General features: G+C 63.7%; 48 protein-coding genes, 1 tRNA gene, 1 pseudogene and 1 riboswitch (1 of these 51 running past the window's edge). Of the genes and pseudogenes, 25 read left to right on the top strand and 25 right to left on the bottom strand.

The features are described 5' to 3' along the window. From AC1Q61_RS17100 to AC1Q61_RS17080, 5 genes are all read left to right on the top strand, one after another. Positions 1-842, top strand: the 3' portion of a protein-coding gene (locus AC1Q61_RS17100) for an MFS transporter (protein WP_050655280.1). Its footprint begins 319 nt before the window's first position; the window shows 842 of its 1,161 coding nt (coding positions 320-1,161); its start codon lies beyond the left edge, outside the window; its stop codon occupies positions 840-842. A gap of 146 nt (positions 843-988) precedes the next feature. Then, on the top strand, positions 989-2,074 hold the full coding sequence (locus AC1Q61_RS17095) for a helix-turn-helix domain-containing protein (protein WP_019748530.1): 1,086 nt from the start codon (positions 989-991) through the stop codon (positions 2,072-2,074). A 33-nt stretch (positions 2,075-2,107) separates the two neighbouring features. After that, on the top strand, positions 2,108-3,613 hold the full coding sequence (locus AC1Q61_RS17090) for a TIGR02677 family protein (RefSeq protein WP_042924746.1): 1,506 nt from the start codon (positions 2,108-2,110) through the stop codon (positions 3,611-3,613). Further along, positions 3,610-5,052 carry a TIGR02678 family protein gene (locus AC1Q61_RS17085; RefSeq protein WP_007733762.1) on the top strand — a complete coding sequence of 481 codons (1,443 nt, stop codon included), beginning with the start codon at positions 3,610-3,612 and terminating at the stop codon, positions 5,050-5,052. Before AC1Q61_RS17090 ends, AC1Q61_RS17085 begins: the two co-directional genes overlap by 4 nt. Further along, a complete protein-coding gene (locus AC1Q61_RS17080; protein WP_215515924.1) occupies positions 5,049-9,224 on the top strand; it encodes a TIGR02680 family protein in 4,176 nt (1,391 codons plus the stop codon). The genes AC1Q61_RS17085 and AC1Q61_RS17080 overlap by 4 nt, the downstream gene beginning before the upstream one ends. A 57-nt stretch (positions 9,225-9,281) precedes the next feature. Here AC1Q61_RS17080 and mshC read toward each other — a convergent pair whose 3' ends face one another. Continuing rightward, positions 9,282-10,523, bottom strand: a complete 1,242-nt coding sequence (mshC, locus tag AC1Q61_RS17075) for a cysteine--1-D-myo-inosityl 2-amino-2-deoxy-alpha-D-glucopyranoside ligase (RefSeq protein WP_042924743.1) — start codon at positions 10,521-10,523, stop codon at positions 9,282-9,284. Between the two features lie 10 nt (positions 10,524-10,533). Further along, entirely contained in the window at positions 10,534-12,624 is a 2,091-nt protein-coding gene (locus AC1Q61_RS17070) for an MMPL family transporter (protein ID WP_225320402.1), read from the bottom strand. 127 nt (positions 12,625-12,751) lie between these two features. Between AC1Q61_RS17070 and AC1Q61_RS17065 the strand changes: the two genes are divergently transcribed. Beyond that, positions 12,752-13,213, top strand: coding sequence for a MarR family winged helix-turn-helix transcriptional regulator (locus AC1Q61_RS17065; protein WP_003946187.1), 462 nt, complete (start codon positions 12,752-12,754; stop codon positions 13,211-13,213). Here AC1Q61_RS17065 and AC1Q61_RS17060 read toward each other — a convergent pair. The 4 genes from AC1Q61_RS17060 to AC1Q61_RS17045 are packed head-to-tail and all read right to left on the bottom strand — an operon-like array spanning position 13,210 to position 16,275. Continuing rightward, positions 13,210-14,016, bottom strand: coding sequence for an SCO1664 family protein (locus tag AC1Q61_RS17060; RefSeq protein ID WP_030537533.1), 807 nt, complete (start codon positions 14,014-14,016; stop codon positions 13,210-13,212). The genes AC1Q61_RS17065 and AC1Q61_RS17060 overlap by 4 nt on opposite strands. A 4-nt stretch (positions 14,017-14,020) precedes the next feature. Further along, positions 14,021-14,620 (bottom strand): DUF3090 domain-containing protein, encoded by a 600-nt coding sequence (locus AC1Q61_RS17055; protein WP_003946200.1) that lies wholly within the window; start codon positions 14,618-14,620, stop codon positions 14,021-14,023. A 55-nt stretch (positions 14,621-14,675) separates the two neighbouring features. Continuing rightward, positions 14,676-15,371 (bottom strand): histidine phosphatase family protein, encoded by a 696-nt coding sequence (locus AC1Q61_RS17050; protein ID WP_003946173.1) that lies wholly within the window; start codon positions 15,369-15,371, stop codon positions 14,676-14,678. Positions 15,372-15,429: 58 nt separating this feature from the next. Then, positions 15,430-16,275 carry an undecaprenyl-diphosphate phosphatase gene (locus tag AC1Q61_RS17045; RefSeq protein ID WP_030537531.1) on the bottom strand — a complete coding sequence of 282 codons (846 nt, stop codon included), beginning with the start codon at positions 16,273-16,275 and terminating at the stop codon, positions 15,430-15,432. 228 nt (positions 16,276-16,503) lie between these two features. On the opposite strand from AC1Q61_RS17045, the gene AC1Q61_RS17040 reads away from it, so the two are divergent. From AC1Q61_RS17040 to AC1Q61_RS17020, 5 genes are all read left to right on the top strand, one after another. Next, positions 16,504-17,439 (top strand): aldo/keto reductase, encoded by a 936-nt coding sequence (locus AC1Q61_RS17040; protein WP_003946175.1) that lies wholly within the window; start codon positions 16,504-16,506, stop codon positions 17,437-17,439. Between the two features lie 92 nt (positions 17,440-17,531). After that, the gene (locus tag AC1Q61_RS17035; protein WP_003946162.1) at positions 17,532-18,218 is read left to right on the top strand and encodes a biliverdin-producing heme oxygenase; all 687 of its coding nucleotides are present in this window, start codon (positions 17,532-17,534) and stop codon (positions 18,216-18,218) included. Continuing rightward, positions 18,215-19,222 carry a heme/hemin ABC transporter substrate-binding protein gene (locus tag AC1Q61_RS17030; protein ID WP_042924733.1) on the top strand — a complete coding sequence of 336 codons (1,008 nt, stop codon included), beginning with the start codon at positions 18,215-18,217 and terminating at the stop codon, positions 19,220-19,222. The genes AC1Q61_RS17035 and AC1Q61_RS17030 overlap by 4 nt, the downstream gene beginning before the upstream one ends. 77 nt (positions 19,223-19,299) lie before the next feature. Beyond that, a complete protein-coding gene (locus tag AC1Q61_RS17025; RefSeq protein WP_050655282.1) occupies positions 19,300-20,394 on the top strand; it encodes a FecCD family ABC transporter permease in 1,095 nt (364 codons plus the stop codon). Beyond that, positions 20,391-21,254 carry a heme ABC transporter ATP-binding protein gene (locus AC1Q61_RS17020; protein WP_007733386.1) on the top strand — a complete coding sequence of 288 codons (864 nt, stop codon included), beginning with the start codon at positions 20,391-20,393 and terminating at the stop codon, positions 21,252-21,254. Before AC1Q61_RS17025 ends, AC1Q61_RS17020 begins: the two co-directional genes overlap by 4 nt. Here AC1Q61_RS17020 and AC1Q61_RS17015 read toward each other — a convergent pair. After that, positions 21,235-21,657: a hypothetical protein gene (locus AC1Q61_RS17015; protein ID WP_042924727.1), complete on the bottom strand. Its 423-nt coding sequence runs from the start codon at positions 21,655-21,657 to the stop codon at positions 21,235-21,237. The two genes, AC1Q61_RS17020 and AC1Q61_RS17015, sit on opposite strands and share 20 nt — an antisense overlap. Positions 21,658-21,840: 183 nt before the next feature. Here AC1Q61_RS17015 and AC1Q61_RS17010 point away from each other — a divergent pair, with 183 nt between their 5' ends. From AC1Q61_RS17010 to AC1Q61_RS17000, 3 genes and pseudogenes are all read left to right on the top strand, one after another. Next, positions 21,841-22,866: an NHL repeat-containing protein gene (locus AC1Q61_RS17010; protein WP_042924724.1), complete on the top strand. Its 1,026-nt coding sequence runs from the start codon at positions 21,841-21,843 to the stop codon at positions 22,864-22,866. Next, positions 22,866-23,112 (top strand): annotated as a pseudogene (locus AC1Q61_RS17005) (DUF5703 family protein). Before AC1Q61_RS17010 ends, AC1Q61_RS17005 begins: the two are co-directional and overlap by 1 nt. Positions 23,113-23,175: 63 nt before the next feature. Beyond that, the gene (locus tag AC1Q61_RS17000) at positions 23,176-24,246 is read left to right on the top strand and encodes a quinone-dependent dihydroorotate dehydrogenase (RefSeq protein WP_050655283.1); all 1,071 of its coding nucleotides are present in this window, start codon (positions 23,176-23,178) and stop codon (positions 24,244-24,246) included. 58 nt (positions 24,247-24,304) lie between these two features. Here the strand turns inward: AC1Q61_RS17000 and AC1Q61_RS16995 are convergent, their stop codons facing one another. Both AC1Q61_RS16995 and AC1Q61_RS16990 read right to left on the bottom strand, forming a co-directional pair. Then, a complete protein-coding gene (locus tag AC1Q61_RS16995) occupies positions 24,305-24,841 on the bottom strand; it encodes a YbhB/YbcL family Raf kinase inhibitor-like protein (protein WP_007733394.1) in 537 nt (178 codons plus the stop codon). 65 nt (positions 24,842-24,906) lie between these two features. Continuing rightward, positions 24,907-26,259 (bottom strand): M20/M25/M40 family metallo-hydrolase, encoded by a 1,353-nt coding sequence (locus AC1Q61_RS16990; RefSeq protein ID WP_003946170.1) that lies wholly within the window; start codon positions 26,257-26,259, stop codon positions 24,907-24,909. 118 nt (positions 26,260-26,377) lie between these two features. Here AC1Q61_RS16990 and AC1Q61_RS16985 point away from each other — a divergent pair. The 7 genes from AC1Q61_RS16985 to AC1Q61_RS16955 all read left to right on the top strand — a co-directional run bounded on the left by AC1Q61_RS16985 (position 26,378) and on the right by AC1Q61_RS16955 (position 35,334). Beyond that, a tRNA-Leu gene (locus tag AC1Q61_RS16985) sits at positions 26,378-26,463 on the top strand. 108 nt (positions 26,464-26,571) lie between these two features. Next, a complete protein-coding gene (locus AC1Q61_RS16980; RefSeq protein WP_042924716.1) occupies positions 26,572-28,113 on the top strand; it encodes an SDR family NAD(P)-dependent oxidoreductase in 1,542 nt (513 codons plus the stop codon). Between the two features lie 156 nt (positions 28,114-28,269). Further along, positions 28,270-28,701 (top strand): universal stress protein, encoded by a 432-nt coding sequence (locus AC1Q61_RS16975; RefSeq protein WP_003946198.1) that lies wholly within the window; start codon positions 28,270-28,272, stop codon positions 28,699-28,701. 44 nt (positions 28,702-28,745) lie between these two features. After that, positions 28,746-29,996 (top strand): saccharopine dehydrogenase family protein, encoded by a 1,251-nt coding sequence (locus tag AC1Q61_RS16970; protein WP_042924714.1) that lies wholly within the window; start codon positions 28,746-28,748, stop codon positions 29,994-29,996. A gap of 152 nt (positions 29,997-30,148) precedes the next feature. Next, entirely contained in the window at positions 30,149-32,332 is a 2,184-nt protein-coding gene (locus AC1Q61_RS16965) for a malate synthase G (RefSeq protein WP_215515925.1), read from the top strand. A 159-nt stretch (positions 32,333-32,491) separates the two neighbouring features. Then, positions 32,492-34,186 carry a VWA domain-containing protein gene (locus AC1Q61_RS16960; RefSeq protein ID WP_007732001.1) on the top strand — a complete coding sequence of 565 codons (1,695 nt, stop codon included), beginning with the start codon at positions 32,492-32,494 and terminating at the stop codon, positions 34,184-34,186. Further along, a complete protein-coding gene (locus tag AC1Q61_RS16955; protein WP_042924709.1) occupies positions 34,186-35,334 on the top strand; it encodes a metallophosphoesterase in 1,149 nt (382 codons plus the stop codon). The genes AC1Q61_RS16960 and AC1Q61_RS16955 overlap by 1 nt, the downstream gene beginning before the upstream one ends. A gap of 22 nt (positions 35,335-35,356) precedes the next feature. Here AC1Q61_RS16955 and gcvP read toward each other — a convergent pair whose 3' ends face one another. The 11 genes from gcvP to AC1Q61_RS16900 all read right to left on the bottom strand — a co-directional run bounded on the left by gcvP (position 35,357) and on the right by AC1Q61_RS16900 (position 45,301). Further along, positions 35,357-38,215 carry an aminomethyl-transferring glycine dehydrogenase gene (gene gcvP, locus AC1Q61_RS16950; RefSeq protein WP_492650780.1) on the bottom strand — a complete coding sequence of 953 codons (2,859 nt, stop codon included), beginning with the start codon at positions 38,213-38,215 and terminating at the stop codon, positions 35,357-35,359. A 53-nt stretch (positions 38,216-38,268) separates the two neighbouring features. Beyond that, a riboswitch (glycine riboswitch) is annotated at positions 38,269-38,397 on the bottom strand. A gap of 220 nt (positions 38,398-38,617) precedes the next feature. After that, positions 38,618-39,172: a MerR family transcriptional regulator gene (locus tag AC1Q61_RS16945; RefSeq protein WP_021344354.1), complete on the bottom strand. Its 555-nt coding sequence runs from the start codon at positions 39,170-39,172 to the stop codon at positions 38,618-38,620. A gap of 332 nt (positions 39,173-39,504) precedes the next feature. After that, on the bottom strand, positions 39,505-39,978 hold the full coding sequence (locus AC1Q61_RS16940) for a bifunctional nuclease family protein (RefSeq protein WP_003946194.1): 474 nt from the start codon (positions 39,976-39,978) through the stop codon (positions 39,505-39,507). A gap of 93 nt (positions 39,979-40,071) precedes the next feature. Next, on the bottom strand, positions 40,072-40,809 hold the full coding sequence (ftsR, locus tag AC1Q61_RS16935; RefSeq protein ID WP_003946161.1) for a transcriptional regulator FtsR: 738 nt from the start codon (positions 40,807-40,809) through the stop codon (positions 40,072-40,074). Further along, positions 40,809-41,303 carry a glycogen accumulation regulator GarA gene (garA, locus tag AC1Q61_RS16930; protein WP_003946166.1) on the bottom strand — a complete coding sequence of 165 codons (495 nt, stop codon included), beginning with the start codon at positions 41,301-41,303 and terminating at the stop codon, positions 40,809-40,811. Before garA ends, ftsR begins: the two co-directional genes overlap by 1 nt. A gap of 211 nt (positions 41,304-41,514) precedes the next feature. Beyond that, positions 41,515-41,919: a glycine cleavage system protein GcvH gene (gcvH, locus tag AC1Q61_RS16925; protein WP_003946160.1), complete on the bottom strand. Its 405-nt coding sequence runs from the start codon at positions 41,917-41,919 to the stop codon at positions 41,515-41,517. A 45-nt stretch (positions 41,920-41,964) separates the two neighbouring features. Beyond that, positions 41,965-42,747, bottom strand: a complete 783-nt coding sequence (locus AC1Q61_RS16920) for a DUF881 domain-containing protein (RefSeq protein WP_007731994.1) — start codon at positions 42,745-42,747, stop codon at positions 41,965-41,967. Positions 42,748-42,750: 3 nt separating this feature from the next. Then, complete coding sequence (locus AC1Q61_RS16915) at positions 42,751-43,101, bottom strand: small basic family protein (RefSeq protein WP_003946178.1); 351 nt, start codon at positions 43,099-43,101, stop codon at positions 42,751-42,753. A 13-nt stretch (positions 43,102-43,114) separates the two neighbouring features. Further along, the gene (locus AC1Q61_RS16910) at positions 43,115-43,981 is read right to left on the bottom strand and encodes a DUF881 domain-containing protein (protein WP_003946177.1); all 867 of its coding nucleotides are present in this window, start codon (positions 43,979-43,981) and stop codon (positions 43,115-43,117) included. After that, positions 43,978-44,577, bottom strand: a complete 600-nt coding sequence (locus AC1Q61_RS16905) for a CDP-alcohol phosphatidyltransferase family protein (RefSeq protein WP_030537518.1) — start codon at positions 44,575-44,577, stop codon at positions 43,978-43,980. Before AC1Q61_RS16905 ends, AC1Q61_RS16910 begins: the two co-directional genes overlap by 4 nt. 109 nt (positions 44,578-44,686) lie before the next feature. After that, a complete protein-coding gene (locus AC1Q61_RS16900; RefSeq protein WP_003946186.1) occupies positions 44,687-45,301 on the bottom strand; it encodes an NUDIX hydrolase in 615 nt (204 codons plus the stop codon). Between the two features lie 139 nt (positions 45,302-45,440). On the opposite strand from AC1Q61_RS16900, the gene AC1Q61_RS16895 reads away from it, so the two are divergent. Further along, positions 45,441-47,576, top strand: coding sequence for a bifunctional lysylphosphatidylglycerol flippase/synthetase MprF (locus AC1Q61_RS16895; RefSeq protein WP_042924704.1), 2,136 nt, complete (start codon positions 45,441-45,443; stop codon positions 47,574-47,576). Between the two features lie 4 nt (positions 47,577-47,580). After that, on the top strand, positions 47,581-49,848 hold the full coding sequence (locus AC1Q61_RS16890; protein WP_215515927.1) for a DUF2254 family protein: 2,268 nt from the start codon (positions 47,581-47,583) through the stop codon (positions 49,846-49,848). Here AC1Q61_RS16890 and AC1Q61_RS16885 read toward each other — a convergent pair. From AC1Q61_RS16885 to AC1Q61_RS16865, 5 genes are all read right to left on the bottom strand, one after another. Then, entirely contained in the window at positions 49,810-51,099 is a 1,290-nt protein-coding gene (locus AC1Q61_RS16885; RefSeq protein WP_042451019.1) for an alpha/beta hydrolase, read from the bottom strand. The genes AC1Q61_RS16890 and AC1Q61_RS16885 overlap by 39 nt on opposite strands. Positions 51,100-51,164: 65 nt before the next feature. Further along, entirely contained in the window at positions 51,165-53,648 is a 2,484-nt protein-coding gene (pepN, locus tag AC1Q61_RS16880) for an aminopeptidase N (RefSeq protein ID WP_042924702.1), read from the bottom strand. Positions 53,649-53,696: 48 nt separating this feature from the next. Next, on the bottom strand, positions 53,697-54,497 hold the full coding sequence (gene thiD / locus AC1Q61_RS16875; RefSeq protein WP_215515928.1) for a bifunctional hydroxymethylpyrimidine kinase/phosphomethylpyrimidine kinase: 801 nt from the start codon (positions 54,495-54,497) through the stop codon (positions 53,697-53,699). Positions 54,498-54,590: 93 nt separating this feature from the next. Next, entirely contained in the window at positions 54,591-55,205 is a 615-nt protein-coding gene (locus tag AC1Q61_RS16870; protein ID WP_230358697.1) for a class F sortase, read from the bottom strand. After that, on the bottom strand, positions 55,202-55,924 hold the full coding sequence (locus AC1Q61_RS16865) for a hypothetical protein (RefSeq protein ID WP_042924700.1): 723 nt from the start codon (positions 55,922-55,924) through the stop codon (positions 55,202-55,204). Before AC1Q61_RS16865 ends, AC1Q61_RS16870 begins: the two co-directional genes overlap by 4 nt. A gap of 342 nt (positions 55,925-56,266) precedes the next feature. Here AC1Q61_RS16865 and AC1Q61_RS16860 point away from each other — a divergent pair, with 342 nt between their 5' ends. Beyond that, positions 56,267-56,710: a DUF7144 family membrane protein gene (locus AC1Q61_RS16860; protein ID WP_042924699.1), complete on the top strand. Its 444-nt coding sequence runs from the start codon at positions 56,267-56,269 to the stop codon at positions 56,708-56,710. Positions 56,711-56,731: 21 nt separating this feature from the next. Next, positions 56,732-57,553: a class II glutamine amidotransferase gene (locus AC1Q61_RS16855; protein ID WP_042924697.1), complete on the top strand. Its 822-nt coding sequence runs from the start codon at positions 56,732-56,734 to the stop codon at positions 57,551-57,553. The last annotated feature ends 118 nt before the right edge of the window (positions 57,554-57,671 follow it).

The raw sequence follows: 57,671 nt of genomic DNA, 5'->3' as shown, positions 1-57,671 counted from the left end.
CACTCGAGATCTTCCTTGCCGCCCGGGTACTGCAGGGCTCCGCGAACGCATTCACCACGCCGCTACTGCTTGCCTCGTTGGCGGCCGCAACACCGCAGGCACGGCTGGGTCGAGCCCTCGGAGCCTTCGGCGCTTTCCAGGCCGCAGGGCAGTCGTCGGCTCCGTTGATCGGCGGACTGGCGGCCGAATTCGACTGGCGTCTGGCCTTTCTCGTCATCGCAGTGGTCGCGGGCATTCTGGGAGCCGTCGGACTTCCGAAGTCCGAAGCACCGGCAGCGACCACTCCCGCCCGTCTCCGCGATGCATTACGCCCCGAAGTGCTCCGCATCGGTATCGCTGCATTGCTCGGCTGGGGCGCCCTCGGTGGACTGAGCTTCCTGCTCGCCTTCCGCTTCGAAGACGAGTTCGGGCTGTCCCCCACCGTCCGCGGCCTACTGCTCACCGTCTTCGGCGTGGCCGGCATCCTCTCGGCCCGGCGCATCGGAATCCTCATCGATCGCATCGGCGCACGCTCCTCCGTGATGATCGGCGCCCTGGGCGGAGCAGTTCTGGTCTCCGTCGTCGGCCTTGCCGGCTTGGTGCCGGTGATCGCGATCGCATGGTTTGTCGCAGGCGTCGCGAGCCAGTTCGTGCTGGTCGGCGTCAACGCGGCGGTCCTCGGATCCGCGGGGCCGAACCGTGGCGGCGCCGTGTCCGTCGTCCAAGCGATGCGCTTCGGCGGCGCCGCTCTTGCTCCCCTGGCCCTGACACCGATTTACGACTCTTCGCCTGCCGCGAGCTTCCTGATCCCCGCACTACTGCTCGCCGTCGTCGCTCCCCTGATCATGCCGAAGCAACGCTGATCGGTCTCGGCAATTTCGAATTTGAAGTTGTGTAGGTAGTGAGTTTCTCGGCGAAAGCGACCACCGTTGTCGCGAGGCTGTCAGGGCGAACATTATTCGGAAAATCTTGTGTTTCCGTCGTTGACAGATATTGATACCATTGGAACATGAGCGAATCTGAGTCGGAACCGGAACGGCCGATCGACATTTTTCGGCGATCGGTTGCCGTCATCGAAGAAAATTTGCCTCCTACCTGGTCTTTGTCGACACAGCGCTCCCCCGACCTGTCCGAGGCGCCACTCCGACTCGACCTCCGCTCCCCAGACGGCGCGGTGGCCAAATTCGGCGTCTACGCCGCTCACGGTGTCCTGAGCAGCGACGTTCCCGGTATCGCCGATCGCTTCCCCACCGGTCAACCCGGCTTCGTGTGCGCAAAATATCTGTCCGAGCCGGTCCGCCGGCAGCTCGATTCCCACGCGATCTCGTACGCAGACGCCACGGGCAACGTGTCGTTGACCGCTGATCGACCCGCCGTCTGGGTGCGTGGACGCGGAGCCGACGCCGATCCGTGGCGGGGGCCCGGACGTCCTTCCGGACAGCTGACGGGTGATCCGTCAGCTCGCGTCGTGCGTGCGCTTGCCGATTTCGCGGCGCCACTGGCGATCACTGCCTTGGTGCGCCTGGCCGGTGCATCGACGGGAGCAACCTACCGGGTGGTTCAGACACTGTCGGATCGCGAACTGGTCACCCGGCTCCCCCGCGGTGGGATCGGTGACGTCCGCTGGCCGAAGATGCTTCGTGAATGGGCGGCTGAGGCCGGGGCCAAAGCGCCGACGCCTCACGGCTTTCACGCGCCGGACGGGTTGGAAGCACTCTTCGATCAACTGCGTCAGCTCAGCGGTCACATCTACGCCGGTACCGCCTCGGTGGCCGCCGCACCCTTTGCTCGGTACGCGCCCACTCGACGTGCCCACTTCCATGCCGACAACGTCGATCAGTTCGCCGACGCTCTCGGACTACGGCGGGTGGAATCCGGCGGTGACGTGTGGATCACCGCTCCCCTCTCACCGTCTGCCTTCGACCGATTGCTCACCCGCGACGGCATCCGCATCGTCGCCCCCAGCCAAGCGTTCGCCGATCTGCTGGTCGGCCCGGACTCCGACGAGGCGGCGGCCGAGCACCTGCTCACATGGATGATCGAGAACGAATCGCAGTGGCGACGCGCCGCATCCCCTGCTACGGATCGCCCGTAGGAAAAAGAGGGGGCGTCTCTCGCCTACCCTGTCATGGTGGAAGAAACGAGTGCGCCCGATTACGCCGCGTACGCCGACACCAATCGACTGAAGCTGTTTTCGTTCACGATCGCGGAAAAACGGGCCGAGTACCTCTGGGTACTTCGTGCCTTCGACCATGCTCGCGCCAACTACACCGTCCTGCTGCATGCCGGAGCCGTCGCGCACATCCTCGAGAAGATCGGTGGATCGGATCCGGCGGCCGATCTGTCGGCAGCAGAGGTCACTCCCCTGTTGGATCAGCTCCACGTGTGGGAGATCCTCGAGCGCAGCTACGACGGCACCCGCGCGGCCACGCTGGCCGAGTACCGCAATCGCCACTTCGTCTACCAGTTCGGTCAGGCCGGATACCAGGTCTATCGATCAGTCGAAGACGTTCTCGCCGCACGCCTGGACTCGGCGTCGCTCTCGCGTCTCGCTCTGCCGGACCTGCTCGCAGACATGTCCGAACTCGCCGAGGCCAACCGAAGCTCCGACGGCGATCTGATCTTCCGCAAGCTCAAGCGCCTCGACTCGACACTCTCCGACATGGCTGATCGAGCCGCGCACTTCTATCTGACCCTCGGGGACCTCGTACGGACCACGGAGATCACTCCGCAGGCTTTCCTCACGCACAAGGACGCTCTGCTCACGCACATGCGGGAGTTCAGCTCCGATCTGGCTCGCTACGCCCCCAAGCTCAAGGAAGCGATCGAGCACGTCGAATCCACCGGGGTCGATCGCATGATCCGCCTCGCCGCCGCCAGTGACGAACGGGTGTTCGTCCCGATCACCGAACGCGAGGACGACTGGGCTGCGCGCTGGCGAGGATTGACCGCCTGGTTCGTCTCCGCGGAATCGGGGATCAGCGAGTCCGAGCGTCTACGTGAGGGCACGATGAGCGCGATCGCCGCGGTTCTGGCGCTCCTTCGCCGCGTCACGGAAACCCGTCGCGGCGGCGTCAGCCGTGAGAGCCAGCTCCGGCACCTCGCCGGCTGGTTCGCCGCCACGCCGTCCGAAGACGCAGCTCATGCTCTGTTCCAGGCAGTGTTCGACCTCGGTCGTCCACGCCATCTCTCGATGGTGCATCCGGACGCCGACATCATTTCGCACTCACGCTCGTGGTGGGAGGCACCGCCGGTCGAGATCGCGCGAACACTCGCCGAAACCGGCCGCCCGCCCTCACCCGGCTTGCCGAGCAAAGTCGCCCGCAACGACGGCAGCATCCGCCGCCTGCGCGAAGAGCAGTTGGCGGCGCAACGTACGCGCAGTGCCGCGGCGCAATCCCTCGCGTCGAACGGTGTTTATCAGCGCGAACTCAACGAGCAGGAGACCGAAGTTTTGCTGAGTCTGCTCAATGCAGCACTGACCGCGCGCGTTCCGGTGGTGGGACGCGTCAAGAGCTCCGCCGGTAGTGAGAACGGGGTGAAGCTGACGCTCAGTCCCTCGGACGGTTCGACCACCATCAAGACCGCCCGCGGGCGTATGCACCTCGACGGCATCGAGGTCAGTGTTCGATGAGAGCTCGCGAGATCACGCCCCTTGCCCTCGACTCGTATCAACGCGCGGCGCGAGTGATCCTGTCCAACCACCTGATCACCTCGACGTACCCGGATCGAATTGCGTTGCCGCTCTTGCGCCGTTGGGCCACCGAGCTGCGTGACGACCTTCTCGAACTGTTCGGCTACCGCCTCGAGGTGACGGAGACCACCGCGCGCCTGTTCACGGTGTCGGATCGACTCAACCCGTCGGCACCGGCCCGAACTTCCTCCGAGCGAACCTTCGATCGCACGCGTTACGCCTACCTGGCATTGTGCCTGGCCGCGTTGGGCCGCGCCGGAAACCAGATCACGTTGTCGGAGTTGGCCGATCACGTCGCGGCCGATGCTGCACAAGTCGACGGCGTCGAACTCTCCACCGATCGTGCGTCCGACCGCGACGCCTTCGTCGACGCAGTGGGCTGGCTCGGAGTCAGAGGCGCCATCGCCCTCGCCGACGGTGACGCAAACGGCTGGGCGTCCAATCCCGAAGCGGGAGAAGCGCTCTACGACATCGACCGTTCCGTCGTCGTAGCGCTGTTCCGTCCACCGCGCGCCCTGCAGCACCTACACTCCATCCGCGGACTCCTGGCCGCCGAGACCTCGAGCGCCTCCGAGGACGACGGAATTCCCGTGGACGCGAAAGAGATCGGACGCCGAGTACGTCGGGCACTCGTCGAGCGCCCGGTCGTACTGGCCGGTGAACTCGATCAGCACGAATTGATCGCGTTGGCGCAGCCCAAGACCGCGTCGGAAGTCGAACTACTGACGGGGTTGGTGGCCGAGCGCCGCGCCGAGGGAATCGCGATGATCGATCCCACCGGTCGCCTCTCCGACGTCCGCTTCCCGAGCACCGGAACGATCGCTCAGGTGGCGCTTCTCCTGGCCGGCGAGATTGCCGACCGCGTACTCGACGTCGACGCTCCTGAACTGCCGAAACTTCCGATCCCGCACGTGTCGGACGATCACCTGATCGAACAACTCGATGCCGCCATCCCCGAGGCCGGGATCTTCGAGGACCTCGCCGACGAGGACGACGACTTCGTGCTGCCCGCCGGCGAACCGGCCGAGCCACCGCCACCCGTCACGTACCCGAAAATCGACGACGACTGGCTCGCTGACAAGGTCACCGAGTTGGTGGACCAGTTCGGGCGAACTTTCGCGGCGCAGTGGCAGGCCGATCACAACGGGCTGCGCAAGCAGGCGCTCGGGTTGCTGCAACGTCTGCGCCTGACGCATGCGGTCGACGGCGGCGTACTGGTGTTGCCCGTCCTTGCCCGGTACCGCGACGTCGTGGTCTCCGTGCGCGAACGCGATCCTCAGATCGACTTCGCGGTGGACAACTCCGCACCGGATCCGGTCGACGAATTCGGCCCCGAACCTTCCCCCAACGGCGAACTATCAGAGGTAGAGAACGTATGAGCAACGCCCGCTTCCGACCTACTCGGGCTGGAATCATCAACCTCTGGGATTACCGAGACCAAGAGTTCTCGTTCGCCGACGGTCGACTGGTTCTGCGGGGACCCAACGGATCCGGCAAGACCAAGGCCCTCGAGGTCCTGTTCCCGTTCGTCTTCGACGGCCGCATCGAACCGCGGCGCCTCAACCCGTTCGCCGGTGAAGAGCGCACGATGAAGTCCAACCTGCTCTACCGGGGCCAGGACAGCGCGCACTCCTACGTGTGGATGGAGTTCTGCCGCGGCTCCCTCGAAGATCCCGAGTCGGTGACCGTGGGAATCGGCATGCGCGCAACACGCACCAACGACAAGGTCACCCGCTGGTACTTCGTCGCCGACGGCCGCGTCGGAGTCGACTTCTCGCTGATCGGCAACGACGATCGTCCTCTCACCAAGAAGCAGTTGGCCGAACAACTCGGCAGCGATTCCATCACCGACCGTCCCCTCGACTACCGCACAGCCATCGACGCGCGAATGTTCGGTCTCGGTGTGCAGCGCTACGACCAGCTGATCAATCTCATTCTCACGCTTCGCCGCCCCCAGCTCGCGAAGAACCTCGACCCGAAGGGCCTTTCGCAGGCACTCACCGACGGTCTCCGTCCACTCGACGATCAGTTGGTCCTCGAAGCTGCGCGTTCGTTCAGCGACATGGAGGAAGTCGGCCGCGCGCTCGAGGGGCTCGCGGCCGCCGATCAGGCAGCCCAGAGTTTCATCGGGGTCTACACCAAGTACCTGCGTCAGCAGTCTCGCGGAGAGATCGAACAGGTCAGCACCCGCCTCGCAGCGGTCACCAGAGGTGTTGCCGCCATGGACGAGTCGTCGCTCGCCCAGACCCGCAGCCGTGAGGCGCGGGCAGCAGCCGAGGAGCGCTTCAACCAGGCCGAGCAGGCACTCGAGAACGCGCGCGCCAATGTCGAAGCACTGCAACGCTCGAGCGCGTACGAAGGCAAACAGCAACTCGACGACCTCGCCCAGGCCGTCGCGACGCTCAAGCTCTCGACCGAGCAGCAGGCAGACAAGTCCCGGAAAGCGCAGGCCGCACTCGCTCAACGCGGCGACGAAGCCGACAAGGCTGCATCGTCGGTCAAGCGTGCGGCCGAAGCACTCTCGCGCGCCGAGGACGAACTGCAGGCGGCCGCTGAGGACGCCGGCATCGTCTGGACTCCCCTGCCCGACGGCTCACGCAGTGACCAGATCACGGCAGCCGTCCGTGGCCATGCCGAGGAGCGTGACGGTGACGTACGCGTCGTCCGCACCGCACTGGCGACCGTCGAGAAGGCGGCGACCGAACGAACCCGGGCCGAAAACAGCTCTCGCCGTGGACAAGAGCTGCTCGAAGCGTCCAAGGCCGCGGTACTCGAGGGCGAAGCTGCCGTGGAACTCGCACGCAGTCAGTGCGCCAGCGGGCTGCGCGCGTGGTGGACCGATCACTCCTCCCTGTTTTCGGCTGTCGGCGCCGACACGTCGCTGTTCGAAGCTCTCGACGCGGCGCTCGCCGAAGTCGGCGACGAAGACGCTCCGGCGCTGTCCGCAGTTCTCGCCGAGCACACCGAAGCCGGCACCGAGACGCTGCGCGAGCGTCGACGTGAGGCCGAAGCTGAAATATCTGCCTCACACGCCTCCATCGCGGCTCTCAAATCCGAGCGCAAGGCCGTCTCGGCGGAACACGACGACGCTCCGCCTGCCTTCCACGCACGCACCGACAACCGCAGTGAACTGGGTGGTGCACCGCTATGGCAGTTGGTGCGCTTCGCCGATTCCGTCGAACCAGACGTGGCCACGGGAATCGAATCCGCACTCCAAGCGGCAAATCTGCTCGACGGCTGGGTCTGCCCGGACGAGAAGATTCCCGAGCACGTCAGCGAGCAGTTCCTGACGGCTCTGCCCGTCAAGCAGCGTCCGAAGGGACGAACGCTGGGCGACGTCCTCGAGGTCGAAGGCAATGCCGACGTACCCGACGCTCGGGTACAGGACATTCTCGCGTCGATCAGTCTCGTCGAGGCGCCGGGCGACTCCGACGCAAGCGTCGCGATCGGCGTCGACGGCCGCTTCTGGCAGGGCGTCGCGCGTGGCCGGCACGTCAAGGCCGACGCCGAGTACATCGGCACCACAGCACGGGCGCGTCGACGCGAGGCTCGGATCACCGAGATCGACGCGGCTCTGGAAGAACTTGCCGCGGCAGTCGATACGGCCAAGGCACTGGTGGCGCAGACCAACGAGCAACTGAGCCGGATCAACTCTGCGGCAAAGGAATTGCCGAAGACAGGTTCGATCCTGCGCGCACTCAAGACCGTCACCGAATCAGCCGGCGCACTCCGTACTCGCTCGGAGGCCACGGAAACGGCACAACGCGAACTCGACGCGGCGATCGCTGATCTCGCGGCGAAGGAAAAGCAACTCCGAGCGACGGCGTCGCAGCACCGGACGCCGCATATCGGCCGTGAACTCGACTCCCTCGCGGCGGCGATCCGCCATTTCGAGAAGCAGGGCGAACTGGCGCTGCGCTGCCGACGGGAGCATGCCAAGGAAGTCGAACTCGAACGCGAGTCTCGCGACCGTCTCGACGAATCACGCGCCAATGCGGAGGAATTCGCCGAGGAAGCCGCCATCGCCGAGGAGAGTCTGCTCCAGCAGGTGCAGCGTCTCGAGACGCTGCGCGACACCCTCGGTGCCAGCGCCGAGCAGATCGACCTGGACCTGGCAAAAGCCCGCGCGAAGATCGAAGAATGCAAGGTCGAACAGCGTGCGGCGCGAAAGGCGTACGACGCCGCCGTCCTCCAGATCGGCACGGCGGAGGGTGCGTACAACACCGCCGTGGAGACCTTGCGTCACACCCTGACCGAAACCCGCAGTGATGCAGAGCGACTCGCACCCTACGCGCGCCCGGACCTTCTCGAGTTGTTGGGCGTCAAGGAACATCTGAGCTGGCCGGCAAGTTCAGCGGCGTGGATGAGCCCCGATCAGTTGGTCTACCGCATCCAGAACGAAGATCGCAGCGAGGACGCAGCCCACCCGCCTGTCCTCCCCGAAGACGTCGACAAGTTGTACCGAGCGCTCGAGGCTGCGACCTCGGCAGTCAGAGTCACCGACGGCGCCCGAAAGGCAACCCGCACGGCACTGACCTCGGCGCTGCAGGACTTCGACGCGCAACTCGCAGCAGCCGGACAGGACTACCGTCTGCAGTGGGATGCACCGGATGGGCTGACCGTCGTACGAGTCCAGGACGATCAGGGCTATTCGTCGATCGGCGAGTTCGCAACGCGGATCCACGACGCTCGCGGCGATCAGGAGCAGTTGCTCACCGAATCCGAGCGTCGCATTCTCGAAGATGCCCTGTTGACGGGATTGGCTCAGCAGATCCACGAGCGCACGGTCGACGCACGCGAGTTGATCGCACAGATGGGCACCGAGATGCGTGAGCGTCGGATGTCCTCAGGCAATACCATCGGCGTTCACTGGGTGCTCGCCGACAACCTCGACGACAGCTCGCGGGCGATCTCCAAGCTGCTGGATCGAGACGCGTCGGCCCTCGGCGTCGATGAACTGGCAACTCTGCGAGCACATTTCGCGACGCAGATCCGTACCGCCCGCGCGGCGCACCCCGAACGCTCGTACCCGGAGATTCTGTCCTCGGCGCTCGACTACCGTCAATGGCGCGTGTTCTCGTTCACCCTCATCAGCGGTGAGGGCAAGGAAGACCGTCTTACCGTCGCGCGGCACAGCGCGCTGTCCGGTGGCGAGCAGTCCGTCTCGCTGCACCTTCCTTTGTTCGCCGCGGCGCACGTCATGTTGGACTCGGCCGACCCGCACGCCCCGCGTCTGCTGGCACTCGACGAGGCCTTCGCCGGTGTCGACGACAACGGTCGCAGCGAGCTTCTCGGCTTGAGCGTTCAGTTCGACCTGGACCTCTTCATGACCGGCTACGACCTGTGGATCACATACGCAGACGTCCCCGGCTGTGCGCACTACGACCTCGCGCACTCCACGGCCGAACAGGCTGTCAGCGCCGCGCTGCTGGTCTGGTCGAACGGTGAGCTGCTCGCCGAGCACGACGGAACGGATCTGGCGAGGGCATTGGGCTCGCCGCTACGGCGCCGGGTACCGACACCAGCCGAAGGTGCGTTGGACTACGCCTAGAAACTGCTGTGCGCCTTTATTAACCGCCCGCGGTTAATAAAGGCGCACAGCAGGGGTTCAGCGAAGCGAAATACCCAGTAGGGCGTCGACGGCATCGGCGAACTCGCCGGGTGCCTGCGTGTCGGATCCGCCGCCCTCGATGGCGCGGCGGGCCCAACCGTCGAGCGCGTCGAGCGCCTTCGGGGTGTCGAGATCGTCGGCCAGGTGCTGACGCAAACGCGCAACAGTGTCAATGGCAGACGGCGCAGAACCGAGAGCTGCTGCCTCGCGCCACACCTTCAGGCGCGACTGAGCATCCGCGAGGACCTGATCGGTCCACGCGCGATCCTGGCGGTAGTGGCCGGACAGAAGTCCGAGACGGATTGCCGCTGGGTCCACCCCCTCGCCGCGCAGCTTGGAGACGAAGACCAGGTTTCCGCGACTCTTCGACATCTTCTCGCCGTCGAGACCGATCATGCCGGTGTGCACATAGTGCCGCGCGAATCGGCGATCACCCGTTGCCGATTCGGCATGCGCAGCCGAGAACTCGTGGTGCGGGAAGATCAGATCGCTGCCACCGCCCTGGACGTCGAAGCCGGAGCCGATGCGGTTGAGTGCAATGGCCGCGCATTCGATGTGCCAGCCGGGGCGACCCGGTCCGAAGGGTGAGGGCCACGAGGGCTCGCCCGGACGCTCCGCACGCCAGACAAGTGCGTCGAGCGGATTGCGCTTTCCGACGCGATCGGGATCTCCGCCGCGTTCGGCAAAGAACTTCTCCATCGTCGCGCGGTCGTAGCCCGACTCGTAGCCGAACTGCTCGGTCGCGTCGGCACGGAAGTAGACGTCGGGGAACTCCGCGTCGTCGACGATGTACGCGGCACCGGACGCCACGAACTTCTCCACCAACTCGACTACTTCGTTCACCGATTCGACGGCGCCGATGTAGTCCTTCGGCGGAAGCACACGCAGCGCTTCCATGTCCTCGCGGAAGAGTGCCGTCTCACGCATGCCGAGGACGATCCAGTCCTCGCCGTCGCGATTGGCTCGCTCGAACAGCGGGTCGTCCACGTCGGTCACGTTCTGGACGTAGTGGACATCGTGTCCGGCGTCGCGCCAGATGCGGTTCACGAGGTCGAACGTGAGGTACGTGGCCGCGTGGCCGAGGTGGGTGGCGTCGTACGGGGTGATGCCGCAGACGTACATCGTCGCCTTCTCGCCCGGGGTGACGGGGCGAACCTGACGGTCGGCTGTGTCGTACAGCCGCAACGGCGGCCCCTGACCGGGAACGGACGGGAGTGCGGTATCGGACCAAGACTGCATGCTGCCGAGCCTAGTGGAGACTGCTCTGAGGCTGGGAAGGTGCTGGCTGATCCTGCTCTGGTTCGGGCGTCGACGCGAGCTTGCTCGGCCACCAGATCTTCTGACCGATGTCGTAGGTCAAGGCCGGGACCAGCAAGGATCGGACGATCAGAGCGTCGAGCAGGACACCGAACGCCACGATGAACGCGATCTGGGCGAGGAACAACAGAGGGATCACCGCCAACGCCGAGAAGGTTGCTGCCAGAACAACTCCGGCAGATGTGATCACCCCGCCGGTCACCGTGAGTCCCCGCAGAGCGCCCGCCCTGGTGCCGATCTTCAGCGCTTCCTCACGCACCCTCGTCATGAGGAAGATGTTGTAGTCGATTCCCAGAGCCACGAGGAACACGAACGCAAAGAGCGGGACCACCGGATCCGCGCCGGGGAAACCGAAGATGTGGTCGAACACCAGCGACGAAATGCCCAGTGTCGCAGCAAACGAGAGCACAACGGTGCCCATGAGAAGCAGCGGTGCGAGAAGCGAACGCAGCAAGAGCGAGAGAATCACGAACACCACGATGATCACCACGGGAATGATGAGTGTCCGGTCCCGTGTCGAGGTGGTCTTCGTGTCGAGGTCGGTCGCAGTGACGCCACCGACCAATGCGTCGGCGCCCTCCACTGAGTGAACTGCATCACGCAGTCGCACGATGGTGTCTTCGGCCTCGAGCGAGTCGGCAGCGTCAGTCAACGTCGCCTGCAGGGAGACTCGCCCGTCGACGACCAGTGGGGCTCCCCCGTTCTGCACGACGCTCACGTCGCTGACACCCTCGACGCGACTGGCTGCCGCAACGGCATCCACTTGGTCTGCATTCGCGATGACCACGGCCGGTGAACCCGAACCCGCGTCGAAGTGCTCGCCGAGAATCTCCTGGCCTGCAACCGAATCGACATCGAGCAAGAAGATGTCGGACGACGAGACACCGCTGGCTTTGAACTGCGGCATCATCATCGCGAAGATCACCAGCACCAGAGTCGACGCCACCCAGAAGCGGCGCGGATGCCTACCGATTCGAGCAGCGAGCCCGGCCCAGAACCGGTGATCGTTCGCCTCGTCGTGGTGCTCGCGGTCTGCATCGAACTTCGGCTTGGTCGGCCAGTACGCCGTCCTCCCGAACAGAACCAGGACAGCAGGTAGGAAGGTCATCGATGCGAGGAAGGACGCGGCGATACCGATGGCGGCCACCGGACCGAGTCCGCGGTTCGAGTTCAGGTCGGAGAGCAACAGGCACAGAACGCCCGCGATGACCGTTCCTGCAGACGCTGCGACAGGTTCGAGCGTCGCGCGCCACGCAGTGCGCATTGCTGCGTACTTGTCCTTCTCGATCCGCAATTCTTCCCGGTAACGAGAGACCAGCAGTAGCGCGTAGTCGGTGGCGGCACCGAACACGAGGATGAACAGGATGCCCTGGCTCTGACCGTTCAGTGCGATGACGTCCGCGTCCGCGAGCAGATACACGAGCAAGCTCGACAATCCGAGTGCGAAGATCGCCGAGAAGATCACCACGAACGGCAGGATCGGGCTTCGGTAAACGATGATCAGGATCACGATCACGACGGATCCGGCTACCAACAACAGCAATCCGTCGATACCGGCGAATGCTGCCGACAGATCCGCAACCTGCCCAGCGGGGCCCGTGACCTTGACTGTCAGTCCGTCAGGGCTCGACTCCAGCGCCGCGCGCAGCGCTTTCACGCTGTCCTTGACTTCGAGGGTGCTGTCGACCGGCAGGAACATCTGGAGTGCCTGGCCGTCGGCCGACGGGATCGGCGGCGATGAGGCGTCGCCGAATCCTTCGGTACCGACAAACGAATCGACGGTCTGGGAAAGGAAGGTGGAGTCGGCGGGCTCGAGGCCACCCGGTCGTTCCGCCACGATGATGGCCGGCACGAAGCGCGTGTCCGTGAAGCTCTCTTGAAGCTTTGCCACCTCGGTCGCTTCGGCCGACGCGGGCAGGAACGACGTGTTGTCGTTCTGCTGCACCGTGCTGAGCTTTCCGGCGAACGGACCGCCGAATCCTCCGATTGCCAGCCAGCCGATCACGAGGAGAGCTGGCACAATCCATCGAAGGCGACGAACAGGACGATTTTGTACTGGTGTGCTCACTGGGTCTCCAGGGATCGGCAGCAGAGGACTTGCCGACTATTTTGTTCAGCATGCTGAGTAATTGCAAACGGAAGGCAGAAAAATGAGCAGCGACGGCCTGGACGACTGGCCCACCGGCCGGCTGTTGTCCACCGCTGCACGCCTGGTGGAGCACTCGTGGGAGAAGGTCTTGCGGTCTCAGGACATGACGCACGCGGGCCTGATCGTGCTCCACTCGATCGCCGGTGGGGCGGCGTCTCAACGCGACATCGCGAAGAACGCCCGAGTCACCGATCAGACGATGAGCCGCACGATCGACCGTCTCGAACGAGCGGGTTACGTCACTCGTGACACCGATCCGAGGGACGAGCGTCGGCGCGTGATCGCGATAACCGACGCCGGAAGACTGACGTACGAGCGACTACTGACGCTCGAGAAAGAAGATGCGGCGTTGACCGTCGGCGTCGGGGATGTCGCCGCGCTGCGCGAACAACTACTGCGATTGGTTCGCTCACCCGGATTGAAGACGGCAACTCGCGAACAGCAGGAAACGTCTCGCGACTAGAAGGCCGGCCAGGGAATCGTTCGATGGCCGTTCGGCTCAGGCATCACAGCGGACTCGGCGAACTGCATCGCCCGCACCGCCAAGGCCACGATTTCCTCTTCGGTGATCAGTTCGGACAACTCGTCGCCGAGATCCCCGTCGAGAGTTGTCGCGAATTCGGCGACGTCGGCGATCAAAGCACCGGGTACGGGCTGCCCGGCCCACCCCCACAACACGGTCCGCAGCTTGTTCTCCGAGTGAAGACAGATTCCGTGATCAACGCCGTACACCGAGCCGTCGACGCCTTCGAGGGCGTGACCACCTTTGCGGTCGGCGTTGTTGATGAGGACGTCCAGAACGGCCATTCGCTGCAGCCGTGGATCGTCCGCATGGATCAGGGAGACTGGTTCACCCTCCGAGTCGAAGGCCTGTAGGACCTCGAACCACCCCGGCGGAACATTGCCGGGACTGCACAGGTCCACCATCTCGAGTCCGCCAGATCCATCCGCGCGGCGATCGACGGTGTCGATCCATCGCTGCACCATGCCTGGACCGAAAGGGCCGTCCCGCAACACTGTTCGCGGAATCACTCCCCAACCCAGCGCCTCGGACACGCGGTACGACGCGACCTCACGCCCCGCCAGAGTGCCGTCCGGGAAATCCCACAGTGGGCGTTCACCCCGGACCGGCTTGTAGACCACGCGGGTGGACTTCTCCCCCAGAGTTGACTCACATACCAGCGTGGCGTTGCTCGCCGTGGTGATCTGACCGATCAGAGTCAGATCACCCTCGAGCAGCACGTCCGGCACACCAGGTTCGGACACGACGTCAGACCTCGTCGTCGTCTGCGTCGTCGATCGCGAAACCGAAGGACTCGCCGCGTCGGTACCCATTGGTGCGGATGCAGACGTGCCCCTCGGGCGCCAACGGTTCACCACACAGCGGGCACGGCGCGCGTCCCGCCGCGATGACGCGTTCGGACCGCAGCGAAAACTCGCGCGCTTGCTCCGGAGTCAGGAACACACGGACCGCGTCCGGACCGTCGTCGGCGTCGTCGAGGACAACCGATTCGTCGAACTCCGTCTCGCTGACGGCAAGCAGCTCCACGACGACCGCCCCGGCATCGGCGTCCCAACCGAGCCCCATCGTGCCGACCCGGAACTCCGCGTCGAGCGGTGTGACCAGCGGGCTGAGGTCGGAGACGTCGTCGGCTTGTGGCGGAACCTCGGTTCCGAAGCGTCGATGTACCTCTTCGAGGAGTAAGCCCATGCGATCGGCGAGGACCTGAACCTGCTGCTTCTCGAGCAGCACACTCACCACCCGTGATTCGTGCACGGCCTGGAGATAGAAAGACCTGTCACCGGGTTCGCCCACCGTTCCTGCGACAAATCGGTCAGGAGTGCGAAATACGTGAATCGCGCGCGACATTGCACCTCCTCGAGTTCGAGCAGAACATCACTGAATACCCATTATCCGTCACAGCTCACGCACCGACCTCTCCGCCGGGGACGGACTCCTGCGCGGGAGCCGAACCGTTGGTCGCGGCCTTCGCCGCACCGATCGCGGCGAGTACGTCTCCGGTGTCGTTGACGCGAAGAACGAACGGCAGTGTCGCCGTGTAGCGAATCACACTGACCGAGGCGGGCTCGGCGACGATGCGCTGGAACGAATCGAGGTGCATCGCAAACGCGTCGGCGAGAACCGATTTGATGACGTCACCGTGCGTGCACGCGATCCAGACGACGTCCTTGCCGTGTTCTTCGGCCAGCCGTGCGTCGTGCTCTCGGATCGCGGCAACGGCTCGCGCCTGTACCTGGGCCAGCCCTTCACCGCCGGGAAACACTGCACCGGAAGCGTGGCGCTGCACCACTTTCCAGAGCGGTTCTTCCAAGAGTTCCTTGAGCGGGCGACCCGTCCAGTCGCCGTAATCGACCTCGATGAGGCGATCCTCGACCACCGGCGTCAGACCACGGTCGACGGCAATGGGGCCGACCGTCTGCTCACACCGCAACAGCGGCGAGCGGACGATCTCCGCGATGTCCAGACCGACCAGCCGATCGACGACGCCTTCGGCCTGTTTCCGGCCGTGGTCGTCGAGTTCCACACCCGGCGTTCGACCGGCCAGGGTATGGGCAGTGTTGGACGTCGACCGCCCGTGCCGCAGTAGGACAACTGTCATTCCACAACCCTAATGGGGCGGTGGCCGCACGGACGGGTGGTCGACGTCGAAACGGGCCCTATGTCGCGGACACGACCCCTGTGGCCAGCAACGCAAGGACGACTACGCCGAGAGCGATTCTGTATCCGACGAACCAGTACATGGAGTGATCGACAACAAATCGAAGCAGCCAGGCGATCGCTGCGTAACCGACCGCGAAGGCGATGACGGTTGCCACCAGCAACTGCGGACCGCTCGCGTTCAGACCCTCACCAGCCGGCTCGAAGGCATCCGGGAGGCTGAACAAACCGGAGGCGAGAACTGCCGGAATCGCCAACAGGAACGAGTAACGGGCTGCGGCCTCACGGGTGAGTCCGAGGAAAAGGCCGGCACTGATCGTGCCACCCGAACGTGAGACACCCGGGATGAGCGCGAGCGCCTGAGCCGAACCCATGATGATGCCGTCGCGCGCTGTGAGCGATTCGATCGGGCGCGTCTTGCGTCCGTAGTACTCGGCAGCAGCAATGACGAGCGCGAACACGATCAGCATCGTGGCAATCAGCCACAGATTGCGTGCGCCGGTACGGATCTGGTCTTTGAAGAAGAACCCGAGGATGCCGACCGGGATGGTGCCGATGATGACGTACCAGCCCATCCGGTAATCGAGATCGCCCCGGTGCTCGGCATTGAACACACCTCGGAACCAGGCAGTGATGATCCTCACGATGTCGCGTGCGAAGTAGATCAGGACCGCCAACTCGGTGCCGAGCTGCGTCACCGCGGTGAACGACGCGCCGGCGTCACTGCCGAAGAATATCTCCGACACGATTCGCAAATGTCCGGAAGACGAGATGGGCAGGAACTCGGTCAAGCCCTGCACGAGGCCCAGGATCACGGCCTGGAGCCAGGTCATCGCTTCGCCCATCACTCACCGATCCCGGCTGATTCGAATGGGGTTACTGCACACAGGTTTCGTGTGTCGGGTTCACGTTTCACCGGCGCCACGCTACCGGGGCCCACGGCGCCGCGCCGCGCCCGGCACGTCCGTGTCCGAATACCCCGACTCGAGGCGAGCGCCTACTAGTCTGCACGTGGTGAGATCTCTCGGGTGCCGCACTTGCGCACACGAGTCGGGCGCGAGATGCAGGCGGTTATGAAGCACAGATCTGTCGGAACGAGCGGACTTCGGGTCTCGCGACTTGGGCTCGGCACACTGACATGGGGACGCGACACGGACGGCGACGAGGCTGCTGCGCAGCTACTCGCGTTCGCCGAGGCCGGCGGAACCCTGGTCGACACCTCGCCCGCCTACGGCGCCGGTGCGGCGCAACGAATCCTCGCCGAGTTGCTCGACGACGTCGTTCCACGTGACGAACTCATCATCAGCTCGAGCGCCGGCATCGACCCCACACCGATCGGCACCGACCGCGTCGACTGCTCGCGGCGCGGATTGCTCCGCCAGCTCGACGCGACTCTTCGTGAACTCGGAACCGACTTCCTCGACATGTGGCAGGTCGCAACCTGGGATCCGCTCACGCCCGTCGACGAGGTTGCAGCAACCCTCGACTACGCCGTCTCGAGCGGTAAGGTGCGGTACGTCGGAGTGCGCGGCTACCTCGGCTGGCAGCTCGCGACGGCCGTAGGAGCCGGTGGCGCAACAACACTCGCCGCGACGCAGGCCGAGTACTCGTTGCTCGCACGCGGCGTCGAGGAAGAATTGTTCGCAGCGGCGGCCCATCACGGCGTCGGAGTGTTCGCCGCAGTACCCCTCGCGGGCGGTGTGCTGACCGGCAAGTACCGCGACGGCATTCCCGTCGATTCCCGCGGCGCCGACGAAGCACATTCGCAGGATGTGCAGAGCTATCTGACCGATTCCTCGATCCGGGTGGTCGACGCAGTCGTTACCGCTGCCGACGGTCTGGGTACTTCCCCACTGGCGGTGGCACTGGCCTGGGCGCGCGATCGCGCCGGGGTGGCCAGCGCCGTCGTCGGCACGCGTGATCTCGCCCAGTTGACAGGAGTACTGGCAACCGAAGAATTGGAACTTCCGAAAGCGATTGCCGCGGCTCTCGACGATGTGAGCGCTTGATCTGTCCCGCTGATCGAAATACCGGAGGTATCGCGTTGGCGAGGGCAGGCTAACCTAGTAGGCAACGCTTGACTACAGCCTCAGGAGAATCAATGACCACGCTCGACGTAGACAGCCTTTCCGCAGACGCAGGCCCAGCCTTCTCCGAACGAATCAAGACCGAGACGGACGCAGCACACCGCGAGACGGAGCAGTCGCGATTCGTAGGCGCACTACTCGGCGGTGAGCTGACCACGGCTGGCTACGCCGCACTTCTGGGACAGACGTACCTCGTCTACACGAGCCTCGAAGAGGCCGGCCGCACACACGCCGACAACGAGTTGGTCGCCCCGTTCCTGTCCGAGGATCTGTTGCGCGTGGCTTCACTCGAGGCCGATCTCGAGTTCCTCGGCGGACCGAACTGGCGCGACGAACTCGTGGCACTGCCGGCAACCGAGCGCTACATCGCCCGCCTGAAGGAGGTGGCGTTCGACTGGCCTGCCGGCTTCGTCGCACATCACTACCTTCGGTACATGGGCGATCTCTCGGGCGGACAGATCATCCGCCGGATGCTCGAACGCGCCTACGGATTCGAGACCGACGGACTTCGCTTCTACATCTTCGAAGGCATCCCCAAGCCGAAGCCTTTCAAGGACGACTACCGCTCGAATCTGGATGCACTGCAGATTCCTGCCGAGGAACAGCAGCGTTTCATCGACGAGGTGAATCTGGCGTACCGCCTCAACGGCGACTTGTTCGCCGACCTCGAAGGCGACATCGAGAGCTACCTCGTCAAATGATGAAGCGCTTGGCCGCGGCGGCTCTGGTCGCAGCAGCCGGTTTCGGTCTGGTGGCTTGCGGGTCCAGCGACACTCCGACGACATCTCAGGGTGCCAGGACCGCGGTACTCGAAGATTCCAGCCCGGTTCCCGTGTCCGACAACCCGACCGCGACACTGCCCGTGACGGTGAAGAGCTTCGACGGCGTCGACGTGACCATCACCGACAACAGCCGGATTGTTGCGGCCGACCGCTACGGGACGCTCGCGACGACGACGGTGGCGCTCGGCCTCGGTGACAATCTCGTCGGCCGCGACACCGCCGCCAAGTTCCCCGCAGTCGCGGACGTGCCGGTTGTCACGGTCGGCGGCCAATCGCTCAACACCGAGGCAATTCTCGACCTCAATCCCACCGTTGTTCTCACCGACACCAGTATCGGGCCCAAGAGCGTCCAGGATCAGTTGCGCGCCGCCGGTGTTCCCGTCGTCTTCTTCGATCCGACCCGAACACTCGAGGGTGTGCCAGGACAACTCCAGGCCGTCGCCGACGCGCTCGGCGTCCCCGCCCAGGGCGCAGCGCTGGTCGATCGGACCGAATCGGAAATCGCTGGAGCTCGTGACCTGGTCCCCACCGAGGGCGATCCACTGAAAATCGCATTCCTCTACATGCGCGGATCGGCCATCACCATGATCGGCGGTGAAGGGTCCGGAGCAGATTCCTTGATCGAGGCACTCGGCGCCACCGATGCAGGAACCGCCTCGGGCATCACACAACAGTTCGTGCCCATCACCAGCGAAGCGCTCATCGCCGCAGCGCCTGACGCCCTGCTGATGATGACGGACGGATTGGCATCGATCGGCGGAATCGACGGCCTCGAAAAGGTCCCTGGCATCGCGCAGACGCCGGCTGGAAAGAACAAACGAGTAGTCGACATGGCGGACGGTGTACTGCTCAGCTTCGGGCCCAACACCGGACGCGTCATGGCGGCACTCGCCGAAGCGATCTACGAGCCCGGTGGATCGTGAGCAAAGATTCGTGAGCAAAGATTCGTGAGTGCTGATTCGTGAGTACAGAGACAGGTAGTTCCGAAGCAGGTAAGACTGTGTCGGCCGAGGATTCACACGACGTCGGGGGCGCCGACAAGTCGGCGTCTGCCCCCGCGTCGCGGTCGCGGGTGAGTGCGGTTCTGGTCAGCTTGACTCTCGCCCTGGTGATCGTCGCGGTGCTGTCGGCGTGCATCGGTCAAGTTCCGACGTCGCCACTCGAGGTTTTGGGCAGCATCCTGCATCGCATCGGGCTCGACCTCGGTCCGATGCCCGCCCATCCCAGCGGTGAAGTGACTTTGTGGGAGGTTCGATTCCCCCGCGTCGTGCTCGCCATCTGTGTCGGCGCGGCGCTGGGATGTTCCGGTGCGCTCCTGCAGGGTGTGTTCTCCAATCCGCTCGCAGAACCCGGAGTGATCGGAGTGTCTGCGGGCGCGGCAGTTGGCGCGAGTGCTGTCATCGTCGTCGGGGGAACGTTCGTGGCCGGCTGGGCCGTTGCTGCGGCTGCGTTCGTCGCCGGGCTGGTCACCACCGCGGCGGTCTACCTGCTGGCTCGGCACGAAGGCCGAACGGAAGTAGTGACGTTGGTGCTGACGGGCGTCGCGATCAACGCGTTCGCCGGCGGGCTCATCGCGTTCTTCACCTTCGTCGCCAGCCCGTCCGCTCGCGATCAGATCGTGTTCTGGCAACTCGGCTCACTCAACGGCGCTTCCTGGAACGCAGTCCTGATCGTGGCGCCGATGACCGTCGTCGGGATCGCCGCGACCATGATGATCGCCCCACGTCTCGACCTGCTGGCGCTCGGTGAACACGCGGCCCGTCATCTGGGCGTCAACGTCGAACGGCTTCGCCAGTTCGCGGTACTGATCGTCGCTCTCTTGGTCTCGGCGAGTGTTGCCTTCACGGGAATCATCCTCTTCGTCGGCCTGGTCGTTCCGCACCTGATGCGCATTCTCGTCGGACCTGGCCACCGCGCGCTGATTCCGGCGAGCGCCCTCGCCGGCGCACTGGTTCTGCTTGTCGCAGATCTGGGCTCGCGGTCGCTGATCGACAACGCAGACCTGCCCCTCGGAATGCTGACCGCTCTGGTGGGCGGCCCCTTCTTCTTCTGGCTTCTCCGACGCACGCGCGCGCAACAGGGCGGGTGGGCATGAGCAGCCTCGTAAGAAACTGGCGCGAACTGTTCGGCCGCGTCACCCCCGAACCGAAGAGCCCAGCCGTCGGTGATGTCACCCTCGAGGCGCGCGACATCACAGTCGAACGCGGTGGTCGGCAGATTCTGGAAGGCGTGTCCATCGAAGTCCGGGCAGGCGAGCTAGTCGTTCTCGTCGGACCGAACGGCGCCGGTAAGTCGACTCTTCTTGCGGCGTTGGCCGGTGATCAGCCCGTCATCGCTGGGCGGGTGGACGTTGACGGCACCGACCTCACTCAGTGGTCGCCGATCGACATGGCGCGCCGACGCGCGGTGCTCCCCCAGAAACACACCATCGGATTTTCGTTCAGCGCTCGCCAGGTGGTTCGTATGGGACGTGCGCCATGGACCGGAACTCGCCGAGAAGACCGCGACGGCGCTGCTATCACCGCGGCGATGAAGACCTGCGATGTCGAGGGGTTCGCCAATCGGCCGTTCGCCGTGCTGTCCGGCGGCGAGCAGGCGCGGGTCGCGCTGGCCCGGGTACTGGCACAGGAAACGTCGACCATCCTGCTGGACGAGCCGACTGCAGCTCTCGATCTCGGACACCAGGAGGCGGTGATGTCCGTGGCGCGCGCTCGCGCTGCGGACGGCGATGCCGTCGTCGTCGTTTTGCACGACCTCGCGTTGGCAGCGGCGTACGCGGATCGGATCGTCGTGCTCGAAAACGGCCGCATCGCCGCTGACGGTCCCCCGGAATCGGTGTTGCACGAAGAGCTTCTGACCCGCGTCTACGGTTATCCGGTCGAGGTCTTCCCGCATCCGACAACCGGAGCAACGCTGGTCATCCCGCGCCGAGAATTCACCGAACAGAATCGATGATCGATCCCAGCCTGTTCAGGACGGCTCTCACCGTCGGCAGGCTGCGACCGTCGCTCTCACGAACTCCGTCACCGGGACCGGGCTGTGACCAATCAGCCTCCGTGGACAGAACTGCGTCGCGGACCACACCGGCGATGCTTCGCTCGTCGGTCAAATCGATGTCGGTCACCGATCGCTCCGCGGTGGCGACAACGTCTGCAGGGGTCGGCACACTGTGCTCGCAGTATTCGCCGTATACCTCGACGAACAGCATGCTCTTTCGTACGCGGAACGCGAAAGTTCGACCGTCGGACCTGCCGAAACCGTGTGCGTGAGCGCCGACGGTGAGGTCCTCGATCTCGAAGCCCGGCCGCGCCGGTTCGGGCGACTGCGCGCCGGAATCAGTGGGTTCTGTGGGAATCACAATGATCTCCTCGGTGATTGCAGCGTCAACCGCAACCGCTGTTCGTACGGTATCGCGTCAGGGGTGTGAGCGGAATGGTCGGTAGTTCCTCGACGCGATGAACGGCGCCCGACTGCGATCAGGGATGATCGATGACAGTCGCACTGCGTGAAGAACAGATGACAAGAAAAAGAGGAACTACACATGGCTCGCCTAGGGATCCGCACCACTGCAGCAGCAATGGGGGCGGCGGTTCTTCTGGTCACAGGATGTTCTTCCGGAGATGGCGGAGACGACCTCATCACGATCGATCCCGCAACGGCAGCGGTCTCACCGGCCACCACCAGTACCCCGGACGGCGTGGTTCACCCGTATTCAGGTCTGATCGATTCCATCACATTCGACCCGATCACGCGCAGCGCTGTAGTGGTTGCCAACGACCCCCGTTCGGTGCTGGTCGTTCCTTCGGACAGTTTGGCCGGCGCCGACCCCGCCTCCGCAGGTCGTCCAACAGCCCTGGATTCCGACGTACGCGACGTTTCGATCGGCTCTGACGGTAGCGCTCTTCTGTCGATGGATCGCCAGGTAGTGAAGCTGAATCTGACTTCGGGCGAACAGACGTCCATCCCGGTAGACGGGCAGGCGAATTCAGCGGTCGAACTCAACGACGGCCGCATCGCGATCGGCACGGACAATGGTTCAGTTCACATCGTCGACCCGAAGACCGATCAGTCACAGACGGTTTCGGGATTCGCATCCGTCGACGAACTCGCGGTCACCGGCGACAACCTGAGCGCCCTCGATCACCGTCAGACCTCGTTGACGGCGATCAACCTCGAAGACGGCAAACTCGGCGTCGCTCTCCGCGCCGGTGAGGGCGCAACTCATCTGGCCACCGATCGCTTCGGACGCATTCTGGTCACCGACACCACCGGCAACGAACTGCTCGTCTTCACTGCCGATCCGCTCCTGATGCACCAGCGCTACCCCGTCGGCGAGTCGCCGTACGCCGTTGCCTACGACGAGACCGCGGATCGGGTGTGGGTGACACTGACCGCGACCAATGAAGTGGTCGGCTTCGATCTGTCGTCCGGCATCCCCGTGGAGACCGGACGGTTCAAGACGGTGCGACAGCCGAATTCGTTAGCCGTAGACTCTTCCAACGGCAATCTGATCGTCGGATCGGCAACCGCTGACGGGCTGCAGGTCATCCCGTCACGGGAGAACTGATGGAAAAGCGTACGCGCGGGATCCCCGTGCAGTGGGAGACGTCGGACGACAAGTTCGACTACGTGCCGCTCCGGCTACCGCCGAACGTTTCGCGGGTCACGGCGTCGATGCGCCTGGCGATCTCCGCCGAGTTCGGCGGATGGGAACTCTCCCGAGTCCGTCAACCCCGACGGCAGTCGTCGCGTGCTCCTCAAGCGAAAGAAGACGCCGCTGCACGTGACCGATCCGGACGGCATTCAGCACTGATCGTCCAACAGACGACCAGAGCCCGCCGCTGACAAAATCACACCATCGAAGAGCTGGAGAATCGTGTACCAACTGCTGCTGAGCCTGATGTTCCGGGTCCCACCGGAACGCATCCACCACATTGCCTTCACCGCGATGAAACTGGTGACACGGTTCGCTCCCCTTCGCTGTCTGGTCGCAAAAGTCCTTGTCGTCGACGACCCGGTTCTGCGCAGTCAGGCTTTCGGTCTGACGTTCCCGGCACCTCTCGGCCTGGCCGCAGGATTCGACAAGGACGCCACCGGAGTCGACGCCTGGGGCCCGTTGGGATTCGGTTTCGCCGAGGTCGGAACAGTGACGGCCCAGGCTCAGCCCGGTAACCCCGCGCCGCGTCTCTTCCGTCTTCCGGCCGACCGCGCTCTGATCAACCGGATGGGCTTCAACAACCACGGCGCTGGTCACGCGGCGAATTTCCTGCGACAGCGCCGCGTCACGGTGCCGATCGGTGCCAACATCGGCAAGACCAAGATCGTCGAAGCCGCCGACGCCGCTGCCGACTACACCGCCAGCGCGCAGCTTCTGGGTCCGCTGGCCGACTTCATGGTCGTGAATGTCAGCTCGCCGAACACGCCCGGACTCCGTGATCTGCAGGCCGTCGAATCACTGCGCCCGATCCTGCAGGCCGTGCTCGACACCGTCAGCGTGCCGGTACTGGTGAAGATCGCGCCCGACCTCTCGGACGAGGACGTCGACGCGGTCGCCGATCTGGCAATCGAACTCGGGCTTGCCGGAATCGTCGCGACCAACACCACGATCCGTCGCGACGGTTTGAAGACCCCGGACGCCGAGGTAGCTGCACTCGGCGCAGGCGGGCTGTCCGGTGCACCGGTCGCCGAGCGCTCACTCGAAGTACTTCGGCGCCTGTACGTCCGAGTGGGCGACAAGATGACCATCATCTCGGTCGGCGGTATCGAGACGGCCGATCAGGCGTGGGAACGGATCCTCGCCGGCGCGACACTGGTGCAGGGATACACCGGCTTCATTTACGGCGGACCGTTCTGGGCTCGCAGCATCCACAAGGGGATAGCCAAGCGCGTCCGCGCAGCCGGCTTCTCGTCAATTGCCCAGGCTGTGGGAGCTGAGAACCCTCGCTAGAAACTGCTGTGCGCCTTTATTAACCGCCCGCGGTTAATAAAGGCGCACAGCATGGTGACTATTCGACCTCGAACGTCCCGGTCAAGGTTGCACGCGCAATCGCGTGATGGAACACGTTGAAACCGAGGAACGCCGGCGACGAGTCAGGGGTGACTCCGTCGAGTGTCTCCACGTCGAGGGCATGCACCGCGACGATGTAGCGATGCGGACCGTGCCCGGGAGGCGGGCCTGCACCGATGAAACCGAACCCACCACCGTCGTGGCGGAGGGTGACGGTTCCGGCGGGCAGGACATCGCTGTCCGCCGCGCCGGCACCGGCGGGGAGCTCGGTGACGGAAGCGGGGATGTTCGCCACGGCCCAGTGCCAGAACCCCGACGCAGTCGGTGCGTCCGGATCGAACACCGTCACGACGAAGCTCTTCGTCTCGGCCGGAAAGCCGGACCACGAGAGCTGCGGTGAGATGTCTTCGCCACCGGGGACACCGAAGGCTCCACTGGCCTGAGCAAGCTTCAGCGGCTGGCCCGCAGTGATGTCGTCACTGGTCAGCTCGAAACTCGGCAACTTCGGCAATGGTTCGTACGGATCGTGCGCCATGCGAATCCTTTCTGTGACAAGAGAGCTCGATGTGCGTCGAGCTCACGGATCTATCTACGTGCTCGTCAGGAATTGAGCAGGAAATGTTCCAGAACACGTGTCCCGAACAGTAGTGCGTCCACCGGAACTCGCTCGTCGACGCCGTGGAACAGCGCGCTGAAATCCAGCTCGGGCGGCAACTGCAACGGCGCGAAGCCGAAGCAGCGAATGCCCAGTTTCGCGAATGCCTTCGCGTCGGTTCCGCCGGAGAGCATGTACGGAACTGTGCGAGCCTCCGGATCGTGGGCGAGGATCGCCTCGTTCATGGCGTCTACGAGATGGCCGTCGAACGTTGTTTCGTACGAATCCAGCTTGGTGATCCACTCGCGGGTCACGTCGGGACCGATCAGTTGGTCCACCGTTCGCTCGAATTCGGCCTGACGTCCCGGCAGCACGCGGCAGTCGAAGACCGCCTCGGCCGTCTGCGGAATGACGTTCGCCTTGTATCCGGCCTTGAGCATCGTCGGGTTCGCGGTGTCACGGAACGTCGCGCCGATGATGTTGGCGATCGTGCCCAGCTTCGCGAGGGTTCCGTCGATGTCGGGTGATCCCGGATCGAAGTCCAATCCGGTCTCCTCGCCGACGGCGGTCAGGAACTCCGCGACCGAATCCGAGATCACGATCGGGAACTGGTGGGCAGCAAGCCTCGAGACCGCGCCGGCGAGTGTCGCGACCGCGTTGTCGTCGTGGAGGAAGGAGCCGTGTCCGGCGCGTCCCTTGGCAGTCAGACGCATCCAACCGAGGCCCTTTTCCGCAGTCTCCACGAGGTAGAGACGGCGGTCGGTTCCGTCAGGCCGCGGAACCGTCAGCGAGAAACCGCCGACCTCACCCACGGCCTCGGTCACTCCCTCGAACAGATCCGGGCGGTGCTCGACCAGCCACTGGCATCCGTACTTTCCGCCCGCTTCCTCGTCCGCCACGAAAGCGAACACCAGATCACGCGGCGGTACGACGCCTTCCGCCTTGAACTGTCTGGCGAGGGCCAGGATCATCCCGACCATGTCCTTCATGTCCACGGCGCCGCGCCCCCAGACGTAACCGTCCTGGACGGTGCCGGCAAAGGGATGGACGCTCCAGTCGGCGGGCTCGGCCGGAACTACGTCGAGGTGACCGTGAAGCATCAACGCACCACGACCCGACTCGGCTCCCTTCAAGCGAGCAAAGACATTTCCTCGGCCGGGTGCTCCGGACTCGACGTATTCCGTCTCGTAACCGACTTCTTGAAGCTGCGCGGCAACCCACTCCGCGCACGCACGCTCGCCTTTGGTGGTTTCGAGTTCTCCCGTGTTCGAGGTGTCGAAGCGGATGAGGGAACTGACCAGTTCGACTACTTCTGCTTCGGCTCTGCTCGGATTCGGATTATTCGGGGTTGTGGTCATTCCACTTTCCTACCATCGAATCAAACGACGCGGGCGACCGGAATGCCCCGCAACCTGGCGATTTGGGGCAGCTCACCTAATCGGATACTCTTTCCCAGCACCGAGAAATCGGGGCCGAGTCCGAGTGGCGGAATGGCAGACGCGCTAGCTTGAGGTGCTAGTGTCCTATTAACGGACGTGGGGGTTCAAGTCCCCCCTCGGACACTCTGTGTTGAGACAGACAGGAAAAGCTCCGGTTCATCGAACCGGAGCTTTTCTCGTAATTGGCGAAGTTCCCGCACCAGGGAACAGTCCGCGCGAGCGGCGATCGAGATGGAACAGAAGTTCGAAGTGGATACAGACACCAAGAAGTCGGATGCACTGCAGGCAGATTCGCTGGAAACAGCCGATTCAGAATCTGCTCGAGCCGAACTCACCGGACTCGACCCCGCAGAACTCGAAATCTGCCTGAAGGTCCTTTCCGAAGCCGCCGAACTCGACGACGAGCATCCCGATTCGATCACCATGCAGCGCGCTGTCGGCCATCTGTTCAAGCGACTCAAGAAGAAGCGTCGCCTCGCCTCGCGCGCAGCCGTCAACGAAGCCGACCGCCAAGTGGTCGCTGCGACTGCCACCGGTTCACCCGATCGCATCGACGACGAAACCGCAGGCATTCCGATCAAGTCGAACACCGCGGGCGCTTCCGCCGGCACGCTCATCAAGGCGCGGCCGTGCTACATCTGCAAGCAGCGCTACACCGCAGTCGACGCCTTCTATCACCAACTGTGCCCCGATTGCGCTGCCACCAGCCGCAGCAAACGTGATGCCAGCACTGATCTCACCGGCCGACGCGCACTTCTGACCGGCGGCCGTGCGAAGATCGGCATGTACATCGCGTTGCGCCTGCTGCGTGACGGCGCACATCTGACCATCACGACACGATTCCCCAACGACGCGATCCGCCGATTCAAAGCGATGGAAGACAGCAAAGACTGGATTCACCGTCTGCGCATCGTCGGCATCGACCTCCGCGACCCCGCCCAGGTTGTTGCACTCGCGGATTCCGTTGCCGCACAGGGTCCACTCGACATCCTCATCAACAACGCCGCGCAAACCGTCCGACGCTCCCCCGGTGCTTACGGCGCTTTGGTGGACGCCGAGTCCGGCGCACTGCCTGCCGGTGAACTGCCCGATGTCCTGACCTTCGGCAAGACGAGCGACGCTCACCCCGCTGCTCTGGCCGGATCGCTGTCGGACGTCGCAAGCATCACCTCCGGAAATCTGTCCGCCGACGCGGTCAGTTCACTCGCCCTCGTCGCCAAGTCGGCGTCACCCGATCGCATCGAGCAGGGCATCGCCATCGACGCGGGCGGGCTGCTGCCCGACCTCGCGCACACCAACAGCTGGGTTCAGACCGTCGAAGAGGTCGATCCGATCGAGCTTCTCGAAGTCCAGCTCTGCAACTCGGTCGCGCCCTTCATCCTCGTTTCACGCTTGCGCCCGTCGATGGCCGCGGCAGCTGCACGACGCAAGTACGTCGTGAATGTCTCCGCCATGGAAGGCCAGTTCAGCCGCGCATACAAGGGCCCTGGCCACCCGCACACCAACATGGCCAAGGCAGCACTGAACATGCTGACCCGCACCAGCTCCAAGGAAATGCTCGACGACGGCATCCTCATGACCGCCGTCGACACCGGTTGGATCACCGACGAACGCCCGCACTTCACCAAGATGCGGTTGGCCGACGAAGGTTTTCACGCACCACTCGACCTCGTCGACGGTGCCGCCCGCGTCTACGACCCCATCGTTCAGGGTGAACTGGGCGTCGACCTGCACGGCTGCTTCCTCAAGGATTACAAACCTTCGCCGTGGTGATCGGCAGCACGCCGCATTCGTGATGGGCAGCACCCAGCCGCCCCGATGTGGCGATCACGTCACCCCCAAACCCCCGTGTCGAGTAGCTCATTTCAGGTAGAGCACAGCATTGCAGGCGATAATGGAGCCGACACTGCTCACCGACTCGGAGGAACCATGACGATCGCCGTCGTACACAAGGACAGCCCGGAAGGCCGTGCCGCAATCGTGGCCGCTGCACGGGAATCCGTGGGTCGAAGCGAGGAACTGCTGGTTCTGCACGTCCTGGACGACGTCAACATCGGAGGCACGGTCAACCTCGGAGACACCGAGGACGATCGGGCCGCTCTTCGCGGCGAGATCCAGTCAGCGCTCGACGCCGGTGGATTCTCGGAGACGAAGTGGGATCTGCGCACCACCGAGCACGACGGCGATCCGGTTACCGCGCTCGTCGACCTGGTCCACGACGCGGGTGTCGATCTCCTGATCGTCGGAACACGCCGGATGTCCCCCATCGGCAAGTTCCTCCTCGAACGCCCGCTGCAACGCCTGTTGCTCGAAGTCGAGGCTCCGATCCTCGTCGTCAAGGAGCCCCTCCCCGCCGAGTGACCGCGGTCACATCACTTTCGACTACTCGTTTGTAGGCTGGCTCCATGACTGGAACCTCGCCCGCCCGAGAACTCGACATCATCGTCTACGGAGCGAGCGGCTTCGTCGGTAAGCTTCTCGCCGACTACCTCGTCAAACATGCTCCCGAAGGCACGAAGATCGGCCTCGGTGGCCGCTCCCTCGAAAAGTTGGCAGCCACTCGCGCCGATCTGGGTACTGCCGCTGCCGATCTCCCCTTGATCATCGCCGACGCCGACGACGCAACCGCACTGAAGGCACTCGCCCAGCGAACCCGGGTCGTCGCCACCACGGTCGGCCCGTATGCCAAGTACGGCCACGCCCTTGTTCACGAATGCGCCTCCGCCGGAACTCATTACGTCGACCTGACCGGTGAGGTGCTGTTCCACCGCGAGAGCATCGACGACAACCATGAGCTGGCGGTCTCGACCGGTGCCAAGATCGTCCATTCCTGCGGATTCGATTCCATCCCTTCCGATCTCGGAGTTCACGTCCTGCACGAGAAGGTCGCCGCCGACGGCGCCGGCGAGCTCACCGACACCACCCTGGTGGTCACGGCCCTGCGCGGCGGCGTGAGCGGTGGCACCATCGATTCGCTTCGCAACCAAATCGACGTGTCGAAAGACGATGCGCGCCTGCGGAAACTTGCTGCCTCGCCGTACTCGCTAAGCCCCGATCGTGATCGGGAGCCCGAACTCGGACGCCAGAGCGACGTGAGCGTGGTCGACGGCAAGAAGATCGATCCGTCGTTGAAGGGGTGGAAAGCGCCGTTCGTGATGGCGTCGTACAACACACGAGTCGTCCGTCGCAGCAATGCGCTCCGAGAGTGGGCGTACGGCAAGAAGTTCAAGTACAGCGAGGTGATGAGCGTCGGCTCATCGGTGGTGTCACCGGTGATTGCGGGCGGCGTGGCGGTCGGCCTCGGCGCGCTGGTCGCCGGACTCGCTCTACCTCCGACACGTTTCCTTCTCGACAAGGTATTGCCGGCTCCCGGTGAAGGTCCGAGCGAGAGCACCCAGAAGAAGGGCCACTTCACGCTCGACGTGTTCACCACGACCACGACCGGCGCCCGATACACATCACGAGTGAAGGCGAAGGGCGACCCGGGATACAGCGCGACGGCGGTAATGCTCGGCGAATCTGCGTTGTCGTTGGCGAAGGACCAAAAGGCTCTTCCCCCGGCCACCGGCGTTTTGACTCCAGCGACAGCGCTCGGCGACGTCCTGGTCGAGCGTCTACGCGCGGCTGGTTTCGAGATTTCCGCGCGCAAACTCTAGACAGAACGAATTTCACTTGATCGTTTCAGCTCTTCGCGCCCGATTATCGCAGCTCAGGGCGCGGACAGCGGTGGGAATACTCCCAGGTAACATTGATGTTGGTTCATGGCATCCATATGTGATGCTCCGCTTTCGGAAAAGTGAGGCTATTCATGACTGAGCGCGTTCAGGTCGGCAGTCTTCAGGTTGCCAAGGTTCTCTACGACTTCGTGGTCGAGGAGGCTCTTCCCGGCACCGGTGTAGACGCCGAAACGTTCTGGGCCGGCGCCGACAAGGTCATCACCGAGCTCGCACCGAAGAACCGCGACTTGCTTGCCAAGCGTGACGATCTGCAGGCTCAGATCGATCAGTGGCATCGCGATCACGCCGGCGCTCCCATCGACGCCGCCGCGTACAAGGCGTTCCTGCAGGAAATCGGCTACCTCCTGCCGACGCCTGCCGAGTTCTCGGTCACCACCGCGAACGTCGACACCGAGATCACCTCGACGGCCGGCCCGCAGTTGGTCGTGCCGATCCTCAACGCGCGCTTCGCTCTCAACGCGTCCAACGCCCGCTGGGGTTCGTTGTACGACGCGCTGTACGGCACCAACGCCATCTCCGAGGAGAACGGCGCCGAGAAGGGTTCCGGCTACAACAAGGTCCGCGGCGACAAGGTCATCGCCTGGGCGCGTGAATTCCTCGATGCGGCAGCACCTCTCGCGTCGGGATCGCATGCAGATTCAACCAAGTACGTTGTCGACGGCAGTGAACTGAAGATCACGTTGGCAGACGGTACTGTCACCACGCTCGCCCAGCCGGAGAAGTTCGTCGGCTACCTCGGCGAGAAGGACGCACCGACGAGCATCCTGCTGCTCAACAACGGATTGCACGCCGAGATCCAGATCGACGCCTCGTCCCCGATCGGCAGCACCGACGCCGCCGGCGTCAAGGACGTCGTTCTCGAATCCGCCGTCACCACGATCATGGACTTCGAGGACTCTGTCGCCGCTGTCGACGCCGACGACAAGGTTGTCGGCTACCGAAACTGGTTGGGTCTCAACCGTGGTGACCTGTCCGAGGAGATCAAGAAGGGCGCCAAGTCCTTCACCCGCACGCTCAACGGCGACCGTAAGTACACCGCAGTCGACGGCAGCGAACTCAGCCTGCACGGTCGTTCGCTCCTGTTCGTCCGCAACGTCGGTCACCTCATGACCAACCCCGCGATCCTCGACGCCGACGGCAACGAGGTCCCCGAGGGCATCCTCGACGCCTTGATCACCAGTGCCTGTGCAGTGCACGGCCTCTCGATCAGTGACGCCAACGGACCGCTCGACAACAGCCGCACCGGCTCGATCTACATCGTCAAGCCCAAGCAGCACGGTCCCGAGGAGGTTGCCTTCACCACCGAACTGTTCGGCCGTGTCGAGCAGGTCCTCGGGCTTCCGGAGAACACGCTCAAGGTCGGCATCATGGACGAGGAGCGTCGTACGACGGTCAACCTCGCTGCCTGCATCAAGGAAGCCGTCGACCGCGTCGTGTTCATCAACACCGGCTTCCTCGACCGCACCGGCGACGAGATCCACACCTCCATGGAAGCCGGCGCGATGGTGCGCAAGGCCGAGATGAAGAAGCAGAAGTGGATCGGCGCCTACGAGGACTGGAACGTCGACACCGGTCTGGCCTGCGGTCTGCAGGGCAAGGCGCAGATCGGCAAGGGCATGTGGGCCATGACCGAGTTGATGGCAGACATGCTCGAGCAGAAGATCGGTCACCCCCAGGCCGGCGCCAACACCGCATGGGTACCTTCGCCGACCGGCGCAACGCTGCACGCGACGCACTACCACCGCGTCGACGTGTTCGCAGTTCAGGACAGCCTGAAGGGAAAGCCTCGCGCGAGCGTCGACGACATCCTGACCATCCCGCTCGCTCCCAGCACCGACTGGACGGACGCGGAGAAGAAGGAAGAGCTCGACAACAACTGCCAGTCCATCCTCGGCTACGTGGTCCGTTGGATCGACGCGGGCGTCGGCTGCTCCAAGGTTCCCGACATCCACGATGTCGCGCTCATGGAGGATCGCGCCACGCTGCGCATCTCGAGCCAGCTACTCGCCAACTGGCTGCGTCACGGCATCGTCAGCGAGAGCGACGTTGTCAGTGCACTCGAGCGCATGGCCCCGGTTGTCGACCGTCAGAACGAGGGCGACGCCGAGTACCGCAACATGGCACCTGATTTCGATTCCAACATCGCGTTCCAGGCTGCCAAGGAACTCATCCTCGAAGGCGCGAAGCAGCCCAGCGGATACACGGAGCCGATCCTGCATCGCCGCCGCCGCGAGTACAAGGCCGCCAACGCCTGATTTCACCTTCTTCGAACTCGAAGCTGAACCCGAACAGCCTCGGCACCGCTCCCGGTGTCGAGGCTGTTCGCGTAGGCCCCGAAGTTTCGTCACTAGACTGGCCGAGGACACAGTCCGTTCAACAGACATTCTTCGAGTGACCAAGGTAGGGCAAGGTACGTGGGCGAACATCGCGGCGGGTCAGGCGCCAGAGGTATCAGTAAGGGGCCGATTCTCGTCGTCGTGCTGATCGTCTTGATCGTGGCAGGCTTCTTCGGATGGAAGGCCCTCAGCAACCGGATCGACGATCAGGGACAGCAGGCAGCCGGTACGTGCGTCGAGGGCAACAAGACACTCGACGTCACCGCGGATCCGTCCATAGCCCCACAGGTCGAGGAACTGGCGAAGCGGTACACCCAGACCTCGCCGGTGGTGCGTGATCACTGCATCGCCGTCGTGGTGCACGGTGCGCCGTCCGCGTCGGTCTCGACGGCACTCGAAGCCGGTCCGGCGGCCCCCTGGGACGACGCAGCATTGGGACCGCGTCCCTCCCTGTGGATCCCGACGAGTTCGTTCGAACTCGCGCCACTGTCGGGCAAGGCCGTGATCAACGGTGATCCTCGCTCGCTCGCGAGTTCCCCGATCGTTCTGGCAGCCGGTCCCGAGACCGCGGCAGCATTGGCCGGCGCAGCATCGAGTTGGAAGTCTTTGCCTTCCGATCTGACGGTCGCCCTGCCGGTCGGAAGTACCGAAACCTCGATGGCTGCACAGGCGATCGCTGCCGACGTCGCCGATGCGGGTGCCGGTCCGGTCACGACGGATCAGGCGAAGTCCGCTCAGGTCAACGCTGCGCTCAGTGCACGGGCGTTGCAGTTCCAATCCTTGCCGACTCCCCCCTCGTCCACCGCCGAAGCCCTCGGAGCACTGAGCGCCGGAACACCGGATTCGGTGAAAGCCGTTCCGGCCACGGAACAGTCGATAGCGCAGAGCGCGAACGCGGCGATGACGACGTACTCCCCCGCCGGCGCAACGCCAGTCGCGGACTATCCGGCGGTCATCGTCTCGGGCAGCGGGATCGACGAAACCGCGTCGCGCGCAGCGGCACAGTTTGCCGATTTCATGCGTGAGCCGAATCAGTCACAGTTGTTCGTCGGCGCCGGTTTCCGGGTCGAGGGCCAAGACCTTCCCGATCTCGGGGCGGTGTCCCCGGCCAAGATCTCGTCCACGTTGAAACCGGCTTCGGCGGAGACCGCAGCGGCGCTCGGTGACATAGTCGCCAACCCGGTCTCGCCGCGTAGTGCCACCATCCTGATGGACACGTCGGCGTCGATGGGTACCGACGACGGTGGCACTACCCGCTTGGCGAACGTTGCCTCGGCGGTGAATACCCAATTGGGTCGCAGCCCTGACGCTTCGGACATCGGCCTTCGCGAGTTCAGCACGGGCACCGACGGAAAACCGTCCGAGCGCATCCTGGTTCCGGGCGGTTCACTGTCCGAGCCGAATCGGCGTGCCACGATCACCGATTTCCTCAACGGGCTTCGGGCCGGCGGAAAGACCTCCAAATACCCGGCGCTTGCCAGCTCCTACAAAGCCGCCGTGGACGGTTTCGACGCGGGGCGAGTCAACTCGGTGCTGCTGATCACCTCGAGTACGCCTGACGAATCCACCACGACGCGAGCCGAACTGCTCAGCGCGATCGCCGCTGCGGGCAATCCGTCGCGTCCGGTACAGGTCGACGTGATCGTCGTCGGTGCGGGCGACGACGTCTCCACACTCCAAGACGTCTCGGATCGGACGGGCGGCACATTGGTTCGGGTCGATTCGACGTCCGACCCCGCTCTCGCGGCCGCAGTGACCAAGATGCTGTCCTGATGGGGCGCGTCGCGGTTTTTGCAGTCCTTCTCGCCCTTCTGACCTGGTTCCTGCATCGCCGACTCGTTCGCGCCACCGGCATCCCGAGGCGATGGGCTCGTCTCGCCGACACTGCGCTTGTCGTCTTGGCGGTCTCGACGCTCATCGGGGTCGGCAGCGGCGAAGTCTTTCCGACATCGTGGGCGCGACCGATCGGATTTGTCGGATGGGTCTGGCTGGCTTCGTGGCTGTATCTGATTCCCGGACTGCTCGTGATCGGCCTGTTCGCCGGGATCGGTCGACTACGTGCACGCCACACGGATACCACGACCGAAGTCGACCCAGCCAAGCGTCGTACGTTGCAGTTGGCTACGGCAGCAGTCACTCTCGCGGCGATCGGCACCGCCGGCTACGGCGTCTACGAGGCGTCGGGCCCCAAGATTTCCCGCGTCCGCGTGCCGCTCGCTCGCCTACCTGAGGGCTTCAACGGATACCGGATCGCCTTCATCACCGACCTGCACGTGGGACCGGCCCGCGGGGTCGACTTCACCCGCAAGGTGGTCGATATCGTGAACTCGCAGAATGTCGATCTGATCGCGATCGGCGGCGACCTCGTGGACGGAACCGTCGCGAAAGTTGCTCCCGATCTTGCTCCGCTCGCCGATCTTCGGGCGCCCGACGGAATCTTCGGAGTCAGCGGAAACCACGAGTTCTACGCCGACGACGGCGGCAAATGGCTCGACGTGTGGGAGACATTGGGGATCACCACACTTCGCAACAGCCGCACCTCGATCCAGCATGGCGGCGATACCATCGACATCGTGGGCATCCACGACTACACGTCGCCGGCCCCGTACGAGCCGAACCTGACTGCCGCGCTCGCAGGTCGCGATCCGAATACTTTCGCCTTGCTTCTCGCGCACGAACCGCGTCAAGCGATCGAGGCATCCGAGATGGGTATCGATCTGCAACTGTCCGGGCACACTCACGGCGGTCAGATGTGGCCGCTGCGGTATCTCGTTCCGCTGCAGCAGCCTTCGGTGCAAGGCTTGGACAGGGTCGGAAACACAGTGCTGTACACGACGCGTGGCGCCGGGGCTTGGGGTCCGCCGGTACGCGTCGGCGCCCCGCCGGAGATCACTGTTCTCGAACTCGTACGCGAGAGGTGATGATCTCCGGCGGGCACACGCCTTAGTTGCCTGCGAACGCTTCGATCGGCGGGCAGGAGCAGACCAGGTTGCGGTCGCCATGTGCACCGTCGATACGACGCACGGACGGCCACACCTTCGGGCGAGCCTTGCCACGCGGGAAGACGGCGATCTCACGCGAGTACGGGTGATCCCACTGCGCTGCAATGCTTCCCGCAGTGTGGGGAGCACCGCGTAGCGGGTTGTCCTCCACCGTCCACTCGCCCGCTCCGACGCGATCGATTTCGCCGCGAATGGCGATCATCGCCTCGCAGAACTCGTCGATCTCTTCGAGGTTCTCGCTCTCGGTGGGCTCGACCATCAGTGTGCCGACCACGGGGAAGCTCATGGTCGGAGCATGGAAACCGTAGTCGGCCAGACGCTTTGCGACGTCGTCGACGGTGACGCCGGTGTCCTTGGTCAACCCCCGGAGGTCGAGGATGCACTCGTGCGCGACCATGCCGTTCTCGCCGGTGTAGAGAACCGGGAAGTACTCGTCGAGTCGACGCGCGATGTAGTTGGCCGACGCGATGGCGGTCAGGCTGGCGCGGCGCAGGCCCGCAGCACCCATCATCCGGATGTAGGTCCAGGTGATGGGCAGAATGGACGCACTGCCGTACGGCGCCGCCGAGATCGTTCCTCCACCACCGAGTTCGGGGGCCATCGGGTGTCCGGGCAAAAACGGCGTCAAGTGTGAGCGCACACCGATCGGGCCGACGCCGGGTCCGCCGCCGCCGTGCGGGATGCAGAAGGTCTTGTGCAGATTCAGGTGGCTGACGTCGCCGCCGAATCGGCCCGGACGGGCAAGGCCGACAAGCGCATTGAGGTTGGCGCCGTCGACGTACACCTGGCCACCGGCGTCGTGTACCGCTGCACAGATGTCGGAGATCTCGTGCTCGTAGACACCGTGTGTTGAAGGGTAGGTGATCATGATCGCGGCGAGACGCTCGGCGTGATCGGTGATCTTCGCGCGCAGATCGTCGACGTCGACGTCACCGTTGGGACGGCAGGCGACAACCTCGACGCGCATCCCGGCCATGACGGCAGAAGCCGCGTTGGTGCCGTGAGCACTCGACGGAATGAGGCAGGTGTCGCGGTGGTCGTCGCCCCGGCTGAGGTGGTAGTTGCGGATCGCGAGCAGGCCCGCGTATTCCCCCTGGCTGCCGGCGTTGGGTTGCAGGCTGACGTTGTCGTAGCCGGTGACCGCGACCAGCCAGTCTTCGAGATCCTTGATGATCTTCAGCAGACCGGGCGCATCCGATGTCGGCGCGAACGGATGGATCGCGTTGAACGCGGGCCAGGTGATGGATTCCATCTCGGCGGTCGCATTGAGCTTCATGGTGCACGAACCCAGCGGGATCATGCTGCGATCGAGGGCGATGTCCTTGTCGGACAGCGCGCGCAGGTAGCGAAGCATTGCCGTTTCCGTACGGTAACGGGTGAAGGCTTCGTGCTGCAGGTAGTCGGAGGTGCGCTCCTGAGCAGCCGGAACCGAATTGCCCTCGGCTTCGATGGCGACAACAGCATCCTCGATCCCGAACGCGTCGAGCACGGCAAGGACGTGGTCGGCGGTCGTGGCCTCGTCGCAGGAGATACCGACATGATCGGCATCGACCAGACGCAGGTTGATCCCGGATTCCTTGGCCGCAGCGACGACGTCGGCCGCCTTGCCCGGAACCTGAGCGAGCACGGTGTCGAAGAACGAATCGTGGACGACGGTCACGCCGCCTTCGCGCAGGCCGTTTGCCAACGCGTGTGCGCGGGCAGCGACGCGCAACGCAATCGCCTTGAGTCCCTCGGCGCCGTGGTAGCTCGCGTACATCGCAGCGAGGATGGCGAGGAGCACCTGAGCGGTACAGATGTTGGACGTCGCCTTCTCGCGGCGAATGTGCTGCTCACGTGTCTGCAGCGCCAGGCGGTACGCCTTGTCTCCGTCTGCGTCGATGGAGACGCCGACCAAGCGGCCGGGCAGCTGACGCGCATGCTTGGAGTGCACGGCCAGGTAACCGGCGTGCGGTCCGCCGTATCCCATGGGAACACCGAAACGCTGGGTGGTTCCGAAGCACGCATCCGCGCCGAGCTCACCGGGTGAGGTGATGAGCGTCATCGCGAGGAGGTCGGCGCCGACGGCAACCAGTGCGCCGCGCTCGTGAGCTTCCGCGATGATCGAGGTGTAATCGACGACTCGTCCCGAGGCACCTGGGATCTGGGCGATGACGCCGAAGAAGTCACCTTCCGGAAGACCAGCGGTGAGGTCCGCGGGGACGATCTCGATGCCGAGCGGCTCGGCGCGAGTCTCGATGACGGCGAGGGTCTGCGGGTAGAGATCGGCGTCGACGACAAATCGTGGGGACTTGCTGCGGTTCGCGCGGCGCAGGAGCGTCATGGCTTCGGCAGCGGCGGTGGCCTCGTCGAGCATCGACGAGTTTGCCAGTTCCATGCCGGAGAGATCGGCGACCATGGTCTGGAAGTTGAGGAGGGCTTCGAGACGGCCCTGGCTGATCTCCGGCTGATACGGGGTGTACGCGGTGTACCAGGCCGGGTTCTCGATGATGTTGCGCAACAACACCGGCGGCGTCAACGTGTCGAAGTAGCCGAGGCCGATCATCGACGTCGCGACGGTGTTCTGGGCTGCGAGTGCAGTCAGTTCGGCAAGTGCCTCGTGCTCTCCGACCGGAAGCGGCAGAGCGTCGAGTCCGGCAGCGATGCCGTTCGGGGCAGCGTCGAGGATGACGGAGGGAACGGCCTTGGTTGCCAGTTCGTCGAGTGAATCGACCCCGACGAGTTCGAGGATGCGCGCGAGTTCCGCGGCGTTCGGACCGACATGGCGGTCGGCAAATATACGGCTTGCAGCGTCGATCACGACAACTCCCAGACAGATCGGAGGATCAGGACACACACCGAACTGCGGTGTGTTCCTCCCCCTCTGTCGCATGCTCGATTCCCGAGCGCCTGAGAGATTCGGTAGTGATCCGCCGAAGGCGGAAGCCACAGCCTTTCCCCGTCGGCGGGTGGGTTGTCCCACCGCTTTCCAGAGGCGTCGGAGCCCGTACGGTCCTTGGTGCCTGAGAGATTGACGGGGAGGTATTGCTCCTTCGGCGCCCTGATCCCGCTCACGACTGACCTTTGAGACAAAGACTGAAACAAAGACAAGTTCGGTGAATCGGTATCCGAGGCTCTCCCGTACGCCGGCGACGCAGGCTCAGTCTAGTTGACCGAAACGCCTACCTGCACCGTGGCATCCTCCAAAGAGATGTGACGTACGTTATCCGGTTTTGCGGCTGGCGCGATTCTTGCGTCGCGAAGCCAACTCGTCTTCCGGGTTGGGATCACTTTCGCCGCCGTCGGCCCGCTCGGCGGGGAAGTCGGCGATCGTTCCGGTGAGTTCACGCATCGCGCCACTGACTGCGATGCCGAATACGCCCTGCCCACCCTGGAGGAGGTCGACGACCTCTTCGGGGGACGTGCATTCGTACACGGTGGTGCCGTCGGAGAACAGAGTGATGTTGGCAAGATCGCGGACGCCACGCTTACGGAGGTGATCGACGGCAACGCGGATGTTCTGCAGTGAGATGCCGGTATCGAGCAGACGCTTCACGATCTTCAGAACGAGAATGTCCTTGAAGGAGTACAGACGTTGGCTTCCGGATCCGGCAGCGCCACGGATCGACGGAACAACCAACGACGTCCGTGCCCAGTAGTCGAGTTGGCGGTACGTGATCCCGGCGATCTGGCACGCACTGGGTACTCGATATCCGACGAGGTCGTCGGGGATGGAATCGTCCGGGAACAAGCCCGGCTGCAGCTCTTCGGAAGACATTTCTGCAGTCGCGGCACTACCGGCTATGCCCGTCCCGCGCTCATTCGACTGTTCTTCCACTGCCGTCTCCCTCTCGCTTCGCCATCATGTAACCAACCTGTGCTATCAGCAGTCACGAGAATCCCGTGCCGACCGAACTTTCAGATGTGAATCCAAGGCAGGTAATTCCATGAGTGGACTTACCCAGAGTACGCCTCGATCGACAAGGCGAGAAGATCTCCACCGCACGCAACGGTAAGTCCAGGAGGGTGCATGGTCAACGCAACACGCCGACCGAGACTCAACCTCTACTTGAGAGTTGAAGACTAAAGTCCGCAACCAGTCAATTCAGGCTAACCATCAGTGGCTTTGAAATCGTCCGGCGAGATGGTGTCGAGGAATTCCTTGAACTTCTCGACCTCGTCTTCGCGCTCGTCGGGAATGACCAGACCGGCCTCGGCGAGAACAGCCTCCGACGCGAAGATCGGAACGCCGATGCGCAGGGCCAATGCAATCGAGTCCGACGGACGTGCCGAGACAGTGGTCTGCTCGTCGAAGACGAGATCCGCGTAGAAAGTGCCCTCTTGCAGGTCCACGATCCGAACTTCCTTGAGGCTCCGACCGAAAGATTCGATCAAGATCTTGATCAGGTCGTGAGTCAGCGGCCGCGCCGGCTCGACTCCCTGTTGTTCGAGAACAATCGCGGTAGCTTCGGTTTGCCCGATCCAGATCGGCAGGTACCGATCGCCGTCGGACTCTCGCAGCAACAGGACCGGCTGATTCTGAGGCTGCTCGACACGAACTCCGATCACACGCATTTCGCCCATCGAGCTTGCCTCCAACCTGACGTGATCCAGCCGACCGACTCCGATGCGGTCGTACTGAAATTCTATTCGAGTGTGCCCCGCTGATCGAGGAACTCAGCGATCGAGACTTCCCCGAACTGCCGATTTGACCAGACACGTGTGCAAAGTCAGTGACAGAGCGGCCAGCTCCCGCACCATTTCCTCGGCACGATCACGTGCTCCGGCGTCACGACCCTTGGCAACCGGTCCGGCGATCTGAGTCACCAGTCCCGCTTCGCGATCAGCAGCCAACTTGAACGCGCGCAGATGGCGAACCTCCAAGCCGTACTCGGACATCGCCTTAGCGGTGCGCGCCAACGTCACGGCATCCTCGTCGAAGAAGCCCGCCGCGCCGGGAACGACCAAACCGGTGCGGATCAGATCGGTCAGAAACCGATCGTCGATGTCAGCGCGCGCGAGAAGATCCTGACGACCGACTCGAACTTCGCGATCGACCCGGAACGCCTCGGGTGAGACATCGCCCGTAGCGATCGACAGGACGCGAGCACGACGAGGCGCAGGAACTTCTGCACTCACCGTCGCTGCGCCACTGTCGATCGCTTCGAGTTGTTCTTTGATCACTTTGAGCGGCAGGTACTGATCGCGTTGAGCGGTCAGCACGAAGCGAAGACGCTCGCAGTCCTCGACAGAGAATCTGCGGTATCCCGACGGTGTCCGTTGCGGGCTGATCAAGCCCTCGGACTCGAGGAAACGGATCTTCGAAATCGTCACGTCGGGAAAATCTGGACGCAACCGATCCAGCACGGAACCAATCGACATTCCGGGCTGGCTCTGCTGCCGCACTGCCGTCATTAGCTACCCGCACCTGCTGACGACTCGCCGACCTGCGAACCGCCGGCACGAGGGCCGGTGAGGAACACCAGACGGAACTTGCCGATCTGAACCTCGTCACCATTCGCGAGAACTGCCGAATCGACAGGCTCACGGTTGACGTAGGTGCCGTTGAGGCTTCCGACGTCGACGACGTGGAAATCTGCATCTTCCTGACGGAACTCGGCGTGACGACGGCTGACGGTCACGTCGTCCAGGAAGATGTCGCTGTCCGGGTGCCGACCTGCCGACGTCGTCGGCTGATCGAGCAAGAAGCGGGATCCTGCATTCGGTCCCCGCTTGACCACCAGAAGTGCGGCTCCGGCGGGAAGGCCTTCCACGCCCGAAACCGGCTGCTCGGCGGCCGGTGCTGCAGAGGAGGTGTTGTCGAGCTCATTGAGGAAGTCCGCGCGGAAAACCGAAGTGGTCTCCGCCGGCGACTCCCCATAGCCCGCGTCGTTACCGTTCTCGCTCACTGTTTCTCCTCCTGGGTCAATCATCCAGATCATGAATCACTGGACTACGCAGTGCACTTTCTTCACGAGCATCTTTCACAGTCACGTTCGATACGGCCCTGCGCCCCGACTCGGCACATGCGTACCTAACGACCGTACCCTGCGCAGACCGCCGTGTGCAGCGAGACAGGCCGCGACACAACACGAGTTGGCCGGTCCACGCGCAGGTTTTCTACTCGGACGTGAGTCCCTTGTATGCCTCCGCGTCCAGAGTTGCCGCGAGTGCGGCGTCGAGTGTGGCCTCGTCGGCAACCTCGAGTTCGACCAACCAACCCGTGTCGTACGGGTCGGTGTTGACGAGGTCGGGCTGTCCGTCCAATTCACCGTTCGCTGCAAGAACTTTCGCAGTGAACGGAGCAAAGATGTCGGAGACGCTCTTGGTCGACTCGACCTCACCGAGCGATTCACCGGCGGTCACGTCTTCGTCGACAGCGGGAAGCTGGACGAACACGACGTCACCGAGCTGCGACTGAGCAAAGTCGGTGATACCGACTCGAACTGAGGTCGGGCCGGTTCGCTTCACCCACTCGTGCTCCGCGGTGTAGCGCAGATCGGTAGGTGTATCGAGCTCACTCACAGTGGCTTCCTTTCACAGGCCGTCCGAAAGTCGGACGCAAAAAGATCAATTTCCGGGTTGAGCGTATTGGCGCGGATTCAATTGTCGCAAGACGGAGATCGTGACCTGCTGCGATTGCTCGACGGACGACGTTCCGCCATTGCGTGCGACATTGTCGAAGACGCCTCCGGGAATGTTCAACGCTGCCGCCAATGTCGGCGGATCTCCGATCGCGGTCACAGTGTACGGCTGCTCGATCCGGGTTCCGTCCAATTCGATCTCGCCGCCGCGCCCACTCACCCACGAGTTCACGCCGATACGAATGGGTTCGCCGTTCGCACCTGCGATCGAGATGGCTTCGGCACCGGCAGCACGCAGTTCCTGGATGAGATCGAGAATCACTTCCGATCCGACGCCGCCCGCCGGATCTGTCAGGGTCATCGTCACACCCGGTCCAGTGGCCGGAGCGGTCCCCACTTGAATGGAGAGTGAGGTCAGCCGCGCCCGCGCCTCGTCCAGCGCTGCTCCCGTGTTGCCACCGGCTTCCAAAGTGGCAAGCGATTCCTGAAGATTCGCGACTTCCTGCCTCAGCGCGGCTTCGCGCCGATTCAAATTGTCGAGAACCACCAGGAGGTCGGCAGGGCGCGCGGCGTCGAGTGAATCTCCGGCCACTGTGCTGCGTACCTGTGTGGCAATCGCAACGCCGAGCACGCCCAACAGCACAGCAGCGAGGATTGCGAAGACGACGTTGGTGCGGTGTTTGGACGGTGAACGCAACTCGTGACGACCTTCACCCGCAGTGGTGACGGGAGGTTCTTCTTCCGGTTCGGTCGTGGAATGTTCCGCCATGACTCACGCTCCGAACAGTCGGCGTCGCAATGCCGCTGCGTTGCCGAAGATCCGGATACCCAACACGACGACGATCGCCGTCGAGAGTTGAGTACCGACACCCAACTGATCACCGAGCCAGACGATCAACGACGCGACAAGCACGTTGAAGACGAAGGAAACCACGAACACCTTCGCGTCGAAGATTTCGTCCAGATACGCGCGTAGTCCACCGAAGACGGCGTCGAGCGCCGCAACGACAGCGATCGGAAGATAGGGCTGGATCACGTCGGGCACCTGCGGGCTGAAAACTACGCCCAGGACGATGCCGACGACCAGTGCTGCGAGTCCGTACAGGGCGGAACCGGCCTTCATCGAACTCCTTCTGTCACTTGGGTTCTGTGGGTTCTGTTGCCACTCGGACGGCGCGAGGCGCCGCAGGCGGCAGAGTCAACGAATCGTCTTCGGCCACCGCGAAACCGACTCCGTACAGTTGCGAGACGCTAGACATTCTCACGTAGGCGTCGCTGACGACGAATTTCCGCTGCAGTGCTCGCGTGTCTCCGATCGCCTCGACGAGGTACGGGGAGAAAACAGGTTGGTTGTCGACGAGCATCGCGCCGCCCGCCTGACGAATGGTCACCGTCGGCCCGATTCGCACGCCGCCGACGGCGATCGCCTCCGCTCCCCCAGCCCACAGGGCGTTTACGACGGTCTGCAGATCGCGATCGAGGACAACTGTCTTACCGCCGACACTCCGTTGCGACGCATCCGAGAGGTTCGGGCGTCCGGCCGGGTCGGTCAACGTCACCACCAGTCCCTCTCCGTGAACAGCTTCGGCTCCTGCGCCGGATTCGACCGCTCGCAGTTGGTCGAGGACGGCGCTGCCGCGTGCATCGCCTTCGAGCGCCACGCCGCGCGCGGCGTCGACGGCGCCGCCGAGTGAATCGCGGGACGCGGCCAGTGAATCGATTCGATCCTCCGCATCACGGACCTTCGCCACCAACTCGCTTCGAACCTCTTCGGTGCCGGTCACCTGCTTCGTCGCCTGAACAGCCGAGACCGTGACGATGAACCCGATCAACAGTGCGCCGAGGGCCAGCCACGGCCCCGTCTTCGAGGATCTGTTCTTGGTGTGCTCGTGCTGGCGTTCGAATGCAGTTGCCTCGTAGCCCGGGTCGAGATGTTCGGTCATGAGTGACCGAAGCAGCGACGGTACCGGGTTACGACGGACGTCCTCCCCGGTCGACTTCATCGGGGCACGACCTCGTGGGTTCGCGCAACGTCAACGGCCTTGAGCACGTAGATCGCGGCAGTCCACACGTACAGGACGGTTCCCCAGATCAGGAAAGCGAAACCGAAGGCATGGGTGAACGGTCCGATGGCCCAGTCTCCGTGCCCGGCAAGAATCAACGGCAGCGCGAACATCAGTAGGAAGGTCGCAGCCTTGCCGAGATAAACCACCTCGGGCGGTGGCAGGCCACGCCTGCGGTAGATCGGCAGCGTCAACGCAAGCAGAAGATCACGGCCGATGAGTATCGCTGCGACCCACCAGGGAATGAAATCGCGGGCGACGAAGGTGACCAGTGTCGTCACGACGTACAGACGATCGACCAGCGGGTCGAGAAGCGCTCCCAGACGCGAGGTCTGTCCGAGCACTCTGGCCAGCTTGCCGTCGAGCCAGTCGGTGAACCCGCTGAGCATCAGCAGCGCCAATGCCCAGCCGTCCGAGTGCGTGACGAGCAGCAGGTAGGCGAACAGTGGCAGAGCGAGTAGACGCACGATACTGAGCACGTTGGGAACAGTGAGAATCCGATCCGTGGGGATCGGTTCTTGTTCGCCAGAGTTCACTGCACACACCTCGCGTCGTTCGATTGCCGTGCGGCCAGCTTTCCACAGCACGACGGACTATTCGCCGAGGCGCCGTAGCCTGAACTGTCCCGAGCGTGTCGAGCTGCCCCTATCTCCAGGCGAACACCGGCTGCTCGAGCTTGTCGATGCGCGTGTGCCGTCCGTTCAGCACTTCGCGGAACTGATAGATGACGGCTCCGGTCGGCGCATGGATCAGGCTCGTTCGGAACGGCCATTGGATCACCGGGTTCGGTGACTCCTCGATGGTGACGAAGCGCGAGTCCACGTCGAGCTCCTCCGACGTGACGGCATACACCTGGGCCACCTCGTCGGGATTGGGTACCAGTCCCCCGATGTCCTCGCCCGACCACATGACGAACGGCCGGATCACGAATCCCGAACGAGTGACGTAGTCGTCGAGCCGGCCGATGATCTTCGACTCGGGAACGTCGACACCCAGCTCCTCGGAAAGTTCCCGAACCGCTGCCTGTTCGGACGACTCGCCCGGGTCGACGCTTCCGCCCGGCAACGCGAATTGACCGGGGTGGGCGCGCATCTTGCTTGGCCGCTTCGTCACCGGGAACACTGGTGTTCCGTCCGCAGTCCGCATGACGACGATGACCACCGACGCCGAGCGCCTTCCGTCCAATTCGACCGACCGAGGTTCGAAAGCGGCAAGTGAGGCGACCACGTGGTCCCGATTCAGTAAATCTCCGTTCACCATGGCTCGACAGTAGCGCCACGAGACTGAGACCCTCAGCCAGTCTGGTCCATTTTGGCCGCTTCGCCTGATTATCGGTCTGTATTCCTGTCATGCTGAACAGGCAGAATCCACCGTGCGGCATGGCGAGAAGAGAACCTCGATGGCTGAGCAGTCCCAGACCCCCACCCCGCAGACCGACCAGAGCGCGCCGGGCGCGTCGAATCGGGCCTCTCGCTTTGCCTCCGACACGCTGAGCGTCCTGCGGCGTGTGCCGTTCACCGCGAGCGTCGTGCTCACCATCACCGTCGTCGGGATCGCGACCGGCGCCCTGTGGAATCACGTCCGTACCTACTCGTGGTTCAACGACATCGCCTACGGAGTTCCTGCCTTGCAGGAAGGCAAGTGGTGGACTCTCGTCACGGGGTGGTTCTTCGGATTGACGCCGGGTCAGTATGTTTCGATCATCGTCGTTTTTGCCTTCGCGGTCGGCTGGTGCGAATGGCGCCTGGGAACCAAGAACGCGGCCATCGTCACGATCAGCGGTCAGTTGGCGGGCGAACTCGGTGCATCGCTCCTCCTCTGGGCGGGCAGCCACACCGACTGGGATTGGGCTCGCAACCTCGCCACCCACCGCGACGTCGGCGTGACCACCGCAATCATCGCCGCACTCGCCGCGACCACAGCAACACTCCGCTCGCCCTGGCGAATGCGAGTCCGCGCCATTCTGTGTGCGTACATTGCGATCGCGTTCCTCTTCGAAGGCCGCCTCGCCGACGTGCAGCACCTCATCGCGGTCGCGATATTCCTGCCGGTGGGCGAGAAGTTCTTCGGCGACGGAGAGCGCGGGTTCATCCCCCGAACGCGACGCGAGATCCGCCTGCTCGGATTCATCGGCCTGCTCCTGATCGGCGTGGTCGAGATCGCCGTCTGGCTGTTCCCCGGAAGCGGACCGTTCGGGCCGACGGAAGCCGAAACCGGTTCGGGCTGGACGGCATTGATCGACGTGGTCATCGTTGCCCTGATCGCGGACCAGTTGCGACGAGGTCGCCGCTGGGCCTGGTGGGTTGCCGTGGTGTTCGGTTCACTGACGGTCTTGGCCACCGCCCTCGTCCTCGTCTCGGTCATCTTCTTCGACTACGAGAGCGCCGGCGCCGTCACGGTCGGTACCGCGCTGCTCTGGCTTCTCGAACTCATCTTGTTGATCAAGGGCCGCCACGCTTTTCACGTACCGATGCGGCGCAAGATTCGAGGCGGGCCGTTGTCCGGGAACGATCCGCGCGCCGCCGCTCGGGAACTGCTCAAACGACACGGCGGCGGAACCATGTCGTGGATGACGACGTGGGACGGCAACAGTTACTACTTCGGCGAGTCGGGTGAGAGCGTCGTTGCATTCCAACGGCATGTCGGTGTCGTCGTGGTCCTGGCCGATCCGATAGCGAACCCCGACCGACTCGCCGCAGCGGTGGACGAATTCACGACGATGTCCGAAGCCAACGGCCTCACTCCCTGCTTGTTCTCCGTGGGGAAGGAGACAGCCGACGCCGCCACCCGGCGTGGCTGGCGCACCGTTCAGGTCGCCGAAGACACGATCGTCGACCTACCAGAACTGCAGTTCACCGGTAAATCCTGGCAGGACATCCGCTCGGCGCTCAACAAGGCCAAGAAGGACGACATCACCTTCCGGATGACAACATTGGCCGACGAGCCGTTCTCCGTATTGGCTCAGGTGCGCGCCATCTCCGAGGAATGGGTGGGCGACAAGGGGCTACCCGAGATGGGATTCACCCTCGGAAGCGTCGAGGAGGCGCTCGACCGCGACGTCCGGGTCGGCTTGGCCGTCGACCCGACCGGAAGCATTCACGGCGTCACCTCGTGGTTGCCGGTGTACGGCGAAGGCGGCGTGGTTCAGGGTTGGACACTCGATGTCATGCGTCGACGTCCCGACGGGTTCCGTCCGGTGGTCGAGTTCCTCATCGCATCGTCGGCCCTCGAGTTCAAAGAACAAGGTGCCCAATTCGTCTCACTGTCCGGAGCACCGCTCGCACGCAGCGACGACGGCGCCGACGCCGCATCGATGGACCGCCTGCTGGACATGCTCGGAGCCGCGATGGAACCGCTGTACGGCTTCCGGTCTCTTCACGCGTTCAAGAAGAAGTTCAAGCCGAGGTACGAACCCGTTTTCCTGTGTTTCCGCGACGAGGCCGACCTGCCTCGGATCGGAATCGCACTGACGCGTGCATACCTGCCCGACGCAACGGCTCCTCAGCTGATCAAGCTCGCCACCAGCAAGAGTTGACGCCGTGCGGTCCTGGTTCGAGCACACGGTCGTCGACACCGGCAGGCTCCCGCTGTTCTTCCTCCTACTCGCCTTTGTCCTGACGTTCCTGTTCATCCGCTTCAGCGTCCGGATGATCCGGGCCGAGGTCTCGTGGTGGCCAGGCAATGTCACGCCCGGTGGAATGCACATCCACCACATGGTTTTCGGTTTGATGATGATGCTCGTGTCCGGCTTCGCCTTCATCGCTCTGGCCGACTATCACACCCCGATCGCCAATTGTGTTCTCGCGTCGGTGTTCGGTATCGGCAGCGCGTTGGTCCTCGACGAGTACGCACTCGTGTTGCATCTGCGCGATGTCTACTGGGCCGAGGAAGGTCGCTCGTCCATCGACGCAGTGTTCGTTGCCATCGCGATCTCGTTCCTTTTCCTTCTCGGGGTCCACCCGATCGGGTTCGCGGGAGAGTTCGACCCGTACGAGGAGGACCGTAGCCTGGCGACGTTGATCGGCGTTGTCGTCGCGATCGTGATCCAACTCGGACTCGCCGTGATCACGTTGATGAAGGGCAAACTCTGGACCGGCTTGATCGGGCTGTTCTTCACCCCACTTCTGTTGATCGGAGCAATTCGGTTGAGTCGCCCGGGTGCGCCGTGGGCGCGCTCGCGTTACCGCGACAAGCCGGCGAAGATGAGCCGGGCAGTGGCCCGTGAACAGCGTTATCGCGAGCCGATGATCCACGCGAAGATCTACGTGCAGGAAACGGTGTCGGGAAGTTTCGGTTCCGCTCCCCCGCCCCCACCACCGCTCCCCGTCGTCGACACCACAACCCCCACGTCGAAGGTCGGATTGTCGCGGCGGCTCTCGGACAGAATTCGCTGGCGTCGAACTCGCCGACGACTACGAACAGTCCCCGTCTGGCGTCTCCCCGTGATCCTCGTCGTCCTGTCCGTCGTCACCGCGAACATCCTCGTCGGGATCGACGGAGATCTCGTCAGCGACAGCGACGTCGGTACCATTTCCGAGGGCGTGGACGCCGGGGCCACCGCGACGCTGCTCAGCGTCATCGCCGGCGGGATGATCACTCTCACCGGTCTGGTGTTCACCGCCATCACCCTCGCAATGCAGTTCGGCGCATCGCAGATTTCGGTGCGGGTGGTCCCGATGCTTGCGCAGCAGCGGGTGATGCGGTGGTCGATCGGCATGTTTCTGGCCACGTTCGTCTTCTCCTTGATCATTGCGCTCGATCTGGCGCTCGATTCGGAGAATTCCTCACCGACCATCTCCACGGCGATCGCACTGCTTCTGGCATTGGCCAGTGCGATCCTGTTCATCGCGTTGGTGGCGAAGGTCGGGTCGATTCTCAATTCCAGTCGGTTGCTGCGTTGGATAGCGGCCCAGGGCCGGAGCGCGACGATTCGTGCCTATCCGCTGTACGAGGACCTGCCCTCTGGCGCACCGAAACCCAGTCAGCCGCTCCCCCTACCCCAACCGCGCGAGTCCGAGAACTCCGAGAGCGCCGACGCACTGGTGATTCGCCTGCGCCACCTCTCACCAGACGGCCGGATTCTGCTGGCGATCGATCTCGCACGACTGCAGCGGTTGGCCGGCCGCTGGGACGTCTCGGTCGAAGTCGTCCCCAGCATCGGCGAGTTCGTCGCCCAGAACGCGCCCCTCTTCGAGGTACGCGGACCCTCGCTGAAGTTACGCCCGGACACCTTGATGTCGTGCTTGATCTTCGGTGACACGCACAGCCCGGTCGTCAGCCCCGGTGCAGCGCTGCAGTCGATCGTGGACATCGCGCTCAAGGCACTGTCACCCGCCATCAACGACCCGGGCCGAGCCGTCCAGGCTCTCGACCACATCGAAGATCTTCTGGTACTTCTCGCCCCGCGGGTCCGCTTCGACACATCAACCTCGGATCTCACGCTGATCAGAGGGCAGCAACGCACCTGGACCGATTACGTGTCCGTCGCCACCGACGAGATCCGGCACTTCAGTACCAATTCCGCGCAGGTCCAGCGCCGTCTACGCGCGGTATTCGCGACCTTGCTCGAAGCCTGCCCGCCGGACCAGCACCCTCCGCTACTCGAGCGCGTCGACGCACTCGATGCGCAATTGACCCGAGAATGGACCGGCGCACTCGACCTTCGGCTCGCGAGTGTGGCGGATCCACAGGGATTGGGCTCCGAAGCCGGGGCGACCGGAAGAATTCACCCGCTGATCATCGGGTCTTCGGAACTTCCGGACGATCGTTCATCCGGGCAGGCCGAGTCGCGTTCCCAGCCAACCTAATTGACTCGCCAATCCAGCCGACCACACCTGGAAGCTGTGCCCTCCGTCGACCTCGGCGTACTGGACGTCCATCCCTGCGGCCTTTGCGGCTTCGTAGAGCGTTTGAAGACCTGGGCGGTAGTCGTTGTCCTGTTTGCCGACCACGAACACCCCGGCGCTGTCGGGGAACTTCTTCTCCCGGAGCAGATCCTGCGGATTCACTGCCACGAACGCGGCTTCATTGCCGCCGAACGCTGCATCGACCGTCTGCTTGCGATCGCCGAGTGTGGGTTCGATCTGACCGGACAGATCCAGGAACGTCGGATAGACCGCGGGGAAGTTCGTCGCCATCTGGAACGCGCAGGTGCCGCCGTAGGAAAGTCCCCCGATCGCCCACTTCCTCGGGTCGGGATCCACCTGGAGGTTCCCGCGCACCCAGTCGGGAACATCGCGCGAAAGGTACGTCGCGACGTTCCCGAGTTGGGAATCGACGCAGAGCGGATTCGCCAGTTCCGACCCGGTCCCGTCAGCAACGACGACAACGGGAGCCAAGCCCGAATGCGCAGCGGCGTAGGTGTCCATGGTCTGGACGAGACGTCCGCCCTGTAGCCAGTCCTCGGGCGCGCCTGGTTGGCCGGCTAGCAGGACCAACACGGGCAACTCCGGTCGTGGGTTGGTGAAATACGCGGGCGGTAGGTAGATCTCGGCGTCGCGGGCGCTGAATCCGGAGACCGTCCCCGCAATCGTGACCGTGCTGACCTTGCCCGCCGACGGCATGTCCGTGGGAGCCTTCCATTGCGAAACCGGTACCGCCCCGTCCTTGCCGTCGTCCAGGTCTGCGAGTGAAACCTTCTCCGCGTCCGAGAGTCCCAGCGCTGTTCCCAACGTCGGATACGACTGGAACTGCAGATTCACGTGAGCCGCGCTCGACACGACCACCAGGAGCACGGAGACCACGGTGAGCACGCGACCGTCGATCCGCGTCGCCGCAAATACCCGCGAAACACCCAGCAGCACGCCGAGAATGCCCAACCCGATCCACACGTAGACCGGACGGGCAATCGGATCGGGGAACGGGTGCCACACCTTCTCGATCAGCCAGTACAGCACGAGAGTGATCGCGATTGCCGCGACGATGCAGACCGGAATCGAGATCAGGACGTGACGCCTCGATCTCGAGAAGATCAGCCACAGAAGTGCCAGAATTCCGAGCACCGTCACCACGGGCGGAACCGGGCCCGTGACCAGCGACAGATCCGTGATCGTGTGCACGTCGTCTCCCGTCGCAGCCCTGTTTAGACAATATCCAAGAACAGGACATTTCGGAGCTGATGGCGTCAGATCACCGCGTTCGACGCCTGGGCACGTAGGTCTCGGGCCAGGTGATCCCGACGCTCGAGAACAAGCCTCCGCAGCGACGCGGGCGCCTCCGCATTGGCCTGGATCCAGGAATCGACAGCAGAGGTGTCTTCAGCTGCCGGGAAGAGTCCGTTCACCAACCGTCGGGCGATCTCGATGCTGCGTTCGGACCACCACTTCCCCAGGGACGAGAAGTACTCTGCCGCATATCCCTCGATCAACGACGGGTCCGTGCCCGAACGGAATCCGGCGATCGTCGCATCCAGGCGGTCGTTCGAGAGTGAGCCGTCAGTGGTCGCCGACGCCCAGGCAGCCGCCTTGGTCTCGGCATCGGGAATCGACGCCGCGGCGCGGACGTACGCCGTTCGACCCGCTGACGTGCTGTCCTTGCTCAGCTCACCATCGAAGTCGCTCACACTCGCATGGCCGGTCGCCGACTGGGCGATCCACAATGCCCACCGCAGATCAGGATCGAGAGCCAGTCCGACCGGCCCCGGGCAGGTGCCGTCGAGTATCGACCGCACCTCGTCGGCGCGAGCATCGTTGACCGCTGCAGCGGCCGACAGAGCCCGTGCCCATGCCAGCTGTCTTCCGGACTCCGGTTCGGCTTCGAACACCGCCTTCCAGGTCGTTTCCAACCAGCCTGCACTTACATTGGGCCGCAAGCTTTTCGGAACGTAGTGAAGAACCGCGTATTGGGCATCGGTCAGGATCGAGCTGAGAATCGCAAGATCTGTCTCCGCGGGAGCGAATCGTTCCACCATGTCGAGGTACCGGAACACCGAGAGCTGCGCATCACGCACCGAGTTCCACAGCGACGACCAGATCACCCCGCGCGCAAGCGGATCGCTCACGCGGTCCAGGGATGCCTCGACAGTGGACAGAGATTCCGCGTCCAATCGCACCTTGGCGTAGGTGAGGTCTTCGTCGTTGAGCAGTGTGAGTGCTCCGGGCGGAAGGTCGACCGACGTGCGTGATTCGGTGATGTCGAGTTCGACACGTTCGGTGCGAACAAGGTCTCCGGACTCGTTGTAGTCGTATATTCCGACTGCGAGCCGATGCGGCCTCGGGTCCGTCTGGACCAGGTCTGTTCCGTCGAGCGACAGCGTGGACACTCCGGTGGTCTGCAACCAGATTCGGGCCCATTCGCGCACATCACGTCCGGAAGTCTCCGCGAGCACGTCGAGCAGATCAACCAGCGTGGTGTTCCCGAAGGCGTGGGCCTTGAAGTACCGTCGTGCCGCTTCGAAGAACGCGTCACGGCCGACGAACGCCACGAGTTGCTTGAGGACACTGGCGCCCTTGGCGTAGGTGATTCCGTCGAAGTTCAGCTTCGCAGCTTCGAGATCGACGATGTCGGCGACGATAGGATGCGTGGTCGGCAGCTGATCTTGGAGGTACGCCCACGCCTTCCGCTTGATGGCAAATGCTACCCAGGCATCGGTGAAGCGAGTAGCTTCGGCGCTGACCAGCGATCCCATGAAGTCGGCGAAGGATTCCTTGAGCCACAAGTCGTCCCACCAGACCATGGTCACGAGATCGCCGAACCACATGTGCGCCATTTCGTGCAGGATCGTGTTGGCGCGGCGCTGATGCTGCTCGTCGGTTGCGGTGCCGCGGAACACGTATGCCTCGGTGAAGGTCACCAGTCCCGGGTTCTCCATGGCGCCGAGGTTGTACTCGGGGACAAAGATCTGGTCGTACTTGCCGAACGGATACGGATAGTCGAAGTACTCGGCGTAGAAGTCCAGCCCCTGACGGGTGATGTCGAAAACGTTCTCCGCATCGAGGTACGGAGCCAACGACGCCCGGCACAGCGCACCCAACTCGACAGTGAGTTCGCCGCGACTCCACGACGACGCCACGCGGTGATACGGCCCGGCCGCGATCGCGGTGATGTAGGTCGAGATCGGCAGCGTCGGGGCGAAAGTGACGCGTTGTGCACCGTCCACGGAGAGAGTCTGGGTCGCGGGCTGATTCGACAGGACTTCCCAGCCGTCAGGTGCTGTCACCTCGAATGTGAAGGGCGCCTTGAGGTCCGGCTGCTCGAAGCAGGCGAAAACACGCCTGGCATCGGCGGGCTCGTATTGCGTGTACAGATACGTCTGATCGTCAGCGTCGTCGACAAATCGGTGCAGCCCTTCACCGGAACGGCTGTAATTGCCGTGAGCTGCCACCCGAACGACGTTCGATCCGCCGAGTCCGCGCAGCACGATCCGGGATCCGTCGTACTCCACCGGAATCGACGCACCGTCGACGTCCACGGAATCGACTGCAGCACCGATGAAATCGAGCCACGTGGACTCCACCGAGGACGTCAGATCAATTGTCGTGACCGTCGAAAAGGTCTTCACGGCGGAGTCGACCGCCGATCGCAGATCCAACTCCACCCGGTAACCGGCGACGGAGATGGCTCGAGATCGTTCGGCGACTTCGCTTCGATTCAGGTTCGCAGTACTCACGCACTCGATCCTGCCAGGCCGCGCGCGGCGATGTGAGCCGCCGTGCGCCTATCCCTTGAACGCGCCCTGCCAGACGGTGTCGAACGGCGTGTGTGCCGAGACGCGGCCTTCGATGCCCGCCGTGACGAACTTCTTTGCCAGAGCGACGGCTTCTCCCACGTCGGCGCCCTTTGCCAGCTCCGCGGTCACTGCGGCGGCCAGCGTGCAACCGGCACCCGAGACGCGCTCTTCGCCGACCTTGGGGGCGGAGAGAACCGTCAGGTCGGTCCCGTCGAACAACACGTCGACGGCGTCGCCACCGGCGAGTTCGACACCGCCCTTTGCGAGCACGTACTTGGGTCCGAGGTCGTGGATACGACGTGCGGCCTCGATGAGGTCGTCGACGCTTTCGATGCTGTCCATTCCGGCGAGGGTGCGTGCCTCGAACAGGTTGGGTGTGACGACGGTGGCGAGCGGGAGGATCGAATCACGAAGTGCTGTATCGGTATCGAGAGCCGCGCCGGGCTCCTGGCCCTTGCAGATCAGGACCGGGTCGAGGACGACGTGGCGCCAGGACTGCCGACGCAGGCCCTCTGCCACAACCTCGATGGTGGCGGGCGTGCCCAACATGCCGATCTTGACGACGTCCAGATCGTGAGCCGCAGTGGCAGCCTCGATCTGATCAGCGATCACGTCAGGAGCGATCGGCACGAAGCGATGACCCCAGTTGTTCTTGGGATCGAACGAGACGATGCATGTGGTGGTCGCTACGCCGTAGACGTCCAATGCCTGGAACGTCTTCAGGTCGACCTGCAGGCCGGCACCGCCAGTCGCTTCGGACCCAGCGATGACATAGGCGAGGTCAACCACAGCACAATCTCCTTCTTCGGACTTTCGAAACGTGCGTGGATGGCCACGAACGCGGGACCCAGTTTATCAACCGTTCCGACGTCTGGTTTTCGGCTATGCGGGCGCCGGAGTTCCCCACGCGACGTCGTTGTCCTCGTATCCGAACGGCGGACCGACGAACTCGCCGCCGCAGGTGATCAGCGCGAGGGTTTCGGGTCCGTCGAGGCTGTTCAATCGCTCGACCGGCAGCTCTCCGTCCTTGCCGTAGTGATCGACCGCATCGATACGGTAGTTCCAGGTCTGTCCCCCGGCGCCCGCCACGGTCACGACCGAGCCGATTTCCAGTGTCGAGAACTTCTTTCCGAAACCGTCACCCTGATAGATGTCGTTGACGTGTCCGGTGATCACCACGGTGCCCGCGCCGGAGCCGGGAAATGCCGAATCTGCCCACCATCCGATCTCACTGACATCCTCGGGCGGAATGAGCGAGCCGTCCGTCGTCGTCTTGATCGGCAGGATGTCAGCGGTGCTGTTGCCTGTGCGCAGCGTGGTCGGGACATCCGGACCGTCGACCACCGCGCGAATCTCTGGCGGCAAATCTTGTTGGCCGGTCGCGAGGACGCGGGTCGGCGAGTCACCGTCGTCGGAACATCCGCCGATCAAGAGCATTGTCGCCACAACTGCAGCGGCCCACGTTCGGCTGGCCGTGGATCCAGGTGCCGCTGTCACGGACGAGAAGTCGGGCCGGACGGAATCTGGGCAATTGGTACTCGGTTTCCTACGTCACGACCGGGAAGTGCGTCACCGGAATCCCCACCGTTCCCACCGGAACCGTCACCACCGCTGCCGTTTCCGCCACCGCTTCCATTCCCCCCGCCGCCGGGGCCGGGGCACTCACCTCCCGGATCGGTGGTGTCGCCTGCCAAGACAATCTTGACTGCCGAGAGGTTGACCGTCTGGTTCTGCGCGACTTGTCCAGGAGTTGTGACGTCGAATGCGAGCTTGGCACGTACGGGGATGACCGAACCGTCGTCGGCATCGGTGACCGTTGATCCTGAGCGACCGAGATCTTGGGTCAACGTCATTCTGGAGATCAAATCCTGATCTCCGGTCAAGCCGGCGCCGTCGATCCGAAGGGTCCCTCGGACGGGACTTCCGTGGGCTCTGATCGTCACCGATGCGCGAAACTCGAGGATGTCTCCCGGCACTGTCCGCCACGCCTCGATCGAGTTGATTTTCGTTCCAGGCGATCCAGTCGAGATGTCGTACCAACCGTCGATCACGGCCGGATCGAGTGACATCGAATTTTCGTTGATTTCCGAGTTGCACGCGCGGGTGAGCGAAACGGGGGCAGCCGATCCCACTGCGGGGAGTGCTGTCGACACAACGGTCGCCAAGACGAAGGCCGTCGCGGTGATGCCCGCGGAACGCCTGCCGAAGATCGTCATTCTCTCGCTACTCTTTTCCGCGGACCGTAGCTTCCGGTCAATTCAGTCAAAATACCAGTACAGCTGGACAAATAGGTCGAATTCCGTGCCGAATTCTTCTTGTTTTCTGTGAACTTCGGTTACGAGCAATTCCTCCGCACACGCGTTCAGGCAAGGGGTACATCGCATCAACAGGGGCCAGAAGTTACATTTCGCCCGCACATCGGAGCAGATCGCACTGATTTCTCACCGCATTGGACAGGTATTTCCGTTTCATAGCGGTCAGCCGGTGGAACAACGATCACTACAACGAGCGTGCCGGGCACGTGTCCGGTCGCCCCCACCGAATCAAGGGAAACCGTCATGTCGGATACAACATCAGTCAAGCAGGGTTTCGCGGTAGGAACATCGATCGGGGCAGCCGTCATCTTGGTGACGGTCGGCATCGTGCAGTTCTTCCAAGGACTCGCTGCCGTCGCCGAAAACGAAGTGTTCGTAGTCGGGATCGACTACGTCTATCAGTTCGACCTGACGACGTGGGGTTGGATCCATCTCGTGTTGGGCGCGCTCGTCGCTCTCGTCGGACTCGCACTGTTCACCGGAGCGACCTGGGCACGGGTGTCGGCCGTCGTGATCTGCGCGATCTCGATCATCGCGAACTTCTTGTGGCTGCCGTACTACCCCTGGTGGTCGACTCTCATCATCGCGCTGAACATCGTCGTGATCTGGGCGGTATCTACATGGAAGCCCACCCAGACGACGAACGCCACGGCGCACGCATCGTCAACGCCGACTCGATCTGCTTGAGTTGAAAGTATGTGTAGGTGGATGGCGTATTCGGGAGAACCGATACTCGCCCATGACCTGCTGTTCCGACCACAGCACTCGCTGATCGACCAGAGCCTGCATTCTCAACTCGGGGCCACGACGACAAATGGCGACGGCTTCGGAATCGGCTGGTACGGGGAAGGCCCCCAACCGGCAGTTTTCAAGAGCATCGAACCCGCGTGGAACGACTCGAACCTGCGCGAAGTCACCTCCCAATTGCGCACCCCTCTGCTGTTCGCTCACATCCGCGCCTCGACGGGAACTGCAGTGCAGCGCAGCAACTGTCACCCGTTCCGGCACCGACAATGGTTGTGGATGCACAACGGTTCACTACACGGATTCCACGACATGAAACGGGAATTGGTGACTGCCATTGATCCGTCGCTCTTTCCGGATCTCGAAGGATCGACGGACTCGGAAACCTTGTTCTTCCTCGCGCTGACGTTCGGCCTGACCGACGATCCGTTCGAAGGTGTCGCGAGGGCCGTCGGATTCGTCGAGCACACGGCCCGCTCGCAGGGAATCGACAATCCGGTTCAGATGACCGTCGCCACGTCGGATGGCATCTCCACCTGGATCTTTCGCTATTCCAGCGAGCACCAGTCGAGGTCGTTGTTCTTCTCCACCGAGATTTCCACGTTGCGCAAGCTCCATCCAGAGGTGGATGCCCTGCACCATCTGAGTGAGGAGACCCGAATCGTCGTCTCCGAGCCTCTGCGCGACCTTCCCGGCGCCTGGAACGAGGTTCCCGAATCCGCCGCAGGCGTCATCCGCCCCGGGCGGGACGAGATGCGGATCTTTTCACCGATCCCACCCCGATAGGTACATGTCGCAGACCTGTTGCGCCGAATTCTCCCGCGGGATAGGTGATGATGGCTTGATGTGGAAACAGGCACTCGGGTTTGCTTTGTTCGGTGCGACCGTTGCCATCGTCACGGCG

The sequence above is a fragment of the Rhodococcus sp. MPR-R1B genome (assembly GCF_058793255.1).
The sequence above is the reverse complement of the archived record's forward strand: the minus strand, read 5'-3'. Positions and strand labels throughout refer to the sequence as shown.

Bases quoted from the DNA above. Each gene is read 5' to 3' on its own strand.
- AC1Q61_RS16980 (WP_042924716.1), top strand. From the start codon at position 26,572: ATGGAACAGAAGTTCGAAGTGGATACAGACACCAAGAAGTCGGATGCA.
- ftsR (WP_003946161.1), bottom strand. From the start codon at position 40,809: ATGACGGCAGTGCGGCAGCAGAGCCAGCCCGGAATGTCGATTGGTTCC.
- AC1Q61_RS17010 (WP_042924724.1), top strand. From the start codon at position 21,841: ATGGCTCGCCTAGGGATCCGCACCACTGCAGCAGCAATGGGGGCGGCG.
- AC1Q61_RS16910 (WP_003946177.1), bottom strand. From the start codon at position 43,981: ATGAAGTCGACCGGGGAGGACGTCCGTCGTAACCCGGTACCGTCGCTG.
- AC1Q61_RS17080 (WP_215515924.1), top strand. From the start codon at position 5,049: ATGAGCAACGCCCGCTTCCGACCTACTCGGGCTGGAATCATCAACCTC.
- AC1Q61_RS16955 (WP_042924709.1), top strand. From the start codon at position 34,186: ATGGGGCGCGTCGCGGTTTTTGCAGTCCTTCTCGCCCTTCTGACCTGG.
- AC1Q61_RS16940 (WP_003946194.1), bottom strand. From the start codon at position 39,978: ATGGGCGAAATGCGTGTGATCGGAGTTCGTGTCGAGCAGCCTCAGAAT.
- mshC (WP_042924743.1), bottom strand. From the start codon at position 10,523: ATGCAGTCTTGGTCCGATACCGCACTCCCGTCCGTTCCCGGTCAGGGG.
- AC1Q61_RS17050 (WP_003946173.1), bottom strand. From the start codon at position 15,371: ATGACAGTTGTCCTACTGCGGCACGGGCGGTCGACGTCCAACACTGCC.
- AC1Q61_RS17065 (WP_003946187.1), top strand. From the start codon at position 12,752: ATGAGCAGCGACGGCCTGGACGACTGGCCCACCGGCCGGCTGTTGTCC.
- AC1Q61_RS16895 (WP_042924704.1), top strand. From the start codon at position 45,441: ATGGCTGAGCAGTCCCAGACCCCCACCCCGCAGACCGACCAGAGCGCG.
- AC1Q61_RS16975 (WP_003946198.1), top strand. From the start codon at position 28,270: ATGACGATCGCCGTCGTACACAAGGACAGCCCGGAAGGCCGTGCCGCA.
- AC1Q61_RS17035 (WP_003946162.1), top strand. From the start codon at position 17,532: ATGACCACGCTCGACGTAGACAGCCTTTCCGCAGACGCAGGCCCAGCC.
- AC1Q61_RS16970 (WP_042924714.1), top strand. From the start codon at position 28,746: ATGACTGGAACCTCGCCCGCCCGAGAACTCGACATCATCGTCTACGGA.
- AC1Q61_RS17095 (WP_019748530.1), top strand. From the start codon at position 989: ATGAGCGAATCTGAGTCGGAACCGGAACGGCCGATCGACATTTTTCGG.
- AC1Q61_RS17020 (WP_007733386.1), top strand. From the start codon at position 20,391: ATGAGCAGCCTCGTAAGAAACTGGCGCGAACTGTTCGGCCGCGTCACC.
- AC1Q61_RS16865 (WP_042924700.1), bottom strand. From the start codon at position 55,924: ATGACGATCTTCGGCAGGCGTTCCGCGGGCATCACCGCGACGGCCTTC.
- AC1Q61_RS16995 (WP_007733394.1), bottom strand. From the start codon at position 24,841: ATGGCGCACGATCCGTACGAACCATTGCCGAAGTTGCCGAGTTTCGAG.
- AC1Q61_RS17055 (WP_003946200.1), bottom strand. From the start codon at position 14,620: ATGTCGCGCGCGATTCACGTATTTCGCACTCCTGACCGATTTGTCGCA.
- AC1Q61_RS16855 (WP_042924697.1), top strand. From the start codon at position 56,732: ATGGCGTATTCGGGAGAACCGATACTCGCCCATGACCTGCTGTTCCGA.
- AC1Q61_RS16990 (WP_003946170.1), bottom strand. From the start codon at position 26,259: ATGACCACAACCCCGAATAATCCGAATCCGAGCAGAGCCGAAGCAGAA.
- AC1Q61_RS16965 (WP_215515925.1), top strand. From the start codon at position 30,149: ATGACTGAGCGCGTTCAGGTCGGCAGTCTTCAGGTTGCCAAGGTTCTC.
- AC1Q61_RS17090 (WP_042924746.1), top strand. From the start codon at position 2,108: ATGGTGGAAGAAACGAGTGCGCCCGATTACGCCGCGTACGCCGACACC.
- AC1Q61_RS16945 (WP_021344354.1), bottom strand. From the start codon at position 39,172: ATGTCTTCCGAAGAGCTGCAGCCGGGCTTGTTCCCGGACGATTCCATC.
- AC1Q61_RS17040 (WP_003946175.1), top strand. From the start codon at position 16,504: ATGAAGCACAGATCTGTCGGAACGAGCGGACTTCGGGTCTCGCGACTT.
- AC1Q61_RS16920 (WP_007731994.1), bottom strand. From the start codon at position 42,747: ATGGCGGAACATTCCACGACCGAACCGGAAGAAGAACCTCCCGTCACC.
- AC1Q61_RS17085 (WP_007733762.1), top strand. From the start codon at position 3,610: ATGAGAGCTCGCGAGATCACGCCCCTTGCCCTCGACTCGTATCAACGC.
- AC1Q61_RS17045 (WP_030537531.1), bottom strand. From the start codon at position 16,275: ATGGGCGAAGCGATGACCTGGCTCCAGGCCGTGATCCTGGGCCTCGTG.
- AC1Q61_RS17030 (WP_042924733.1), top strand. From the start codon at position 18,215: ATGATGAAGCGCTTGGCCGCGGCGGCTCTGGTCGCAGCAGCCGGTTTC.
- AC1Q61_RS16860 (WP_042924699.1), top strand. From the start codon at position 56,267: ATGTCGGATACAACATCAGTCAAGCAGGGTTTCGCGGTAGGAACATCG.
- AC1Q61_RS16900 (WP_003946186.1), bottom strand. From the start codon at position 45,301: ATGGTGAACGGAGATTTACTGAATCGGGACCACGTGGTCGCCTCACTT.
- AC1Q61_RS16915 (WP_003946178.1), bottom strand. From the start codon at position 43,101: ATGAAGGCCGGTTCCGCCCTGTACGGACTCGCAGCACTGGTCGTCGGC.